Annotated in this window: 54 protein-coding genes (2 of these 54 cut by a window edge); 33 read left to right on the top strand and 21 right to left on the bottom strand. The window is 62.8% G+C overall.

Features of this window, described 5'->3' with window-relative positions:
- Positions 1-22 carry the start of a DUF6600 domain-containing protein gene (locus tag BLQ92_RS33420; protein WP_090693006.1) on the bottom strand. 2153 nt of this gene lie to the left of the window's left edge, so the window shows 22 of its 2175 coding nt (coding positions 1-22); the start codon lies at positions 20-22; its stop codon lies off the left edge, out of view.
- A 421-nt stretch (positions 23-443) separates the two neighbouring features.
- Here BLQ92_RS33420 and BLQ92_RS33415 point away from each other — a divergent pair, with 421 nt between their 5' ends.
- Positions 444-1721 carry a DUF2252 domain-containing protein gene (locus BLQ92_RS33415; RefSeq protein WP_090693003.1) on the top strand — a complete coding sequence of 426 codons (1278 nt, stop codon included), beginning with the start codon at positions 444-446 and terminating at the stop codon, positions 1719-1721.
- A gap of 32 nt (positions 1722-1753) precedes the next feature.
- Here the strand turns inward: BLQ92_RS33415 and BLQ92_RS33410 are convergent, their stop codons facing one another.
- Both BLQ92_RS33410 and BLQ92_RS33405 read right to left on the bottom strand, forming a co-directional pair.
- Positions 1754-2770: a sterol desaturase family protein gene (locus BLQ92_RS33410; RefSeq protein ID WP_090692999.1), complete on the bottom strand. Its 1017-nt coding sequence runs from the start codon at positions 2768-2770 to the stop codon at positions 1754-1756.
- A gap of 56 nt (positions 2771-2826) precedes the next feature.
- Positions 2827-3840, bottom strand: a complete 1014-nt coding sequence (locus BLQ92_RS33405; protein WP_090692996.1) for a YVTN family beta-propeller repeat protein — start codon at positions 3838-3840, stop codon at positions 2827-2829.
- A gap of 203 nt (positions 3841-4043) precedes the next feature.
- Between BLQ92_RS33405 and BLQ92_RS33400 the strand changes: the two genes are divergently transcribed.
- From BLQ92_RS33400 to BLQ92_RS33390, 3 genes are all read left to right on the top strand, one after another.
- Positions 4044-5363 (top strand): Nramp family divalent metal transporter, encoded by a 1320-nt coding sequence (locus BLQ92_RS33400; protein ID WP_090693123.1) that lies wholly within the window; start codon positions 4044-4046, stop codon positions 5361-5363.
- Positions 5364-5441: 78 nt separating this feature from the next.
- Positions 5442-5945 (top strand): GNAT family N-acetyltransferase, encoded by a 504-nt coding sequence (locus BLQ92_RS33395; RefSeq protein WP_175772372.1) that lies wholly within the window; start codon positions 5442-5444, stop codon positions 5943-5945.
- 225 nt (positions 5946-6170) lie between these two features.
- Complete coding sequence (locus BLQ92_RS33390) at positions 6171-6920, top strand: glycosyltransferase family 2 protein (RefSeq protein WP_090692991.1); 750 nt, start codon at positions 6171-6173, stop codon at positions 6918-6920.
- A gap of 25 nt (positions 6921-6945) precedes the next feature.
- Here the strand turns inward: BLQ92_RS33390 and BLQ92_RS33385 are convergent, their stop codons facing one another.
- The gene (locus BLQ92_RS33385; protein ID WP_218133059.1) at positions 6946-7953 is read right to left on the bottom strand and encodes a flippase-like domain-containing protein; all 1008 of its coding nucleotides are present in this window, start codon (positions 7951-7953) and stop codon (positions 6946-6948) included.
- Positions 7954-8405: 452 nt separating this feature from the next.
- On the opposite strand from BLQ92_RS33385, the gene BLQ92_RS33380 reads away from it, so the two are divergent.
- The 10 genes from BLQ92_RS33380 (at position 8406) to BLQ92_RS33335 (ending at position 17250) form a co-directional block, all read left to right on the top strand.
- Complete coding sequence (locus BLQ92_RS33380; protein WP_244106218.1) at positions 8406-8618, top strand: hypothetical protein; 213 nt, start codon at positions 8406-8408, stop codon at positions 8616-8618.
- Between the two features lie 296 nt (positions 8619-8914).
- On the top strand, positions 8915-11299 hold the full coding sequence (locus BLQ92_RS33375; protein ID WP_090692984.1) for an ATP-binding protein: 2385 nt from the start codon (positions 8915-8917) through the stop codon (positions 11297-11299).
- 50 nt (positions 11300-11349) lie between these two features.
- The gene (locus BLQ92_RS41195; RefSeq protein ID WP_090692981.1) at positions 11350-12072 is read left to right on the top strand and encodes a methyl-accepting chemotaxis protein; all 723 of its coding nucleotides are present in this window, start codon (positions 11350-11352) and stop codon (positions 12070-12072) included.
- Positions 12073-12083: 11 nt separating this feature from the next.
- Positions 12084-12623 (top strand): hypothetical protein, encoded by a 540-nt coding sequence (locus tag BLQ92_RS33365; RefSeq protein ID WP_090692977.1) that lies wholly within the window; start codon positions 12084-12086, stop codon positions 12621-12623.
- An 80-nt stretch (positions 12624-12703) separates the two neighbouring features.
- Complete coding sequence (locus BLQ92_RS33360) at positions 12704-13678, top strand: chemotaxis protein CheX (RefSeq protein WP_090692973.1); 975 nt, start codon at positions 12704-12706, stop codon at positions 13676-13678.
- A 21-nt stretch (positions 13679-13699) separates the two neighbouring features.
- Positions 13700-14065, top strand: a complete 366-nt coding sequence (locus tag BLQ92_RS33355; RefSeq protein ID WP_090692970.1) for a response regulator — start codon at positions 13700-13702, stop codon at positions 14063-14065.
- An 85-nt stretch (positions 14066-14150) separates the two neighbouring features.
- The gene (locus BLQ92_RS33350) at positions 14151-14756 is read left to right on the top strand and encodes a GNAT family N-acetyltransferase (RefSeq protein WP_090692966.1); all 606 of its coding nucleotides are present in this window, start codon (positions 14151-14153) and stop codon (positions 14754-14756) included.
- An 86-nt stretch (positions 14757-14842) separates the two neighbouring features.
- Entirely contained in the window at positions 14843-15385 is a 543-nt protein-coding gene (locus tag BLQ92_RS33345; protein WP_244106219.1) for a PaaI family thioesterase, read from the top strand.
- A gap of 180 nt (positions 15386-15565) precedes the next feature.
- Positions 15566-16492, top strand: a complete 927-nt coding sequence (locus tag BLQ92_RS33340; RefSeq protein WP_090693115.1) for an ABC transporter ATP-binding protein — start codon at positions 15566-15568, stop codon at positions 16490-16492.
- Positions 16489-17250, top strand: a complete 762-nt coding sequence (locus BLQ92_RS33335) for an ABC transporter permease (protein ID WP_090692959.1) — start codon at positions 16489-16491, stop codon at positions 17248-17250. Before BLQ92_RS33340 ends, BLQ92_RS33335 begins: the two co-directional genes overlap by 4 nt.
- A 28-nt stretch (positions 17251-17278) precedes the next feature.
- On the opposite strand, the gene aspA is transcribed toward BLQ92_RS33335, so the two are convergent.
- On the bottom strand, positions 17279-18706 hold the full coding sequence (aspA, locus tag BLQ92_RS33330) for an aspartate ammonia-lyase (protein WP_090692955.1): 1428 nt from the start codon (positions 18704-18706) through the stop codon (positions 17279-17281).
- A gap of 107 nt (positions 18707-18813) precedes the next feature.
- On the opposite strand from aspA, the gene BLQ92_RS40305 reads away from it, so the two are divergent.
- Together BLQ92_RS40305 and BLQ92_RS33325 are read left to right on the top strand one after the other, a co-directional pair.
- The gene (locus tag BLQ92_RS40305; protein ID WP_175772374.1) at positions 18814-18954 is read left to right on the top strand and encodes a hypothetical protein; all 141 of its coding nucleotides are present in this window, start codon (positions 18814-18816) and stop codon (positions 18952-18954) included.
- A gap of 47 nt (positions 18955-19001) precedes the next feature.
- Complete coding sequence (locus BLQ92_RS33325; protein WP_090692953.1) at positions 19002-19427, top strand: DUF3830 family protein; 426 nt, start codon at positions 19002-19004, stop codon at positions 19425-19427.
- A 4-nt stretch (positions 19428-19431) separates the two neighbouring features.
- Here BLQ92_RS33325 and BLQ92_RS33320 read toward each other — a convergent pair whose 3' ends face one another.
- Positions 19432-20277 (bottom strand): helix-turn-helix domain-containing protein, encoded by an 846-nt coding sequence (locus tag BLQ92_RS33320; RefSeq protein WP_175772375.1) that lies wholly within the window; start codon positions 20275-20277, stop codon positions 19432-19434.
- Positions 20278-20373: 96 nt separating this feature from the next.
- Here BLQ92_RS33320 and BLQ92_RS33315 point away from each other — a divergent pair, with 96 nt between their 5' ends.
- The 3 genes from BLQ92_RS33315 to BLQ92_RS33305 all read left to right on the top strand — a co-directional run bounded on the left by BLQ92_RS33315 (position 20374) and on the right by BLQ92_RS33305 (position 26371).
- Positions 20374-21039: an O-methyltransferase gene (locus BLQ92_RS33315; RefSeq protein ID WP_175772404.1), complete on the top strand. Its 666-nt coding sequence runs from the start codon at positions 20374-20376 to the stop codon at positions 21037-21039.
- Between the two features lie 285 nt (positions 21040-21324).
- Positions 21325-22542, top strand: a complete 1218-nt coding sequence (locus tag BLQ92_RS33310) for a sensor histidine kinase (RefSeq protein ID WP_090692942.1) — start codon at positions 21325-21327, stop codon at positions 22540-22542.
- 352 nt (positions 22543-22894) lie between these two features.
- Positions 22895-26371, top strand: coding sequence for a YadA-like family protein (locus tag BLQ92_RS33305; RefSeq protein WP_244106221.1), 3477 nt, complete (start codon positions 22895-22897; stop codon positions 26369-26371).
- Positions 26372-26455: 84 nt separating this feature from the next.
- Here the strand turns inward: BLQ92_RS33305 and shiA are convergent, their stop codons facing one another.
- The 3 genes from shiA to gltS form a co-directional block, all read right to left on the bottom strand.
- Entirely contained in the window at positions 26456-27775 is a 1320-nt protein-coding gene (gene shiA / locus BLQ92_RS33300; protein WP_090692936.1) for a shikimate transporter, read from the bottom strand.
- A 238-nt stretch (positions 27776-28013) separates the two neighbouring features.
- The gene (locus tag BLQ92_RS33295; RefSeq protein WP_090693111.1) at positions 28014-28547 is read right to left on the bottom strand and encodes a hypothetical protein; all 534 of its coding nucleotides are present in this window, start codon (positions 28545-28547) and stop codon (positions 28014-28016) included.
- Between the two features lie 177 nt (positions 28548-28724).
- Positions 28725-29993 carry a sodium/glutamate symporter gene (gene gltS, locus BLQ92_RS33290; RefSeq protein WP_090692932.1) on the bottom strand — a complete coding sequence of 423 codons (1269 nt, stop codon included), beginning with the start codon at positions 29991-29993 and terminating at the stop codon, positions 28725-28727.
- 460 nt (positions 29994-30453) lie between these two features.
- Here gltS and BLQ92_RS40960 point away from each other — a divergent pair, with 460 nt between their 5' ends.
- The 4 genes from BLQ92_RS40960 to BLQ92_RS33270 all read left to right on the top strand — a co-directional run bounded on the left by BLQ92_RS40960 (position 30454) and on the right by BLQ92_RS33270 (position 34743).
- Positions 30454-31890, top strand: a complete 1437-nt coding sequence (locus BLQ92_RS40960; protein WP_244106223.1) for a M23 family metallopeptidase — start codon at positions 30454-30456, stop codon at positions 31888-31890.
- Between the two features lie 80 nt (positions 31891-31970).
- Complete coding sequence (locus BLQ92_RS33280) at positions 31971-32345, top strand: DUF2946 domain-containing protein (protein ID WP_090692929.1); 375 nt, start codon at positions 31971-31973, stop codon at positions 32343-32345.
- A gap of 171 nt (positions 32346-32516) precedes the next feature.
- Positions 32517-32987 carry a copper chaperone PCu(A)C gene (locus BLQ92_RS33275; protein ID WP_425194925.1) on the top strand — a complete coding sequence of 157 codons (471 nt, stop codon included), beginning with the start codon at positions 32517-32519 and terminating at the stop codon, positions 32985-32987.
- 346 nt (positions 32988-33333) lie between these two features.
- Entirely contained in the window at positions 33334-34743 is a 1410-nt protein-coding gene (locus BLQ92_RS33270) for a DUF2252 domain-containing protein (RefSeq protein ID WP_090692921.1), read from the top strand.
- Between the two features lie 38 nt (positions 34744-34781).
- Here BLQ92_RS33270 and BLQ92_RS33265 read toward each other — a convergent pair whose 3' ends face one another.
- From BLQ92_RS33265 to BLQ92_RS33250, 4 genes are read right to left on the bottom strand one after another with little or no spacing between them, the layout of a single operon-like run.
- Positions 34782-35588 carry an energy transducer TonB gene (locus BLQ92_RS33265; protein ID WP_244106224.1) on the bottom strand — a complete coding sequence of 269 codons (807 nt, stop codon included), beginning with the start codon at positions 35586-35588 and terminating at the stop codon, positions 34782-34784.
- On the bottom strand, positions 35551-35949 hold the full coding sequence (locus BLQ92_RS33260; RefSeq protein ID WP_090692917.1) for an ExbD/TolR family protein: 399 nt from the start codon (positions 35947-35949) through the stop codon (positions 35551-35553). The genes BLQ92_RS33265 and BLQ92_RS33260 overlap by 38 nt, the downstream gene beginning before the upstream one ends.
- Positions 35946-36551, bottom strand: coding sequence for a MotA/TolQ/ExbB proton channel family protein (locus BLQ92_RS33255; RefSeq protein ID WP_090692913.1), 606 nt, complete (start codon positions 36549-36551; stop codon positions 35946-35948). Before BLQ92_RS33255 ends, BLQ92_RS33260 begins: the two co-directional genes overlap by 4 nt.
- Positions 36552-36594: 43 nt before the next feature.
- Positions 36595-38946, bottom strand: coding sequence for a TonB-dependent receptor (locus BLQ92_RS33250; protein ID WP_090692909.1), 2352 nt, complete (start codon positions 38944-38946; stop codon positions 36595-36597).
- A gap of 358 nt (positions 38947-39304) precedes the next feature.
- Here BLQ92_RS33250 and BLQ92_RS33245 point away from each other — a divergent pair, with 358 nt between their 5' ends.
- The 7 genes from BLQ92_RS33245 to gndA all read left to right on the top strand — a co-directional run bounded on the left by BLQ92_RS33245 (position 39305) and on the right by gndA (position 46221).
- Positions 39305-41275: an APC family permease gene (locus BLQ92_RS33245; RefSeq protein ID WP_090692904.1), complete on the top strand. Its 1971-nt coding sequence runs from the start codon at positions 39305-39307 to the stop codon at positions 41273-41275.
- A 109-nt stretch (positions 41276-41384) separates the two neighbouring features.
- Positions 41385-42143, top strand: a complete 759-nt coding sequence (locus tag BLQ92_RS33240; RefSeq protein WP_090692901.1) for an SDR family oxidoreductase — start codon at positions 41385-41387, stop codon at positions 42141-42143.
- A 116-nt stretch (positions 42144-42259) separates the two neighbouring features.
- Positions 42260-42469 carry an oxidoreductase-like domain-containing protein gene (locus tag BLQ92_RS33235; RefSeq protein ID WP_244106225.1) on the top strand — a complete coding sequence of 70 codons (210 nt, stop codon included), beginning with the start codon at positions 42260-42262 and terminating at the stop codon, positions 42467-42469.
- Entirely contained in the window at positions 42466-43323 is an 858-nt protein-coding gene (locus tag BLQ92_RS33230; protein WP_090692896.1) for an NAD-dependent protein deacetylase, read from the top strand. The genes BLQ92_RS33235 and BLQ92_RS33230 overlap by 4 nt, the downstream gene beginning before the upstream one ends.
- Before the next feature lie 56 nt (positions 43324-43379).
- A complete protein-coding gene (locus BLQ92_RS33225; RefSeq protein WP_090692892.1) occupies positions 43380-43985 on the top strand; it encodes a pyridoxamine 5'-phosphate oxidase family protein in 606 nt (201 codons plus the stop codon).
- A complete protein-coding gene (locus BLQ92_RS33220) occupies positions 43986-44621 on the top strand; it encodes a DUF938 domain-containing protein (RefSeq protein ID WP_090692888.1) in 636 nt (211 codons plus the stop codon).
- Between the two features lie 190 nt (positions 44622-44811).
- Entirely contained in the window at positions 44812-46221 is a 1410-nt protein-coding gene (gene gndA / locus BLQ92_RS33215; protein ID WP_090692884.1) for an NADP-dependent phosphogluconate dehydrogenase, read from the top strand.
- A gap of 139 nt (positions 46222-46360) precedes the next feature.
- Here the strand turns inward: gndA and BLQ92_RS33210 are convergent, their stop codons facing one another.
- Together BLQ92_RS33210 and BLQ92_RS33205 are read right to left on the bottom strand one after the other, a co-directional pair.
- Positions 46361-47140, bottom strand: coding sequence for a DUF2968 domain-containing protein (locus tag BLQ92_RS33210; protein WP_090692881.1), 780 nt, complete (start codon positions 47138-47140; stop codon positions 46361-46363).
- Between the two features lie 136 nt (positions 47141-47276).
- Positions 47277-47597, bottom strand: coding sequence for a hypothetical protein (locus tag BLQ92_RS33205; protein ID WP_090692877.1), 321 nt, complete (start codon positions 47595-47597; stop codon positions 47277-47279).
- A 378-nt stretch (positions 47598-47975) separates the two neighbouring features.
- Between BLQ92_RS33205 and BLQ92_RS33200 the strand changes: the two genes are divergently transcribed.
- Both BLQ92_RS33200 and ltaE read left to right on the top strand, forming a co-directional pair.
- The gene (locus BLQ92_RS33200; protein ID WP_090692874.1) at positions 47976-48728 is read left to right on the top strand and encodes a peptidoglycan DD-metalloendopeptidase family protein; all 753 of its coding nucleotides are present in this window, start codon (positions 47976-47978) and stop codon (positions 48726-48728) included.
- A 145-nt stretch (positions 48729-48873) separates the two neighbouring features.
- Entirely contained in the window at positions 48874-49881 is a 1008-nt protein-coding gene (ltaE, locus tag BLQ92_RS33195; protein ID WP_090692870.1) for a low-specificity L-threonine aldolase, read from the top strand.
- 147 nt (positions 49882-50028) lie between these two features.
- Here the strand turns inward: ltaE and BLQ92_RS33190 are convergent, their stop codons facing one another.
- Together BLQ92_RS33190 and BLQ92_RS33185 are read right to left on the bottom strand one after the other, a co-directional pair.
- Positions 50029-51396, bottom strand: a complete 1368-nt coding sequence (locus tag BLQ92_RS33190; protein ID WP_090692865.1) for an MFS transporter — start codon at positions 51394-51396, stop codon at positions 50029-50031.
- A gap of 421 nt (positions 51397-51817) precedes the next feature.
- Positions 51818-52045, bottom strand: coding sequence for a hypothetical protein (locus BLQ92_RS33185; protein WP_090692861.1), 228 nt, complete (start codon positions 52043-52045; stop codon positions 51818-51820).
- A gap of 332 nt (positions 52046-52377) precedes the next feature.
- Between BLQ92_RS33185 and BLQ92_RS33180 the strand changes: the two genes are divergently transcribed.
- Positions 52378-54831 (top strand): glycogen/starch/alpha-glucan phosphorylase, encoded by a 2454-nt coding sequence (locus BLQ92_RS33180; RefSeq protein WP_090692856.1) that lies wholly within the window; start codon positions 52378-52380, stop codon positions 54829-54831.
- A 78-nt stretch (positions 54832-54909) separates the two neighbouring features.
- Here the strand turns inward: BLQ92_RS33180 and BLQ92_RS33175 are convergent, their stop codons facing one another.
- The 4 genes from BLQ92_RS33175 to BLQ92_RS33160 form a co-directional block, all read right to left on the bottom strand.
- Positions 54910-55998, bottom strand: coding sequence for a hypothetical protein (locus BLQ92_RS33175; RefSeq protein ID WP_425312540.1), 1089 nt, complete (start codon positions 55996-55998; stop codon positions 54910-54912).
- A 238-nt stretch (positions 55999-56236) separates the two neighbouring features.
- Positions 56237-56566, bottom strand: coding sequence for a hypothetical protein (locus tag BLQ92_RS33170; RefSeq protein ID WP_090692848.1), 330 nt, complete (start codon positions 56564-56566; stop codon positions 56237-56239).
- A 161-nt stretch (positions 56567-56727) separates the two neighbouring features.
- On the bottom strand, positions 56728-57135 hold the full coding sequence (locus tag BLQ92_RS33165) for a DUF6232 family protein (RefSeq protein ID WP_090692845.1): 408 nt from the start codon (positions 57133-57135) through the stop codon (positions 56728-56730).
- A 180-nt stretch (positions 57136-57315) separates the two neighbouring features.
- Positions 57316-57671: the 3' portion of a TorF family putative porin gene (locus BLQ92_RS33160; RefSeq protein ID WP_090692837.1), read on the bottom strand. 295 nt of this gene lie beyond the right edge of the window; 356 of the gene's 651 nt are visible here — the last part of the coding sequence; its start codon lies off the right edge, out of view; the stop codon is at positions 57316-57318.

Genomic DNA, 57671 nt, shown 5'->3' with positions numbered 1-57671 from the left:
AGCGGTGGAAGGCTGTTGTCATTATCGGCTGCTCCGAAGGTTTCATTTTGTCAGGCCCAAAGGCGGCCTTTATGCGTACGTCCAACTGGCTAACGTGGCGAACATGGCAGCGGATGACATTCGCGTTGTAACCGGGACGCGAGTTTGCAACGAAATGTGAACTGTGCATAGAGGCGGCACACGTAACGCCGGCGCGGCCTTTACGGGCAGCAGGATTCATTCCTGTAAGGCCGAATCGCCTGCCGTGCGAGTTTGTAAGGGCATGCAATCATCATGTAATGCCGATGTGGGTGCCGCGCTGCGCGTGAGCTCGTGAGGTTATGCGCCACGAGTTGGGCGAGCCGCCAGCAAGGCGCGATTCGCTCACGCAGATGGTATGGTCGAAGCCTTGGCCGGCTCAGCTGGTGCTCAGTAAAACGTAAAAGCGTAAAAGGGAATTCCACATGATCGATATCGCCAAGGAGATCGCCGTCTTCAACGCAGGGCGGGAGCCCGAGCGTCTCGCGATGAAATACCAGCTCATGCGCACCTCGCCGTTTGTGTTCCTGCGCGGCACGTGTCACTTGTTCTATCAGCGCCTGCCTCATGGCAGTGTGCTTGAAGCGGCGCCGCCGGTGTGGATCTGCGGCGACATGCATCTGGAAAACTTCGGCAGCTACAAGGCCGACGACCGCCTGGTGTATTTCGACATCAACGATTTCGACGAGGCCTGTCTCGCGCCGAGCCTGTTCGAACTGATCCGCTTGCTGACCAGTGTGCTGGTCGGCGCGGCCGATCTGCGCGTGAGCCGCGCCGAAGCGCTGGCGCTCTGCCATACCGCGGTCGATGCGTACGCTGCGGCGCTGAGCTTCGGCAAGGCGCGCTGGATCGAAGCGGAAACCTCGGAGGGGATGGTGCGCGATCTGTTCGATGCGTTGAGCAAGCGCTCGCGCGTCGATCTGCTGAACCGGCGCACGGAGTTGAAGGGCAAGAAGCGGGTGCTGCGTATCGATGGCAAGAAGGCGCTGCCGGTAAGCGACGAGGCGCGCGCCGAAGTCACCGCGTTCATGAACGAGTTCACGAAGCAACAGCATCAGGTGGCAAGCTCGAATAATCCGAACCATTCGAACAATTCAAATGGCGCGGACAGCGCGGACTTTTACCGCATCATCGACGTCGCCCGCCGGGTGGCCGGCACGGGGAGTCTTGGCGTCGATCGCTACGTGATGCTGGTGGAAGGCAAGGGCTCGCCGGACGGCAACTTCCTGCTCGACTTGAAGGAAGCGTTGCCTTCGTCCGTGGCGCCGCGCGTCAAGACGAAGCAGCCCGAATGGGGCAGCGAGTCGCAGCGCGTGGTGGCGATCCAGCGGCGCAGCCAGGCGGTTTCGCAGGCCTTTCTGCATGCGGTGGAGTTCAGGCAGCGGCCCTATGTGCTACGCAGCCTGCAGCCCACCGAGGACCGCGTGGCGTTGAGCGACTGGGACGGCAAGCTGCCGCGCCTCGAAGCCGTCGTCAACACTATGGCGCAATTGAGCGCCTGGGCGCAGTTGCGCAGTGGCGGCCGGCAAGGCTCGGCGATCGCGGATGAATTGATTGCGTTCGGTTGCCGCAAGGACTGGCAGATGCCGCTGATCGAACTCGCGGTGCAGTGCGAGGCGCAGGTGATTGAAGACTGGAAGGCGTATTGCGCGGCGTACGACAGCGGCGCGTTTGGCGGGGTGTCCAACGTCGCGCCCAAGTGAAGCCGGGCGGAAATCCGCCCGGCGCAGGTACATCAGTTCGCTGCGTCGATGGTGCCCGGCGCATAAGCACGCTTGCCGCGCACGCGGTCGAAGATGCGGCCGAACGCCAGCCACTGCTGTGCAAGCAGGCCATTGCCATAGGGGCGGCCGTCGCCGTGCGGCGGCGGCAACTGATCGCGGATGCCGGTCGGTTCGACCGCCGGGTTCCACGACACCGTACGGAACATCATGTCCCACCACGGAAACAGCACGCCGAAGTTGCAGCCATAAGCCGTGCCTTCATGGCCGTAACCCACTGCGTGATGGCGGCGATGAAAGATCGGGCTGACGATGATGCGCTCGAGCAGCCAGCCATACGGCAGGCGCGCATTGACGTGCTGCACGCTCTGCATGAAGTTGCTGACGGCCACCAGCACCACGAACTGCGTGGGCTGCACGCCGATAAACAGTGAGATCGCCGCGAAGAACGCTGCCTGGATGATGTCGTCCAGAAAGTGATTGCGGTCGTCGTTCCACAACGACATCTGCTGCTGGCTGTGATGCACCGCATGCAGTTCCCACCAGACCCCGAAGCGATGCTGCCAGCGGTGATACCAGTAGCCGGCGAAATCGAGCACCACCAGGTAGATCAGGAACGAGACGATCGGTTGATCGGTGACGCCCGGCCAGAGACTGTCGATGTCGATGTTCGGGATGTCGTAGATCGAGATCAGGCTCTGCCAGTGATCGAACAACGGCTGGAGCATGAAAAAGAACGCAATATTGATGATGCCCAGCTTGGCGATCCACGTGTAGATCACGTCCGCGCGCAGCGCCTTGCGGTCCTTCCATTGCTCAATGGGACGCAGGGCTTCGAGCGGCCGCAACGCCAGATAGGTGACGATGATTTCGAGCACGCCGATGATCACCCAGTACAGCGCGTCATAGGTGTCCTCGTCGTAACCCATCAGGCCGAAGCGATAGAAGAACGGCTGCACGACATCGACATACAGCAGCGTCTGCAGCGCAGACACCATGTTGTCGAGCTGCGCGACGATTTCATGAAACATCAATCAGAATCCTCGTGAATGGCTAGTCAGGCAATGGCTGTTTCAACAGGCCGCGCTTAGTCCGGGTTCGGCGAAATCACCGGTGCGCGGTTGTCGAAATAGATGCCGTGCGGTGAGCGGCCCACTGCGATCGTGTCGACCAGCTTGCGCGTGGTCAGGTCGATGATGCCTACGTGCTTGGCGAAGCGAAACCCCACCCATAGATAGCGCTTGTCCGGAGTAAGTTCCATGTCGTCCGGTCCGGGCATCAGGCCGGTGATATCGCCGACGTTGGTCAGCGTGGTGTAGTCGATGATGCTGATGGTGCTTTCGACGCGATTCGAGACCACCACATGCTTGCCGTCGTCGAGGTTGCGGAAGTTGTGCGCGCCGCGGCCCGTGTGGATCTTCTTGACGATCTGCTGCTTGCGCCAGTCCACCACCGTCACGTCGTCCTCGCCGGTCATGCCGACCAGCAGGTACTTGTCGCCAGGCGTCATCCACAGACCCGCCGGTTCGTTGCCCACATGCATTTTCCAGAGCACGGTTTGCGTGGGCAGGTCGATAGCGGCGAGTTCGCCGGAGTCCTGCAGCGTCATGAACACGGTGCGGCTGTCCGAGGCGAACGTCATGTGGCTCGGCGTCTTCGCGAGCGGGATATGCTTGACGAGCGTCATGTTGGTGCCGTCATAGCGGTAGATGTCGGCGCGATCCATGCGCAGCGCAGCCGTGACAAACCACTTGCGATCCGGCGAGAAACCCAGTTGGTACGGGTCTTCGATATCTTCCACCGTGCGCTGCACCTGGCCGGTGTGCGGGTCGAGGAACATCAGGTTGTTCGAGACGGAATCGGCGACGATCAGCGACTTGCCGTCCGGCGTGATCATCAGATGGTGCGGTTCTTTGCCGGTCGGCTCGGTGCCGACCACTTTGTGGGTGGCTTCGTCGATCAGCGAAAGTTCGGACTCGCCCGAGTCGAGCACGATGACCCGGTCGGCGGCGTGAGCGGTGTTCAGATGGCCAATCAGGGAGAAGACGACCGCGGCGGATAGGGTTGCTCTCGAAAGGAATGTAACCGGCGAGTAAGGCATTCTGTAAAGTATCCGAAGGTGTAAAGCGACACCGAAAAGCTGTGCCTTCATGGAGTGCAGCGTGGCTGCCCAACGTTTAACGCCTCGTGCGTGGTTTTCGATGACGCACGTTTTCGGCAAATGTGAGAAATTAGCACGCGTGGGCCGATCAAATGCCTGCGGATCCGATCTTTTCTGATCCGCGGCAATCCGACGAGGCACCGATGGACGAACGCGTTCGCGACAAAACCGCTTCCGGCACCATCACCGGGCGGACCACCCAGGCAATCCGTGAGGTGCTGGAGGGCCGCCGCCGCGGCATGGGCATGATGCTGCCGTTTGCGGGGCCGGCCGTGGTCGTCTCGGTCGCCTACATGGATCCGGGCAACTTCGCGACCAATATCCAGGCCGGGGCCCGTTACGGCTACGCCTTGCTATGGGTGGTCCTGCTCGCCAACGTCGTGGCGATGCTGTTTCAGGCGCTCTCGGCCAGGCTCGGTATTGTCACGGGCCGCAATCTCGCCGAATTATGCCGTGAAAATTTTCCGGCGCCTCTTGTCTATGCCATGTGGGTAGTGAGTGAAATTGCCGCAATGGCCACCGATCTCGCCGAATTTCTGGGTGGTGCGATCGGCCTTGCGTTGCTGTTTCATATGCCCTTGCTGGCCGGCATGATCGTGACTGCTATCGTCACGTACGGCCTGCTGCTGTTCGAGAAGGCCGGCTTCCGGCCCCTCGAACTCGCAATCGGCGCGCTGGTCGGCATCATCGGTCTGTCCTATCTGGCGGAGCTCTTCATTACCCCGGTGGCGTGGACGAGCGTGTTCGGCCATCTGTTCAAGCCGCAGTTGCCCGATGCGGACGCCGTGACGATCGCGGTCGGGATTATCGGCGCCACGGTCATGCCGCACGCGTTGTTTCTGCATTCGGGACTCACGCAAAACCGCGCGACCGCCCGCAACGAAGGCGAGCGGCGTACGCTGCTGCGATTCTCGAATATCGAAGTGGTGATCGCGCTAACCATTGCGGGCCTGATCAACATGGCGATGGTCATCATGGCGTCAGGGGCCTTTCACGCCGGGCATCCCGAGGTCGCCGAAATCGAATCGGCCTATCACACGCTTGCGCCGTTGCTCGGCATCGGCGCGGCGGGCATTTTCCTGCTCTCGCTGATCGCCTCGGGCATCTCCAGTTCGGTGGTCGGTACGATGGCGGGGCAGATGATCATGCAGGGCTTCGTCGGCTTTCAGATTCCCTTGTGGCTGCGCCGCGTCATCACGATGGCGCCCTCGTTTGTCGTGGTTGGATTAGGGGTCAATGCGACGCATGCTCTCGTCATCAGCCAGGTGGTGTTGAGTTTTGCGCTGCCTGTGCCGATGGCCGCCCTGGTCTGGTTCACCTGCCGCCCGCAGGTGGTGGGCCGCTATCGCAGCGGGCTTGCCATGACGATCGCCGCGGTGGTGTCGGCGATCGCGGTGCTGGCGCTGAACGTAGTGCTGTTGCTGCAAACCTTCGGTGTCGATGTGCCGGGACTGCCCAGTTGAGGACGGTAGAACCGCGAGTGCGGCGTGGCCCGGCACGGCATGGCTCGAGCGACGAATTCTTATAGAATCGGCCTCACCATGAAAACAAACCTGGAAATAATCACACGCGAGGCGACGGCTGGCGACCTCGGCGGCATCAGCGAGGTTTTTCTCAGGGCACGCAAAGAGTTGATGCCCTTCGCACCGCTCGCACATTCCGATTACGCGGTGTGCCGCTGGATCGCGGACTGGTTGATCCCGACGGGTGGCGTGAGCGTGGCGACCGATGCACAAGGCTTGATCCTGGGGATGATGGCCACTTCCGAAGCCGATGGCGTGTTGTGGCTCGATCAACTCTACGTTTCGCCGCCGTGGGTCGGTCATGGCATCGGCGCGCGCCTGCTTGCCTTGGTGATCTCGAACACGCGTTTGCCGGTGCATCTGCATTGCTTTGCCGAGAACGCGCGCGCTCGCCAGTTTTACGAGCGGCACGGCTTCGTCGCGATTGCCTTCGGCGATGGCAGCGACAACGAGGAAGGCTGCCCGGATGTCGTGTATGCGTTGCAACCCGCGCCGCAAATAGACGGGTGTGAGTCGTCCTGACAGGACGCTGTTTGGAGCGCAAAAATCGCGGCTTTGTCATGCGCAGGACTTCTTGTTGTGATCCCCTGCTGCGCAGTCCCGAAACAGATGACATGACCGCCAAGCGCGGTCAGAATCGGGTGTTCGCCTCATCCTGAAGGCCACTGTTTGCGCGCTTGCCGTTGGCGATTTGTTTGCTGGCGCGTGACCGGGCTGCCCCTCTCCCGCACTACGACGACTATTTCTATGCCATCCAGAGGTCACCGAGTTTCGTGCGTCATTTGCGCCTACAACGAAGCGCCGCGCATTGCGGCTGTGCTGGCAGTGGCGTCGGTTCATCCGCTGCTCAGCGAAGTGATCGTCGTCGACGACGGCTCGACTGACGGCACCGCCGACGTGGTCAGGCGTTTTCCTTCGGTCAGGCTGATCGAATGCGCAGAAAACGGCGGTAAGAGTGCGGCCATGGCAGCCGGTATCGCCGCTGCCGAAAGCGAATGGCTGATGCTGCTCGATGCCGATCTCAAGGGCCTGGCGCCGGAGCATATCAGCGCGCTCGCGGCACCCGTGTTGAGCGGCCGCGCAGACGTCAGCCTGAGCCTGCGGCAAAACAGTCTGCTGATCTTTCGCTTCATCGGCCTCGACTTCGTGTCCGGCGAGCGTGTCGTCAGGAAGCAGTTGCTCGACGAATCGCTCAAGGAAATCCATGGCTTGCCGCGCTTCGGCATCGAGGTGTTCATGAACCGGCGCATCATCGCGCGCCGGCTCGCGATTGCGGTGACGCACTGGCCACACGTCACGCAAGCCCGCAAAACCGAAAAGCTCGGCTACTGGAAGGGGGTGCGCGCGGAGTGGCGCATGATTGCGGACCTGCTGAAGGTCACCTATCCGCTCGCGCTGATTTCACAAACGCTGCAGCTATTTGCGTTGCGCGTCGATCATCCAGGGCGCGCGCGGCTTTCTGTGCGCATCAGGAAGCCGCGCGACACGGCGGCTTGAGGCGCCTCCCGCCGGCTCGCCACCTCTACTGAGCCATCGGCAAGCCGGCGCGGCGCCGCCATGCAAGCGCGATAAAACCTGCGGCGCCAAGCAGCAGTGGGCAATAGAGCGTCGCGAAACGCCATAGCACCAGCGCTGTCGCCATCGCCGCACGCGGCACCCAGGGCGCGAACGCGGCCGCGAGCGCGAGGTCGCCACCACCTCCGCCGGCGGGCACACCGGTCCAGAGCGCAGCGTGCAACACCACGGCTTGCACGGCCAGCACAAAACCGAGCGGCAACCGGTAACCGAGTTCCTGCAGAATGAACCACAGTGCGCTGTAACGCAGCAGCCATTGCAGCGTGGTCAGCAGCAACAGTGCAGCGAGACGCCAGCGCGGTCCGGTGAGCAGCAACTTCCATTGTTGGCCCACGCTTTGGCGAAACCTGTTCCAGCGCGCGCGCCGGGCCCGCAACCACAGAATGCGGCGGCCGGCAGCGTCCAGTGCGGCGGCCGCCGGCCGTCGGCACAGCCATAGCACGAACCCGATGAGCGCAACGCCCGCCAGCGTGCCGAGGACGGCCGACAGCGGGAAATTCGGTGTGACCTGTGTGAGGGGGCCGAGCGCGAGCAGCAGCGAGATCGGCACGGCGATGGCGAAGAACGTCAGGTCGAGCGCCTGGTCGGCGCCCACCACGGTCGTGGCGAGGGCCCACGACGCCCCGGCGCGCTGCAGCAAGCCCATATTCACGCCATAGCCGGCCGCTCCCAGCGGCGAGACGAGGAAGGCGAAATCGGTGACGACGGTAATGGTGAAGGTACGCACGAAGCGCAGCCGCAGGCCGAGTGCCGTTTGCATGAGGTGCAGCTTGCCGGCCTTCGCCGCGGCGCTCAACGCGGCGCTTGCCGCCAGCACCGCAAAGATCTGCAACGAGATGTTGCGGATGCCCGCAAACACCGCATGCACGCCAAGGATGAAGGGGGCCCCCATGGCCAGTGCCACGCCGAGCACGGCGAGTATGGTGGCTGCATGACGGACATGGAGCCGGGTCACCCGCTTCGCCCCGGCGGGCGCGGCGGCAGGGGGCGCGGAGCCGGCGGCGTGCACGCGCGGGTCGTCAGGAATCGGAGTTCGCAAGGGCGTAAATTAAGCATGCGGAAGGCAGGATCGTGACAGTCAACGTGACCACCCAGGTGAGTGCGATATGCGACAGCATGGCGTCTTGCACATCTCGGCCGCTGGCTCTCATTGTGCCCGTAATATTCTGGTGACAATCTTTGCTGACAATTGTGCGAGAAGAGTTTTGCGTGTCGATGACAGACGCATGACCCGGGCAAGGGTCTTCGATCTGACGCGGCGCGCGTGCCGCCGGGGTGGGCGAGCAAGCGATTCGCCGAGCAGTTTTGCGGGTGCCGTCTATTGCATGGGATGGCATATTTAATCGTATGTTATCGCTTGAGGACCGTTTGAATCACTTTGCTAAATCGATATCAATGCATTCGCAGATGCATCGAACCGTAGAAGAGTTGTCCTTTGCATTTGTGGTTCTGCTGAACCAGCCGCTCGCGAGAGTCGAGGCGGCGAATCGCTTTGAGCGATTATGGAATGAGACCAACGAGGCCGCGAGTGCGAGCCTCGGTACCGAGCGTGCCGTTAGCTATATCGCGCTGCTTAAAGACATGGACGCGAGATGGCGTCGCCTCAAGGTGCTCAACTAGCTTGCAAAGGGGAGCGCCTACGAGCGGTCCGTCCAGGTGGCGGACGTTAACGGCATTAATTTAGAAGACTTTAGGAAATTTTTTATTCAAATGCCGCGTATTTGGAATCCGCAACAATAAGACACTATTTGTTGCGGATTCCTTAGGCCTTTATATCGGGGCTCTATCTTTAGTCATCGATCGGTCACATACCATCCCCGATAATCGTGGCGCTCGACAATTCGACCAACTTCACAAGGTCGGGCGGCTCTCATGAAGAGCACGACACGCACGTTAGATCCCGGGGATTTGCACAAATGACTATCCGTCATCGCATTACGCTATTGGTAATTCTGATGTTCGTCGCACTGTCCGCCATTGGCGGCTATGCGGTCTACCAGACCCGGCACAGCGCCGCCGAGGTCAAGCAGGTGACGGAAGGGGTCGTGCCTAGCGCATTGGCTTCCGCCGATCTGGTCTCCCAGGTCAAGGACGTGCAGCTCGCGATCATGACGCTGGTCTATGCGCCTGACGGCAACGTTGTCGCCCAGGCACAGGACGAACTCAAGAAGAAGAAAGCTACATTGCAGCAGGCGCTGGCACTGCAGGCGCACGATGCCGCAAGCCACGCGCAGAAGGGCCTCGTATCGCAGGCAGCCGATAGCCTCGAGAACTATTTCTCGGCCATCGACGACACGGCCAAGATGAAGGCCGACGGCAAGAACGATCTGGCGCAAGCGTATCTGTTCGCAAACGTGGCCCAGTACCGAGACGAACTCGAGGGCATCGTCGAGACGCTGCGCATCGAGAAGAACCGCGAGAAGGACGAGGCCATCACGACGCTGAACGGCACGCTCGCCACGACCACCACCGCGATTGCCATCGTCACCGGCATCGCCATCATTCTGCTGACCTCGATCGGTTCGCTGCTGTATCGCCAGATTACGCGGCCGCTCACGCGCATGCAGGAAATGATGAGCGAGATCGCTTCCAGCCAGGACTTTACGCGCCGCGTGCCGGTGGGCCGGATGGACGAAATCGGCCACTCGATCGTGGCGTTCAACGGCATGATCGAAAAGATCCAGGAAAGCTCGCTGCAGCTCAAGCAGAAGACGGCCGACATTCAGGCGATGTTGCAGAACATGCAGCAAGGCATTCTGACGGTGGTGGAAGGCGCGGTGATCCACTCGGAGTACTCCGCGTATCTGGAAGCGATCTTCGAGACCAAGGACATCGCCGGCCGCAGCCTGATGGATCTGGTGTTCGCGGACACCGATCTCGGCGCGGACATCCTTTCGCAAGTCGATGCTGCGAGCTATGCATGCCTCGGCGAAGACGCGATCAATTTCGCCTTCAACGAACACCTGCTGGTCACCGAAATCTCGAAGCGCATGCCCGATGGCCGCGTCAAGATTCTCGACCTGAACTGGTCGGCGATTACCGATGATAGCGACATGATCGTGCGCCTGATGCTGTGCGTGCGCGACGTCACCGAACTGCGCAAGCTGGCAGCCGAAGCCGGCGAGCAGAAGCGCCAACTGGAAATGATTGGCGAAATTCTCGCGGTGAGCGAGGAGAAGTTCCATCACTTCATCGAAAGCTCAGCCGGCTTTATCAACGAGAACGAGCGCATCATCCGCCAGCATTCGCAAGCCGACCGCGAAGCGATTGCCGAGTTGTTCCGCAACATGCACACCATCAAGGGTAACGCGCGGACCCACAACCTGCAGCACCTGACCAACATCGTGCACGAGACCGAGCAGCGCTATCACGAGTTGCGCCACTCGGAAGAAGCCCACGAGGCGTGGGATCAGGACAGCCTGATGCAGGAACTGGCACGGGTGCGGGCAGCCGTGGAAAGCTACGCGACGATCAGCGAGGTCAGCCTCGGCCGCAAGGGTGCGAGCCGTCGCGAGAGTGCCGAGCGTTTCCTGATGGTCGACATCGCGCATATCCAGGAGAGCCTGCGCCTGCTCGAAGCCGCTAAGGCCGACGATCTGCACGCGCTGCAGACGATGCGCGCGAACGTGCGGCAAGCCTTGCGCCTGCTGGGCACGGAAAGCGTGGGCGAAGCGCTGTCCGGCGTGTTCGAGTCGCTGCCGTCGCTGGCGCATGAGTTGGGCAAGGAAACGCCGGCCGTGCATATCGACGACAACGGCTACCGTTTGCGCCGTGAAGCGGGCGGCACCTTGAAGAACGTCTTCATGCACCTGCTGCGCAATTCCGTGGACCACGGTCTCGAGGCCGCCGATGTGCGTACCGCACAAGGCAAGCCGGCTGCGGGTGCAATCAACATCGACGTCGGTGTGGACGCGGGGGCGATGCAGATCACCCTCAGCGACGATGGCCGCGGCCTTGCGCTCAAGCGGATTCGCGGTATGGCGGTAGAGAAGGGCTGGATCACGGCTGACCAGTCGCTGAGTGACGAGGAAGTCGCCGAAATGATCTTCCGTCCGGGCTTCTCGACAGCCGATAAGGTAACCGAAGTATCGGGCCGCGGCGTCGGCATGGACGCGGTGCGCGACTTTCTCAAGCGTGAGCATGGCAGCATTGCCCTGCGCTTCACCGACGACCACAAGGGCGCGGACTTCCGCCAGTTCCAGACCATCGTGAGCCTGCCGGAAACCCTCGCGGTGGACACCGCCGGTATCGGCACGCGTGGCGATGCAGACGAACTGCAACTCGATACGATGGCTGATTGAGCGGCTCACTCACCCCTCATCGTTGCGATGGACACTCGGAAGGATTGGTTGTGATTCAACAGTACCTAGTAGCCGCACTGGCAGGCAGCGTCGTCACCGCGCTCGTGGCGCTGGCCGCACATCGATTGGCGAGCGCCAAGACGCTGCAGCGCCTGCGCTCCGAAGCGGATCGCCAGGCAGAGGCGCTTGACAAGGCAAGCGCCGAACAGGGTCAGCAGATCGCGCTGCACGAGCAGCAAAAGCTGGATCTGGAAGCTATGCTTGCGCAATTGCGCGACGAACTGAGGACCCAGGCAGAGAGCACCGACGAAGTGCGCGCGGAACTGAAAGCCGCGCTCGACGGCAAGGAACAACTGGCGCATAAGGCCGCGCAGCTAGCGGCCGAGGCGGCACGCCTCAAGGGCCTGGCCGGCACGTTCGAGCGCTGGCACGAGCAGATGATCTCGCTGATGACGCAGAACCAGGACATGCACGCGAAAAACCGCGAGCTGTCGTCGATTGTCCGCCATGTGGTGATCGTCTCGCTGAACGCGTCGATCGAGGCGGCCCGTGCGGGAACGGCAGGCCGCGGCTTTGCGGTGGTGGCGAGCGAAGTGCGCTCGCTCGCTGCGCGCTCCGAAGAACTCTCGAAGAGCTACCGCGATAGCCTGCACCGCAACGACCTGACTACTACGGCGACCTTCCAGGACATCCAGGCGGGCGGCAAGATGATTACCGCCTCGCTTTCCAGCGTCGAGTCGCTGGCGAACCAGTTTCAAGCAACGCTCCACTAGCAGGCCTCGACGTGATTAGTGCGCATGCGAAAGACAGTATCGAACGCATCGTTTTCAGGGCGGCCAGATCGCGCCTGACGATGGACGCGGGCGACGTCTGCGAGATCGTGCCGGCTGGTGCGCATGGCGCGCATAGCTTGCCCGATACCAACCTGGTGATCCTGACGATTTCCGGCATCGCATTCCGGCTGCTGCTGATTCTTCATTTCGACGAGGACGAGCGTACTCACGGCTACTTCGTCAAGGAAGAGTCGGAACGCCCGTTTCTGGAAGTGTTTCTGGAGATATGCAATTTGTGCTGTGGAGCGGTGAATCAGGAACTGCTCCAGTATTTCCCGGATCTGGGCATGTCGACGCCCTATGTGCTGAGCGCGCGTTGCATGCCGTATATGGAGGCGCTCAAGCCTGAGTTTATGGCGTCGTATGCCGTCGCGATCAATGATTCAGTCAGGTTAGGAGCGACGATTTGCGTATGTGCCCATGCGCCGATCGACTTTGTCGCCGAAGTGAGCGCAGTCGAAGATACCAGCGGTGAACTCGAGCTGTTTTGAAACAGGCAGGAAACCGGCAACAACCAGGCAACAACCAGGCAACAACCAGGCAACAAGCAGGCAAGAAGCAGGGAAGCAAGATGAATGACAACAAACCAGTCAGCAAGGTACTCATCCTTGAGGATTGTCCGGCGCACGTGGAAGCGATAAGGAATTTCTGCGACGAGAACAACCTGATTGGTGTGAAGGTGAGCAAGAGCCGCCTCGCCTCGGCGTTACGCTCGAATTTCGACCTGGGTGCGATTCTCGTCTCCGAAAGCTACGGCGGGTCGGTCGAGGAGAGTACGGCGATTGCGCTCAGGATTCACGCGGCACGCCCCGAACTGCCGATCATCCTGCGGCGCGAATCGAGCGCGGCGCGCGAGGGTTTGCCGGCGGCGCTCGATGCGGTGGTGTGCGGGGCGTATGTCGCGAGCGACCTGGCGTCGCTGCGCACGGTGATCGACGAATACATTTTTAACCGCGAGTATCCGAACGCGCTGGTGCGCGGCATTGCGGAGCTGACGAGCGAGGTGCTCGCCAGCCTGTTCAGCGACCTGGGTGTGACGACGGATGCACCGTGTATTGTGCGCGACCGCATTATCTTCGGCGAAGTGTTCAGCCTGATCCCGCTGGAAAGCTCGTGGTGCCGCGGCTACATGATGATTCAGGCCGAAGAGCAGCCGATTCTCGATCTGCTCAACCGGCGCGAGACCTCGGAGGGCGCGGCCTCTGGCGGCCCCGCCGATTTCCGCGATCTGAACAGTCTGCTCGGCGAGCTGACCAACATGATCTGGGGGGCGTTCAAGAATCGCTATGTGGGCGATGCGGATGGCTTGTCGCACAGCCAGGTGCAGGTGCCGCTCCTGATCAACCACAAGCAGAAGTACATTTCGTTCGGTTCGGAAAGCCCGCATTTGTGCTTCACGTACCGGTTGACCGATGAACAGTCGGGGCGCGTAGTGAAGCTGCATCAGCGTTTCGCCTTTAGTTTGAGCTGGTCGCCCGAAGACTTTCAGGAATTCGAGCCGAGCGCCGACGACAGCGTGGGCGCAGGTGAACTCGATTTATTTTGATTGATGCCAAAGGAAATAGACATGTCGAAAATTCTGGTTGTGGATGACTCGAGCACGGTGCGTGACGAGGTAGCCGGCTTCCTGAGAAAGAATGGCCTGGACGTCGATACGGCAGTGGACGGCAAGGACGGCTTGACCAAGCTCAAGGGCAGCCCGGGCATCAAGCTGGTGATCAGCGACGTCAACATGCCGAATATGGACGGCCTGACGATGGTCGAAAAGATTCGCGGCGAACTCGGCAATAGCACGGTCAACGTGATCATGCTGACCACCGAAAGCAGCCCGGCCATGAAGGAACGCGGCAAGGCGGCGGGCGTGAAGGGCTGGATCGTCAAGCCGTTCAAGGGTGACGCCGTGCTGGAAACGTTCAGGAAGCTGGCAAGCTAAGCGGTACCCCTGTAAAACGCACCCACGCGGCCGATTCGGGGCATCATTTGCCTATTTGCGTCTTCCGGATCGAGGACACCGCCGCATGGCTGACGATGCAAACAATCTGGAACCCGTCCTCCGCGGCCGCAACGTCGTAGTCGAGCCGTTGCAGCTCAGCCATGAGCACGCGCTGATTGCCGCGGCCGCCGACGGCGAATTGTGGAATCTGACCCTCACGGTCGTGCCCACCGCTGAAACCATGGCGCGCTATATCGAGCGCGCCATGGCCGGCCGCAGCGCCGGCACTGTGATGCCGTTTGTGATTGTCCGGCGCGAGGACCAGCGCGTGGTCGGAAGCACGCGCTTCTGGAAAATCGACCGCCACAACCGCAAGCTCGAGATCGGCCAGACCTGGCTCTCCGCCTCAGTGCAACGCTCGGGCGTCAATACTGAGGCCAAATTCCTGCTGCTGCGCCACGCTTTCGAGGTGATGGACTGCGTGCGCGTGCAATTCACGACCGACGAACTGAACGAGAAATCGCGCGCCGCCATCCTGCGCATCGGAGCCAGGCAGGAGGGCATTGTGCGCCACGAACGCATCATGCCGGACGGTCTTAAGCGGAATTCCGTGCGCTTCAGTATCATTGACACCGAATGGCCGGAAGTCCGCGCCGGCTTGGAGCAGAAGATGGCGCGCACGGAGGGCTGAGCGGAACTATGCCGCGTGGGTCAGCCATTGAAGCTGACAACGAAGGCGTCAATGAGTGCGGCGGCAATAACAATCGGAGATTCCATTTGAGTTCGGAACAAGTGATCGAGGCATGGCTGGCTGAGGAGGCGGAGGTGTTGAGCCGGGTGGAAGCAGGCCCGGGCCCGGGATTGGCAAGCCCCGAACAGGTTGCCGGCAAAACCGGCCTCGAAGTTTTGCAGGCCATGCTGCGCGGCGAAATTCCCTATGCGGCAATCGCAAAGACGCTCGATTTCACCCTCATGGAAGTGAGCGAAGGCCGCGCCATGTTTCAGGGCAGGCCGCTTGCGCAGCATCTGAACCCGCTCGGCACCGTTCACGGCGGTTGGGTGGCGACGCTGCTCGATTCGGCGCTCGGCTGCTCCGTACACACCATGATGCCGCCTGGCCGCAGTTACACCACGGCTGAACTCAGCGTGAACTACGTGAAGGGGCTGACGCCTCGAGTGGGACGGGTGCGCGCGGAAGGCAAGGTGATTCATTGCGGTCGCCAACTGGCCACCGCCGAGGCGCGTCTGATCGGTCCGGACGGCACCTTGTACGCGCACGGTACGACGACCTGTCTGGTGTTCGAGATTCCCCAGCGTTAATGTGACGCGCCGTAAGGCGTGCTCGCCCCACGTATGCCGGGGCAAGCCGACGCGCGCATGCCCCTGGATGCTTTCAATTATATTGCGAGGGTCAAGATGGATTCCGGATCATCCCTCCGGGCTGCGGCCCGGCACATTCAACCGACTCAAGCGGCGTTTGCGTCCGCACCCGTGTCCTCCATGCAGCCTATCGTCTCCGTCACGAATCTCTCCAAGACCTACGCTTCCGGCTTTCACGCGCTGAAAAATATCAATCTCGCGATTCGCCGCGGCGAGATCTTCGCGCTGCTGGGGCCGAACGGCGCGGGCAAGACCACGCTGATCAGCACCATTTGCGGCATCGTGAGACCGAGCGAGGGCTCGATCATGGTGGACGGTCACGATATCGGCACCGCTTACCGCGCAGCGCGCTCGCTGATCGGTCTGGTGCCGCAGGAACTCACCACGGACGCCTTCGAAACCGTCTGGGCCACGGTGTCGTTTAGCCGTGGACTGTTCGGCAAGCCGGCCAACCCTGCCTATATCGAGAAGGTGCTCAGGGATCTCTCGTTATGGGAAAAGCGCAACAACAAGATCATCACGCTCTCGGGCGGCATGAAGCGACGCGTGCTGATTGCCAAGGCGCTTTCGCATGAGCCGCGCGTGCTGTTTCTCGATGAGCCGACCGCCGGTGTCGACGTCGAACTGCGGCGCGACATGTGGCAACTGGTGCGCTCGCTGAGCGCGAGCGGCGTGACGATCATCCTGACCACGCACTATATCGACGAAGCGGAAGAAATGGCCGACCGGATCGGCGTGATCAACGGCGGCGAGATCATGCTGGTCGAAGAAAAGGCCGAACTGATGCGCAAGCTCGGCAAGAAGCAATTGACGCTGCAACTCGAAAACCCGCTCGAACAGGTGCCCGAGCCACTCGCGGAGTATCGCCTCGCGCTCTCCGCCGACGGCACCGAACTGATCTACACGTATGATACGGAACGCGATCGCAACAGCATCATTGCCTTGCTGAAGGCGCTGGACGACGCAGGTATCCGCTTCAAGGATCTGCAGACCACGCAGAGTTCGCTTGAAGATATCTTTGTTAGCCTGCTAAGAGGTGACCAGTGAACATTTACGCAATCCGCGCTATCTATAAGTTCGAGATGGCGCGAACCTGGCGCACGATGATGCAGAGCATCATTGCGCCGGTGATTTCCACCTCGCTGTATTTCGTCGTGTTCGGCGCGGCGATCGGTTCGCGCATCAAGGAAGTGGACGGCATCAGCTATGGCGCGTTCATCGTGCCGGGCCTCATCATGCTGTCGCTGTTGTCGCAAAGCATTTCGAACGCGTCGTTCGGGATTTACTTTCCGAGGTTCACGGGGACGATCTACGAGTTGTTGTCGGCGCCGGTCTCCTATCTTGAGATCGTGGTGAGTTATGTCGGCGCGGCTGCGACCAAATCGATCCTGCTGGGGTTGATCATTCTCGCCACCGCCGGGTTGTTTGTGCCCTTGCAGGTGCAGCATCCGTTCTGGATGGTGCTGTTCCTCGTGCTCACGGCGGTGACGTTCAGCCTGCTCGGTTTCATCATTGGCATCTGGGCGGACAACTTCGAGAAGCTGCAACTCGTGCCGCTCTTGATCATTACGCCGCTGACGTTTCTCGGCGGGAGCTTTTACGCCGTCAACATGCTGCCGCCGTTCTGGAAGGTCGTGACCTTGTTCAATCCGATCGTGTACCTGGTGAGTGGCTTTCGCTGGAGTTTCTACGGCCTGGCGGATGTGAATGTCGGCGTGAGCCTCGGCATGACTGCGCTGTTTCTGGCGGTGTTTCTGGCGATCGTGGCGTGGATCTTCAAGACGGGGTACCGGTTAAAGACGTAGTAGACCAGCGAGGCCAGCATCAGGCCGCCTACTTCGCGGGCGGAAGAACCAGCGGTGTGGGCTGGGTCAGCACCTCAGGTTTGAGGATTTCGTCAAGCTGCTGCTTGGACAACAGTCCTCGTTGCAGCACGATGTCGTACACGCTACCGCCCGAGGCATGGGCCTCCATCGCCACCGAGGTCGCGTTGGCGTAACCGATGTACGGATTCAGCGCGGTCACGATGCCGATGGAGTTCTCGACCGAAGCGCGCAAGCGCGCTTCGTTGGCCGTGATGCCTTTAACGCAGCGTTCGGCAAGCGTCAGACAGCCGTTGCGCAGGTGCGTGACGCTCTTGAACAGGCTGTGCGCGATGATCGGCTCGAAGGCATTCAATTGAAGCTGCCCGGCCTCGGCCGCGAAACTCACGGTGACGTCGTTGCCGATGACCTCGAAGGCGATCTGGTTCACGACTTCCGGGATGACCGGATTGACTTTCCCAGGCATGATGCTCGAACCAGCCTGCATGGGCGGGAGATTGATCTCGCCAAGACCTGCACGTGGACCACTGGAGAGGAGCCGCAAATCGTTGCAGGTTTTCGAAAGCTTCACCGCCACGCGCTTGAGCACGCCGGATAACTGGACGAAGCTGCCACAGTCCTGGGTGGCTTCAATGAGGTTGGGGGCCGTGATCAGTTGAATGCCCGTGATCTCCCTGAGGTGCTTCAAGACCAGCGGCGCGTACTCGGGGTGTGCCGTAATACCTGTACCGATTGCGGTCGCACCCATGTTGATCTCGCAGATCAGCAGGGCCGCCTCGCGCAACCGATCCTCGTCCTCGCCGAGCATCACCGCATAGGTGCTGAACTCCTGGCCGAGCGTCATGGGCACCGCATCCTGCAGCTGGGTGCGCCCCATCTTCAGAACGTCCTTGAACTCCAAGGCCTTGGCTTCGAAGGCGCGTCGCAACACACCCATGGCATCGACAAGCCCCAGGATGCCGAACCAGGTGGCGATCTTGAGCGCCGAAGGGTAGACGTCGTTGGTGCTTTGGCCAATGTTGACCTGCTCGTTCGGGTGCAGGTACTGGTACTCGCCTTTCTTGTGCCCCAGCAACTCAAGAGCACGGTTTGCAATCACCTCGTTGGCGTTCATGTTGGTCGAGGTTCCCGCACCCCCCTGGATCACATCGACGACAAACTGCTCATGCAGCTTCCCATCGAGCAATTCTGCGCAGGCCTTAACGATGGCACTACAACGCGCCTCGTCGAGCAGGCCGAGTTCATGATTCGCGAGCGCAGCAGATTGCTTGATACAGGCGAGCGCCTTGATCAACTCAGGGTATACCGAGATTGGCAATCCGGTGATTGGAAAATTTTCCACGGCACGCAAGGTGTGAACGCCGTAGTAGGCGTCGGCAGGAACGTCACGATCGCCCAGCAAATCATGTTCGGTTCTAAAGACGGGTTCGTTGCTCATCGACAGACTCCTCACACGGGATTTGAAGTTAGGCCACTGGCGAAACGTAGCGAAAAAAACCAACGAGCGCGAGCGTCATGCCAATTTAGCATGGAGGGTGTCGTCCTATGCATACGCGGCTGAATATCACGAGGCTGGGCCGCGCCAGTGCGGGCGACTTGATGGATTTCGCCGCGAAAGCGGGCGCCACACGCATCTACCAGCAACTCGCCCGCGACTGTTTGCAGAGCCTGCAGCAAGTAGAATAGCGGACGGCCGACCATTCCGTTCAACCAGACTTCGCGGACAGACAACCATGACCCGACTTCGTATTACCTCCTGCGGCCACGAATTTATCGCCGAAACCCATCCGGATGCACCGCAGACGGTGGCTGCTTTTCTGAAGCTCCTGCCGTATCGCCAGAAGCTGATCCACGTGCGCTGGAGCGGCGAAGGCTGCTGGGTGCCGCTCGGCGAGTTCAAGCTGGAAAACGACGGCACGGCCGTGGGCTTCGAAAACCATACGAGCCACCCGTCGGTCGGGGATATTCTGTTCTATCCTGGCGGCTACAGCGAAACCGAGATCATCCTCGCCTATGGCTCGTGCTGCTTTGCCAGCAAGATGGGGCAACTGGCGGGCAATCACTTCCTGACGATCGTCGAAGGCAAGGAGCGCCTGCGCGAACTCGGCGTCAAGGTGCTGTGGGAAGGCGCACAAGACATCCTGTTCGAACAGATCTGATCGATCAGCGCCGGCCTGCGAGCGTCCGATACACCGAGGGCGCGATATCGCAGGCGGCCTCCCACGCGTGGTTCAGGTGGGCAGAATCGAAGAAGCCGGCGGCCTGCGCGGTCGCCGTGATGGATTCGTCCAGGTTGCGCAGCCGGTAGCCGGCAATCGTCAGCCGCACTGCTTGCTTGACGAGGCCAAAGGTCAGGCCGTGCCTGCCCAGATCGCGCTGCAGCGTGCGCGGCGCGCAGCCTAGCTGGGCCGCCGCATCGAGCAGTTCCGTTGCGGGTTCTTCGTAGAGCATGCCAATCGCATCGGCCGCGGCGCTGCCCGGCAGTGCGAGCGCTTGCGCGAGGCCGAACAGCCGGTCGGGGCGGTCCGCGTTGGCGGGACGCTGTTGGGCGCACGAACGCGCCGCCTCGATGCACTGCTCGACCAACTCCGATCTGAATGCCGAATCGGCTGCCGCGGCTTGCGGCTGCCGCCGCAAGCTGGGTGCGCTTGCGTGGGGGCTTTCTTCCAGGTGAGTGCGCACGCCGAGCCTCGCGAGCCGGTTGAGGGCGTTCCAGCGCCTGTCGAACTCGGCGTTCTCGCCGGCGCCGAACAGCAGCGCTGCGAGAGGGTTGGCGTCGCAGGTGAAACCTTGCTGCAGGCGCCGCGCCCTTTGCCCAGCCCCCAAGGTGCGGGCCGCCGCCTGCGCGGCCTGGGCGTAGACGGCATGCTCGACAAACCCGGCCACGACGCTGCGCACCGAGCGTGCGAGTACGGCGGCGTCCGCGTCAGCCTCAGCGGCGCCGGTCACGGCTGCATGCAGCAGGTGATAGCTCTTCAAGGGCTGCGCGGTGGCAGGGCGCGGTGTCACGTATTTACAATCCCGAAGCGCAGACATGGAACACGATCACAGCTTCATCCACTACGGGAGTGAACTGTGACCACTCAAATGACCGCGTCGCCTTTGATTGCCACGATTGCAACGGACAGGGTCAAGGCGACCCTCGACAGGTTATACGCCGAGACGCTACGTGTCGATCCGCTCGTGCGGCAGGCTGCGCAGCGCGATGGCTTCGAAAGCGAAGCCGATGCGGGATTTTATCGCGCCATGCGCGAGGCCTATATGCCGGTGACGCCTGAGATGGGCGGCCTGCTTTACCTGCTGGCGCGCAGCATCGGCGCCCGGACGCTGATCGAATACGGCACCTCGTTCGGGCTGTCGACCTTGTTTCTCGCCGCTGCGTTGCGCGACAACGGCGGTGGCGTCCTGATCAGCACCGAGATCGAAGCGCACAAGGCTGCCCAGGCGCGTCTCAATCTGGCAGAGGCGGGACTCGACGATCTGGTGGAAATTCGTCTCGGGGACGCCACCCATACGCTTGCCGAGGGCTGTCCGGATGGCATCGACTTCGTGCTGCTGGACGGGGCGAAGTCGGACTATCTGCCCGTGCTCAAGATGCTGGAGCCGCGCTTGCGCGCTGGCGCGCTGATTTCGGCGGATAACAGCGAGATGGCTGGCGCCCGGGCGTTCGTCGATTATGTGCGGGAGCCGCGCAACGGCTACCTGTGCGCGTCGCTGTTTACCCAGGCGCTGGGTGCTTATCATGCCAATCAGATTGTGATGCGTATGTAACTACGATACCCGTCCCTTTGCTGCTGTGCGGCGGTTCTACGGCTGATCGTATCGAGCCCCGGAATGACGCCATCTGGCATCGTCCGGCGGCGATGGGCTAATCGTATGAGGTATGGGTCGGGCCTGATTTCGGACCGCCGGAGGCCGGGCTGGCGCCGCCGGGCCTGGCGAGGCGTTAGCAAGGGTCCGGATTGGCGTGATACGCTGGAAGGTGATCGAGCGAGCCTCGTCGGGGACGGCGGGTGTTCATTTATTACCCTCCTTCCTGGCGGCAGGCCCTGATCTATGCCCGATTCGCAAGTACGCCCACTCCGCGCATTCGCCGAGAGCCTTCGTCTGGATCAGGTCAACCTGACCGAGCGGTGGATGAGGGCCGTTTTCCAAGACACCGAGCTAACCGAAGCCGACCGGCTGACCTACGAGCAACTGTCCGACCACATCCCCGCCATTCTCGAGGAAATCTGCAGCGCGCTTGAAGAGCAGGATTTCGATCAGGTCGAGCCGGCCATCGAGCGCAACGCGCGCAAGCATGGCAAGCTGCGCTGGCGGCAGGGCTACCGGATCGACGAACTGGTGCGCGAACTCGATCTGTTCCGGCAGATGCTGACCGGCCAGATTGTCCAGTTCAGCGAATCGCGGCCGTTTTTCACGCGGCGTCACGAGGAACGCGCGCGGCATTTCATCGACGAGGCGGTCAGCTTCGTCACGCTGACCTCGATTCGCGAGGTTGTCACCGAACGCGACCGGAAAATCGACGACTACACCGGCCGGCTCGAGCGCGCGAATCACGAACTCACCTTGAAGCAGCGCCTGGTCAGCGATCTGTACGAGTCGCGCATGCAGATCACGCGCAGTGTGGTGCACGATCTGCGCAATTTCCTGAATGTGTTTTCGATGGCGCTGCAACTGATGTCGCGCGCACCGGCCAAGGTCGAAGCCGCGTTGGCGCTCGCCAACCGCCAGGCGGTCGATATGAAGGCGCTGGTGGACGAGCTGGTCGAGTATTCAGTTGTGCTTGGCGATACCAGTCACCTGGCCGTCGAGCCGCTTGACTTGCACGATCTGTTCGACGACCTGGTGGCCTCGTGCGGTCCGATTATTGAAGCCAAGGGCTTGCGCTTGACCCATACGTTCGACGCCGCTTTGAGCACGATCGTGTCGAACCGGCTCAAGCTGAAGCAGGTGGCGCTGAATCTGCTGACCAACGCGGCGAAGTACACCAAGGTGGGCCAGGTCGAGCTGGCGATGACGGCGGACGGTGACGACCACTGGCGTCTGCGGGTATCGGATACCGGGGTGGGGATCGGCCCGTCGGATCGCGAGCGGGTTTTCAAGGAATTCGAACGCGCGGCGGAAGAGGACGTTCCCGGCGCGGGCCTCGGGCTTGCGATCGTCCGGGAGTTGACGCGGGTGCTGGGTGGGCAGATCCGCTTCGACTCGCATGAGGGTGAGGGGACCAGCTTTGTCATCCGGTTTCCGGTGCGGCTGGAGGCGGGGGAGTGAGGGGGCTAGCCGTTTGGCCAGGGTGAAATTCGTCTGCGCGATGGATAGACTGGGATTCAACCCGCCTGGAAGTCTCCGGAACGTCGATGAGATTAGGAGCTTTCGTATATCCCGTTTTTTCTGAGCGGGGTACAACGAACTCTCTTGTCTCGATTAACCTGAATGGGATAAGTCGACCTGTTCAGGTGCCAATGTGGGCTAGAGAGTATTTCGTTGTGTGGCTGGATCTCGGGTGTTCGCAGGGAGAGAGGATTCTTACGAATTTATTTTTTTCTGCTATTTCGTTAGGAATCCATAGGAAAAATCCGTCCTGTTTGGGGCATATCGTTCATATAAGAGTAAGGGGTAAATCTTGAACCAGTCTTATAAAACTGTATGGAATGCGTCTTCTGATACGTTTGTGGCTGTTGGGGAGAACGCGAAGGGGCGTGGCAAGAAGTCGTCTGGGTGCAAGACGCGGAATGTGGCGTTGTTAGCCGCTGTGGCCACATCGGGCGGCGCGTTGCCAGTCCTTGCGCTATCGGCGTTGACGGTTTCGGCGGCGATGCTTCCAGCCGGCGCATTCGCAGCCGCCAACGACAGTGCTGTCCCTGACACGCCTTCGGCTGCAGCGAACGGCGTGAAGTCGATGCTGTTGAGCGCGACTCCTGTGACCAGCTATGTCACGGTGAACGGCATGAACGACGGCACGGATAAAGCACCGGTGGCAAGCTCTCAAGGGGCCATTGCGATCGGGTCAGGCGCCGTTGCTACCGTCGGCGCAGGCGGTGGCATTGACCAGATCGCTATTGGCCGCGGCGCTGTAGCCAGCGCGAGCAATGCTATCGCGCTGGGCAAGTATTCGACCGCCAGCGCAAACAATGCCGTTGCCTTGGGCCAGGGCACGGTGGCCAACCGCGCCAATACGGTTGATGTGGGTTCGCGCCAGATCACCAGCGTGGCCAATGGTACGAATGCAATGGACGCGGTTAACCTGGCGCAGCTTCAGGCGATGGGCGCGAGTGTGAGCAGTGGCGTGGTGACGAACAGTGTCGTCTCGTACGACAGCGCGTCGCGCAGCGCGATCACGCTGAAGGGCGCAATCGGCACGAAGATCACCAATCTTGCTCAAGGCAGCGTGTCGCCCTTGAGCACAGACGCAGTGAATGGTTCGCAGCTCTATCAGACGAACCAGAATGTCTCGAACGTGGCAGGCAACCTGGCCAATGTCACCAGCAATCTCGCCAACGTCACCAGCACCGTCAACAACATTGTCAACGGCGGCGGGGCGGGTTCGCCTTTTGTGGCATTTGGTACGGCCACCGGCGATACGACGGGCGGCTCTAATCCTCGTACGGACGACGCACCCGCTAATGCCGCAGGGCGTGGCAGTACTGCGATCGGCCGTGGCGCGTTGGTGAGTGCGTCGGGTACGCGAGGCACTGCCCTTGGCGAGCTTGCCGAAGTCGACGGAGCCGGCGGGGTTGCGCTCGGGACGGCGGTGAACAAGGACGGCACGGTTTCGGCGCCGGACTACGTGATTGGCGGTCGTACGTACAACAACGTCGGGGATGCGTTGCGTGCCGTCAACACAGGCACGGGGGGCGATGTGTCGAAGTACGTCGCGGTGAGTTCGGCCGCACCCGGGGCGAAAGCACTGGGCGATGGGGGCATCGCTGTTGGTGCCAACACTTATGCCAGTGGCAACAACGCGATAGCGATCGGTACAGGGGCGATGGCACGATATGCCAACTCCACGGCCATCGGTACAAACTCGATGACCGACGCACCCAACACGGTGTCGGTGGGCAGTCAGGGAGCGGAACGTAGTATTACCAACGTGGCGGATGGCACGAATCCAACCGACGCAGCGACTGTTGGTCAACTGAACGCGCTTGACGCGAGTGTCAGTAACACGACGAAGTACATCAAGGTGATCTCGACCGCGATGCAGGCTCAGGCGGCGGGCCGCGACTCGGTGGCGATCGGCGGCAACGCCTTTGCCAACAACTACCAATCGGTCGCCATTGGTGCGGGGGCACGCGCGATGGGCGTTGGGGCTGTTGCAATTGGTTTTGGTTCGTTGGCGAGCGAGGACTACACGCTGGCGGTTGGGAACAAGGGTATGCAAAGACGCATCATTGACGTGGCAGATGGCCGGGACATGAGCGATGCGGCAACCGTCGGCCAGGTCTACAACATTCTGACCGGTACCAATTCATCGACCGTCAGCCAACTTATCGCGCTGCAGGCGCAAGTCGCCGAGAATGCGCAGCAAACTAGCGGAGTGGAGTCGATGTTGCTGGGCGCAGCGCCGGTGACGAGCGACCTTGCTCAAAACACCAGCGACATCGCGAAGAATGCCGGCGACATTGCGAATCTCGACACCCGTGTCAAGACGGTTGAACGCTCCATGACGAGCCTCGCGAATCGGATCAGCGACAGCATAGAAGGCCTCGTGCAACAGGATCCCACCACGAGCGATCTGACTGTCGCCAAGGACACGGACGGCACGCACGTCGACTTCACGGGTACGGCCGGTCCGCGTGAGCTGTTAGGGGTTGCGTCCGGCACGACCGACGGCTCGGCTGTCAACGTAGGCCAGCTCAGGCCACTCGTTTCCGCGCTGGGTGGAGGTGCGCAGATCAATGCCGACGGCTCGGTCACGGCGCCCACGTACCACGTGCAGGGCGGTACACAGACTAGCGTGGGAGACGCGCTCGGCTCGCTCGACAACGGCCTGACGACCCTGCAACAGAGCCTCGCCGCGGATAATACCGGCCTCATTGCACAGGACGTGACGAGTCGTACCATCAACCTGGGCGCGGCGACGGACGGCACGCTGATCAACATCGCGGGTACAGCGGGCAACCGGGTGCTCACCGGTGTCGCGCCGGGTGCCGTCAGTGTTTCCAGCGCAGATGCCGTCAACGGTTCGCAGCTCTATGCGCACGCGAACAGCACAGCGGTGGCGCTCGGCGGCGGCTCGACGGTCAACAGCGATGGCACGATCACCGCGCCAAGCTACAACGTCGGAGGTACGACGGTGAACAGCGTCGGCGGCGCGCTCAGCAATCTCGACGGTCGAGTAACGCAGAACACCAATGACATCGCGAGCCTGCAGACCACGGTCGGCTCGATCAGCGGCTCGGTGGCGAATGCGCTGCAGTACGACAGTTCCGCGCACAACTCCGTGACGCTCGGCGGCTCGACCACCGCGCCGCCGGTGAAGTTGACCAACCTGCAGGCCGGGGATCTGTCGGCAACCAGCACAGACGCCGTCACCGGCGCGCAACTCTGGAGCACCAACCAGCAGGTCAGCAGTCTCACCCAGGCCGTGCAGAACGTGCAGACAACTGGCTCCAGCGATATCGCCAGTAACACCACCAGCGGCACACCGGCTGCGGCAACCGGTACCAACTCCACGGCGATTGGCGGTGGCTCAACCGCCAGCGGCGCGAACTCGGTTGCCATCGGCCAGGGATCGGTGGCCGATCAGGCCAATACGGTGTCGGTCGGGTCGTCGGGCAACGAGCGGCGTATCACCAACGTCGCACCTGGCCAGACGCCTACCGACGCTGTGAACATGGGGCAGTTCCAGTCTGGTATGACCGACCTGGCGCGTAATGCCTACAGCGGAACCGCATCTGCGATTGCGCTGACCATGATCCCGGAAGTCGATGCGAACAAGAATCTCGCCATCGGTGTGGGGACGGCGGGCTATAAGGGCTATCAGGCGACGGCGGTGGGTCTGTCGGCTCGCGTCACACAAAACCTGAAAGTCAAGATCGGTGCCGGCATCAGTTCAGCCACCACCACGGTCGGGGCCGGCGCGGCTTATCAGTGGTAACGCGTTGAGCAGGGCGTCAAGAGCTAACCAAGGTGCTTGACGCGAAGGTATTGCCGCTTAGGGAGGCGAGGCAGCGTCATCTCCCTAAGCCACCGTACGACCGGTTTTCATGCGTGCGGCGACCAGCAGCGAAATCAGACAACCGACACCCAAATAAACCGCCACCGGATGCCACGAGCCACCCGCGAGGCTTACCAGTCCTACGGCGATGAAGGGCGTAAAACCGCCACCTACCACGCTTGCCACCTGGTAGCCGACCCCCGCGCCGCTATAGCGGTACTCGGTGCCGAACAGTTCGGTGAACATCGGTTGCTGCACACTCACCACCATGTCGTGCGCCACGTTCGCGAGCATCACTGCGAAGACCACGATCCACACCGTCGCACGCGCTTCGAGGGCGAGGAAGAACGGCACGGCGCTCAGCATGCCGACCAGTGCGCCGACCATATACACGCGGCGCCGGCCGAAGCGGTCGGCAAGCCACGCGAAGCAGGGGATCGTCAGGCAACTCAGCGCACCCACCAGCAGCCCGATGTTCAGGAAGAACGTGCGCGGCATGCCGAGGTTCGCGGTCGAGTAGTTCAGCGCGAAGGCCGTCACGATATACATCGTGAACAGTTCCGCAAGACGCAGCGCGATGATTAACAGAAATGCCTTCGGATGCTTGAGCAACGCTTCGACGATCGGCAAGCGCGGCCGCACAGCGCCTTTTTCAACCACCTTCTCGACGAACTCCTTCGACTCTTCCATATTCGAGCGGATCCACAGCGCAATCAGCACCAGCACCACGCTGAACAGGAACGGCAAGCGCCAGCCCCAGGCGAGGAAGGTGGCGTTGTCCATCGAGTGGCTGATGATCGACACGAGGCCTGTAGCGAGCACGAGGCCGACGCCATAGCCGACCTGCACGCCGCTGCTGTAGAACGCCTTCTTTTTCTCGGGCGCGCTTTCGACGGCCATCAGAGCCGCGCCACCCCATTCGCCGCCAACCGCAAAACCCTGAATGGCGCGCAGCGTCACGAGCAGCACCGGCGCCCACCAGCCAATGCTGCGAAACGACGGCAGCAGGCCGATCGCCGCAGTGGAAAGGCCCATCATCATGACGGTCAGCACCAGCATGCGCTTGCGGCCGAGGCGATCGCCGTAGTGGCCGAAGATGAAGCCGCCGAGCGGACGGAACAGGAAGCCGACGCCAAAGGTCGCGAAGGCCGCGAGCGTGCCCATCGCCGCGCTGACCTGCGGAAAGAACTGGGTGTTGAACACGAGTGCGGCGACGATGCCGTACAGCAGGAAGTCGTACCAGTCGACCACCGCGCCGACAAAGCTGCCTAGTGCGGCGCGGCGGGCGCGGCTTCCATTGCTGGCGGCGTCGCGTGGGGCCGCTGTCGATACTGCTGTGGTCATTGGGTGTCTCCTTCCTGTATGCCTGGAACCGCAGCCGAGGTTCGTGTGCCGCTCGGCTCCTTTTGGCCGGTTACCGCGCGCTATCCGCTGCGAGATTCCCGAAGAATAATGAGACTGTAGGCCTTCTACAATCCGCGTTTGGGGTCAACTGCGCGATTGGCGAACGGATGTGCGCGCATAGCGCGCGTTTTGCGCGTTAACACTGAGGCTCATTAAGGTGTAGGGGAGCGATGGCAAACTACTCGACGGCCTTGGCAAAGCCTGTATCACCGACCAGTGCTTCGACGCTGAGCTTGACCGTATCATCCAGCGCGATCTTGACATTGGTAAACTTCGCGCACTTCAGCCTGACCGTCTTGGTCGATGCATACACGACCCTTTGCGTTGCGACTTCACGCACGACGTAATGGACCTTCAGTGTCCAGACCGCCGGCGCCCGCGCATCGTTGACGGAGAACGCCTCGATTCGTCCGCTCAGCACTCTGCCTGGGTTTGCCGCATTGAACCCGGCTAGTTGCATTTGATGCGCGACGCTATTGCGTACCGCTTCGTCGATATTGGTTTTGAGGACGATCGCGGTCATCGCCGTATTCTCGATACGGTTGGCCGATATCTGGCCATTGCGGGCCGGCATATAAACGAACTCACTGGCAGGCGCCACGCCTAGCGAAGCCGCCGCATGCTGCGTATCCGGCGCGGGGTGCAAGAAGCTGAACCACGAACACGCGGATAGCTGGAGCGCGGCGAAAGCGATGCCAGCGCGTCTGAACAAGGTCGATTTCACGTCGAAGTGAGCACGCCAGACCGATCGCCTCACCTGGGACGTGACCGGCGGCGATCCTGGCGAGAGGCGAGGAAAGGCGAGATTGTTAGCCAGAAGGAACTCCGCGGGAATGAGAGGCATCCTAAAACCGCGATTGTGCTCTGAGTGTGCGCCGCCTTTTCTCCCTTAGTGAAAAATCGGCAACGCGAGGTAGCCTTTAATCACGATGGCGTTGGCGATATCGATGAAGAACGCACCCACCATCGGCACTACCAGAAACGCCACATGCGAGTGGCCGAAGCGATTCGTGACTGCCTGCATGTTCGCGATCGCGGTGGGCGTCGCGCCCAGCCCGAAGCCGCAATGCCCCGCGGCCAGCACCACGGCGTCGTAGTTGCGGCCCATCACGCGAAAGGTCACGAAGCTCGCATACAGCACCATCAAGACGGTTTGCGCGGCCAGCAACGAGATGACCGGCAACGCCAACGCCGCCAGGTCCCAGAGTCTGAGCGTCATCAGCGCCATGGCGAGGAACAGCGCGAGACTCACATTGCCGAGCAGCGCCACGGCATGCTCGATCACGGGCTTGCCTGCCAGTGCGAGACCATTGCTCAACAGCACGCCGACGAACAGCACGCAGACAAAGCTCGGCAACTCGAAGGTTGTACCCGCAAGCAGATTCGCTAGCGTTTCGCCACCGGCGAGGCTAATGGCGATCAACGAGAGCGTGGCGATGAACGCGGCAGGTGTGGTGGCCTGCTCGGCTTGCGGCTCTTCGAAGGCCAGTGGCGGCTCCGCAGGCGTGGCTGTGACCGGGGGCGAGGCCGTGGTTGTGGCGGAACGCGGCTCATCCTGAGCGCGCTGAGCCGTTGTGGCAGTCGTAGGCTTCGGCGGCTGCACACGGCGCATCAGCAGCCGGGCGACCGGGCCTCCGAGGATGCCGCCCATTACGAGGCCGAAGGTTGCGCAGGCAATGGCGGCCTCGGTGGCCGACTGCAGGCCGTGGTGTTCGGCGAACACCTTGCTCCACGCCGCGCCTGTACCGTGGCCACCGGATAGCGTGATCGAGCCGCCTAGCAGGCCCAACAGCGGGTCGACGCCGAGCACGTAGGCGAGGCCGATACCGACGGCGTTCTGCAGAATCAGCAAGCCGATCACCACGCCCAGAAAGCGCAGCAGCAGCGGGCCGCCGCGCTTGAGGCTCGAGAGATTGGCGTTCAGGCCGATGGTGGCGAAGAACGCCAGCATCATGGGCGGCTGCAGGCTTGTATCGAAGCGAACCTCAATGTTGCCGGTGAGCCGCAGCACCAGAAGGGAAACCGCCGCGACGAGACCGCCGGCCACCGGCTCGGGAATCGTATAAGCGCGCAGGAGCGGGATCCACGTTACGAGCCGGTTGCCGAGCAGCAGGACCAGTGAGGCGGCGACGAGTGTGCCGTAAGTACCGATGTTCATGTCCGACCTTGTAAAGCGGATAGCGGGGTGACAGCGTGGTCGCAGCACCGGTCGATACGCAGACCGATTGATGCGCCGCTGTGGGGCTGGCAGCGCTCTCCATCTTGACCACTCTCATGCCACCGTGCAAGAGGCGCCTGACCCTAAGCGAAGCGCCGTCGCCCCGGGCTGCGACGCTCGGTCGCGCAGACAGGGCCGTGGTTATCTCACAAAATGGGGCTCACGCGGCGGTGCAACGAGCCGCGTTGGCAGCCGGGAGTAGGTCGGATAAGTCAGGACTAGTCCTATTTTTTAGAGCTGCCGCTGTCAGTAGACTCTTGCTTCCTGTTGCCGGGCTGTGCAGTCCGATGTCCCAGATCCCCTAAAAGGGACCTGCCATCTGTTCCGTACGGCTGCCAAGTGTCGTTGCACTGTCGCTCATGCCCGCAGCCTTCTGTTTCGACTGCGAGATTTCTACGTAATGTGGCTGTATCTACGTAACATCCTCGCGCCCGAGCAGGTCTATTCCACTGATACGAGCCCGCGGGCTCAACTCAAACGCAAGTCCCCGATGGGTGTTGCCGCCAGTGCGGCATTGCTGGGCAGCGCGATGGTCGCGCTGGGCACGCCTGTGGCGTCGGGGGCCGTCTCGAAGACGCTCAGCCGGGCGGCAGCGCCCGGTACGAGCCGAATCGCAGTGGAAGGGCCCAAGCCGGGCGCGCAATCCCAGGTGCCGGGCGGCGCAAACCGGCTGCCTGGCGTGAATCTGCCCATCTCATCCGTGATGCAAATTGCATCCGATGGCTTGCATGCACTGCCTTTCCTTCGCAACGATCTGCACGCCCGCCCCCCGGTCGTGCTGTCGCTCAATGAATCGGTGCTGGTGACGCTGTGCCAGCTCAGCCCCTCCGCGTGCGTACCGCCTGCGCCTCCTGCCAGCACGCGTGAATGGGCCGGACGGGTTGTCGTCGGTACCAGCAAGACGCTTAGCCTTGTCAACGGTGCTGGGCCGCTTGTGACCAATGGCGCTCATCCCACGCTCTCAGGCGCCGCTCCATTGGACATGCCGCGGGCAGACGTGGGCACCTACGCGGGGGAGATCAAGGGTGGTTTGCACGCGGCATGGACGCCGGTGGGTTTGCCGGTGGATCTGGCCGCGCAACTCGGCCGCATCTTCGCCGGGCGTCTGGACGCGACGAAACCGGCTCAAGCTGGCGACTACTACCGTATCGTCTATGAACGGGCCGCAGGCAAGCGCGCAGGCGCCTCCAGCGCACGCGTGACGGCGGTCGAGCTGCGCCTCGCGGGCCGGACTTACCAGGCCGTCTGGTTCGTCGCGCCAGGCAGAACGGCTGGCGACTACTACTCGTTCGACGGCCAGCGTCTGCTCGCCGAGCCGTTCGCCATGCCATTGAATTACGTGCGCGTGAGTTCGCCGTTCGGGTATCGCATTCATCCGGTGACCGGAGAGCGTCTTCTGCATACCGGCGTGGACCTCACTGCGGCGCCCGGTACGCCGGTCGTTGCCGCCTCAGCGGGTACGGTGCAGTTCGTCGGTAACGACAGTGGCTATGGCAAGCATGTCGTACTGCGTCACCCGAAGGGCTATACGTCCTATTACGCGCATCTCTCGGCCTTCGCCAAGGGGTTGAGAGTGGGCGCGCAAGTCAGTCAGGGACAACCGTTGGGCGCCGTCGGCCAGACCGGTGTCGCGACCGGCCCGCATCTGCACTTCGAGGTTCGCCTGAACAATCAGCCTACCGATCCACTCAAGCTGACGAGCCGTTCAAGCGCAGTGCCGTTGGCGGGTCGCCGACGCGCCGCCTTCGATCAACTGGCAAGCGTCGCACGTGAGCGGCTCGCCGCATTGCCGGGCGATCTTCGTACCGCCACGATCGCGCCGTTTCCTGCGCATTGATTTTTCTCAGCCCGGGCACGCGGCCCGGCACGGCGACGCGTGGCATAATCCACCGGCTTTCATTTTCCAGCTTCCGCCGCATGTTGCGTCGCCATCTCCAGAAGATCGGCAGTATCCTCGGATTGCTCGCAATCCTGATGGCGACGCTCGCGCCCACGGTATCGCAGGCGCTAAGCTCGCATGAGCGGCTCGACACGGCGCTTGCCGAGCGCTGTACGGCGGCGCAGGATGTTACGGACGTCGAACGAAGCGCGCCGCATCCGCTCGTGTTCCATTGGCAGGCTTGTGGTTATTGCGGCCTGCTTGCCCATTTCCCCGTCGTGCCTCCGGCCGGCATCGTGTTCGTCACGCAGGCGGTGTTTGCGCATGCCGTCACTGTGCACGCGAGCGCCAATACGCGATCGATTTCCCTCGTCACTTCGGCGCAGCCTCGCGCGCCGCCTGCCGTTCTCTGATTTTTCCCAATCTGTAGTGTTGCCGGTTTCGCTGGCCGCATTGGCGTTGTCTCGACGACGTCAACGCGCCATGGCGGCTTCCGTCACGCGAACCCGGCGAGCCAATACGCCGGCCTGGGACACTGTGTCCTGGCTGGCATGCATGACGCGTTTTAACTAGAGGAGTGAATGATGAAAGCAGGCAAGTTGATTCAATGGAGCGTCGGCGTGGCCGTGGCGTGTCTAGCGTGGAATGCTCAGGCAGCCGAATCCCAGGCCGCCGGCGTGCAGGTCGAGCAGTGCTGGGTCCGGGCGATGCCGGCTTCGGTGCCATCCGCCGGCTATTTCACGCTGCGCAACAATGGCGATAAGCCCGTCACTTTGAGCGAGGTCGCGACGCCCGCCTTCGGCATGGCGATGATGCATCGCAGCGAGAGCAATGGCAGCATGGCGAAGATGGAGATGGTGTCGTCGGTGCCAGTTCCGGCGCACGGTTCGGTCAGCTTCGCCCCGTCGGGCTATCACGTGATGCTCGAAGAGCCGGCAAAGCCGTTGAAGATCGGCGCCACGCTGCCGCTTACGCTGAGCTTCGCGGACGGTTCGAGCGTGAGTGCGAACTGCGCGATTAAATCGCCGGCGACGCTGGGGCAGCCGGCGCAGTGACGGCTCGCGAGGATGACGCGGCCCGATGACACGGGCATGACAGCACCGGCCACACCGGTCTGCTATTTTCGCGCGGTGAAGTAGCCGGCCGTGCGGGAGAAGGGGCGGGAGCGCAGTAGCGGCTCCCGCCCCTTCTGCTATCTGGCGCGAATGCACTTGCGCCGGCGTTCTTCACAGGATTTAATACGGGCACGCGATGGCGCTTGCCAGCGTGGCAGTTAGGCGGTCTTCGAAGATAAAACGAACAGTGCGATCCGGCGCGCCTGCACTCAGGGCGAGTCGGCACGGTACCGGCATGGGTGCAGGCCCATGCCGGCTACGGCGAGTCACCATAACGGAGAAGAGCATGAAAGCCAGCAGCATCGCGGAACGGGAGGCCATTGGCCGGGCGGCGCGCGAGCATTCCAAACGTTCGAGCCATCGCACGCTCGGCGATATCCACCGCAACCCGATCGATTTGCTCAAGCAAAGCAGCGAGGGGCGGGTGCAGAAGCTGGTGCCGTTGCGCTACGGCCGCATGGCTGTGTCGCCTTTCACGTTCTTTCGCGGCAGCGCGATCATTCAGGCGCACGACCTGAGCCGGATTCCCGACACCGGGATCGTCATGCCGATTTGTGGCGACGGTCATCTGATGAACTTTGGCGGGTTCGCCACGCCTGAACGCCAACTGGTGTTCGACCTGAACGACTTCGACGAAGTCGCGCTGGGGCCGTTCGAATGGGATATCAAGCGCTTGACCGCGAGTCTGGTGGTGGCCGCGCGGCATATGCGCCTGAGCCGCGGCTTCGCTGCCGATCTGGTGATGACGGCGGTGAACGAATACCGCGATCGCATGACGCAGTATGCGCAATGCGGGGCGCTCGAACTCTGGTACGACCGCATTACCTTCGACCGCATGGCGGAAACCGCATTGACACCGGAGCGTCGCCGCACGGTCAAGCGCGGCATGGAAAAGGCCGCTGGGCGTACCCAGGAAAGCATGCTCGACAAAATGTGCGAGCACGATGGCGATCACCTCATGATCCGTGACGCGCCCCCCGGCCTCTTTCACGTACACGGTGCGAACACGATGTTCGAAGCCGAAGACGACTGGTTTACGCTCGGCGACTGGCGCAAGCTGATCGGGCCGATGTACGGCGAATATCTGAAAACGCTCAGCCACGACCGGCGCGAACTGCTCAGCCATTTCTCGCAGCAGGATCTGGTGTTCAAGGTAGTGGGGGTCGGCAGCGTGGGCACGCGCTGTCTGGTGCTCCTGAACACCGACCACATGGGCAAGCCGCTCTTCCTGCAGATCAAGGAAGCACGCCAGTCGGTTATCGAACAGTATTTCAAGGGGCCGTCTTTGCAGCACGACGGCGAGCGTGTCGTGCGCGGGCAGCGGGTACTGCAGGCGGCCAGCGATATTTTCCTCGGCTGGGCGACCGGGCCTTCGGGCCGCCATTTCTATTTCCGGCAACTGCGGGATATGAAACTCTCGGCCAATATCGAGCTGTTCGACAACGATCTGCTCGAAGGTTACGCGAAACTCTGCGGCTGGGTCATGGCGCGCGCGCATGCCAAGGCGAGCGGCAAAGCCATTGAGATCAGCGCCTATATCGGCAGGGGAGATCAGTTTGCCGAAGCGCTGACCGAGTATGCGTTCGTCTGCGCGGATCAGGTCGAGAAAGACTACGATGCGTTCATGAAGGCCTGCCGTAGCGGAGAACTCGAGGCGCGCAGCGACGAAGATATGGCGGCTGATTTCAGTATGTAGTCCTTGTCATATCGTTCCGAACGGTTGCGCGTAGCCGGTCAGCTCACGGAGAAGTGCACCCGCACATCCTGATCGCTTTCTACCGGATGGCCGTTTTCCATCGCTGGAAAGAAGCGCCAGCGATGCAGCGTCTCCAGCAGAATCTGGTTGAGCCGCGGATTTTGCGTGGGCTTAACCAGTTCGACGTCGAACGTTCCGTCGGGATGCACCTTGAAATGCGCGATCGCCGTCACCTGATAGCCTTGTTCGCGTAGGTCGTCGGGCAGCACGGGCACCGGTTGCGAGAGAAGGCGCGCCTGGGTGCTGCCGGAGGGCGGGGACGGCGCAGTGGAGTTCACGCTGCCCGACGATGCCGATGTGGCTGAGGCAGCCTGCGCGACGGAGACGGCGGCGGGCGCTTGCGCTTGCGTCGAAGACGTCACGGGTTGATCGCGAGCGACAGGCTCAGGCATCGGCGCACGGGCTTCTTCGTGCGGTTGCGGAGCAGGGGCACGCAGCGGCGCGGCCGCATGCGCGAGCTGCGCTTCGCGCGGCATGAGTTTCACGGTGGCCGGCGTCGCTGCATGCGTGGCCGGCATGATGGGCGAGGGCGGCGCAGCAGGCCGCAGAACAGGCGACGGCACCAGTGGCGCTAGTTCGACGAGTTGCATCTCCATCGGCTTCGGCACCTGCGGCGCTGGTTCGCGGTTCGTGAGCCAGCCCACGGAACGCGCCAGCAGCGCGAGACACAGCACGGCAGCCAGCGCGAGCGCGAGCGTGAACCTGATGCGCTCCCGGTCGGCGAGCGACAACAGCCGTTGCAAGCCGCTACTCACGATGCACGGCGACGAGGAAGTGTTCGGCACCTGCCTGGCGTGCCGCCAGCATGGCCTGCACGACGACGCCATGCGAGGCGTGATCGTCCGCTGCTACCACCACATTGGCACCGGGGCGTAGCAGGCGAGCGATGGTCGGTGTCACCTGATCGAGCCGCACCGCCTGTTGATTGACGAACACCTGATTCGCCTGGTTCACCGAGAGCGTCAGCGGTTTATCTTGCGACATCTGCTGCGCGTGCCCGTTCGGCAAATTGATCCGCACGGCGTCGAGGCGCTGCATGGCGAGCGAAGTCAGCATGAAGGTCGCCAGCAGAAAGAACATTACATCGATCATCGGAATGATCTCAATGCGGCCGCGCTTCGAGCGGCGTGAGCGCCGCAGTTTCATGATGGCCGTCCGCCCTGTTCGCTGGCAAGGCGCAGGTCGCTGAGCGCTTCGTTGGCGAACGATTCGAGTTCATCCATCAAGCGGTCGATGCGGCGCGAAAAGAAGTTGAATGCAAACAGCGCGACCAGAGCGATCACCAGACCGATTGCGGTGGCGATCAGCGCCTGCGCCACGCCGCCGGTGACGCCGGATGGATTCACGAGGCCATCGCCGCCGATCAGCTTGAACGAATGCATCATGCCGACAATCGTGCCGAGCAGGCCCAGGAGCGGCGCTGCCGTCACGATGGTTTCGAGCAGCCACAGGCCGCGGCTCATGTCGCGCTCGATCTGCGTCGCGGTGGCTTCGACCCGCGTTTCGATGCGCCAGAGCGGCGCACGCGAGTCGTCGAGCAGGCGGCCGATACGGCTGAACGCATGCTGCTGCGGCAAGCGGCCGGGAAACTGGGCGCTATCCGTTGTCCCCGGCATGCGAGCAAACCTCCAGAACGCATAGGCGCGATCGAGCGTGATGGCGAGCGCGATGACCGCCAGCACGGTGAGCGGATAGATCACCCAGCCGCCGACACGGGCTGCGTCGGCGAGATTGGTCCAGTCGTTCATGGTCAGACTCCTTCGTGTTGCTTTCCCGGCAGCAGCAGCGCGCTCAGAAGCGCTTGGTGATGCCGGCGTAAATGGCGCGCTGCGGGCCGTATTGCGGCGCTTCGACGCCGATTCCCGAACCGTCGCGCAGTTCGTACACGCTGTTGACCGCGTTGATCAGCACGAGGCGCGCGTCGAATTTGCCGACGACCGGTTCGTTGAAATGCTCGATCACGGCCAGATTGAGCTGCCCATACCACGGCAGCTTGTCGGTATTGGCAAAGCCGCTACGCAAGCCGCTGCCGACCATCGCATCCGCCGTGAAGGTGGTCTGGCCCAGATCGTAGGCCGCGCCGAGCGAAGCGGTCACGCGCTGGTCGTGATCGAGGAACACCCAGTTGCTGGCGATATACGAGAGCTCGGCGGCGCTGAAGTTGAACTGCGCCGAATCGACGTTCTTGCCCTGGGCGCGGCTATACGCGAGATTCAGATAAGCGGAAAGGTTGCCCTGTTTGTAGTTGGTGGTGAATTCGAGCCCATACACGCGGCCGTATTGATAATTGAACGGCGTATAGATCAGCGCGGTGCCGAACTGGCCTTCGTCAAGCAGGTTCGAGGCGATCTTGTAGTACGCGTCCAGGCCGACGGTCAGCGCGGGCGTCAGGCGCTGCGTGATGCCGATGTCGAAATAGTGGCTGCGCTCGGGTTGCACCGGGCTGTCCTGGGTCACCTGGCTCGCGTTGGTGGTGCCGTTAAAGCGCGTGACGGTCGACGCTGAGACCAGTTCGAAGTCAGGCGGTGTGAAGTAGCGCGCGTAACCGGCGTGCAATGTGGTGGCGTTGGTCGGCTGGAACACGAGGCCGATGCGCGGACTCAACTGGCTTGCGTGCACGTACTCGTCCATGCCGTCGTAACGCAGGCCGTAGTTCAAGGTCAGCTTGCTACTGAGCTTCCATTCGTCCTGCAGGTAAGCGCTATACAGGTAGCCTGTGCTGGCGCCCGAATCGTTGATGTTGAACGGAACATCCGAAAGCTGGTTGCCGTTGGCGTCGGCCGGGAACACCGCGACGCTGTCGTTGAAGACGGCGTGCTCCTGCTCGACCCACAGCCCGCCGCGCAGTGTGTGCGCATCGTTGAGGCGGTAGGTCGTATCGGCCTGCACGCCTTGCGCCTGGTTGCTGCGGAAGTCGTTCGAGGCCACTCCGTTGAACATCAGATCGCCGATCGCGTCGGGATTGAACTGGGTGCGCGTATAGCGCGTGAACAGGGAGACCTGATAGTCGAGCGCGCCGCCGTTGGTGCCCTGCAAGGCCAGCACGCCGAAGTTGTTCAGCTCCGATTGCGTCTCGTTGAGATTGGCGGAATTGAACGTCGTCTGCCCGGCTAGCGCGTAATTGGTCGGCAGACTCGGGGTATTCGGCAGTTCGAACTGGTTGGCTGCGGTGCCCACCATCAACGTCACGCGGGTCAGCGGATTGATGATGTACGACAGGTAGCCGAAGCCGTTGCCCTGGCGCGTATGGTCGTGCAGCGGACTGCCGTCCGAGGTCGGCGCTTCGATGCCGAGGTTGTTCACGCCGAGTGTGCCGGTGAAGAAGTAGCTGAGCGCGCCTTGCGAGCCATAAACGTCGGCGCTGCTTTGCAGCGTCTGGTGGCTGCCGCCGTACACATCGACCGAGCCGCCGTTGCCGAGGTCGCCCGACTTGGTAGTGATGTCGACAATGCCCGCCGTTTTATAGCCATATTGCGCCGGCAGCGCGCCGGTAATCAGGTTGACCTGATCGATGATGTGCGTATCGAGCGATTGCCCGAAGCCGCTGATCGGCTCGGGAATGATGATGCCGTTGATGCGGTATTGCAGGTCGGCGTGGTCGCCGCGCACGTGGAGCTGTCCATAGGAATCGTTGGCCACGCCCGGTGCCTGCAGCAGCACCTGGTTGATCGGCGTGTTGCCGCCTTGCGGCAGCGCCTGGATGTCCGCTTGCGTGAAGCGGTAGACGCTTGCGCCGACCTCCGGCTGCAGGCCGTTGCGGGCCACATTGAGGCGCTGTGCCTGAACGTTGACGTCCATCGCAGTGCCTTTCTCGAGCGCTACCTTCAGCGGGGCAGGCGTGCTGTCGCCGACCGTGGCGATGCTGGTATTGGCGCCGAAGCCCGTTGCGCCGATGGTGACCGCATAGGTACCCGGCTGGACGCCGGGCAGCACGAAGCTGCCGTCGTGACGGGTGTGGGTTTGCGCAAGCGTATGGCCGTCGGCATCCTGGATCGAGACGGCTGCGTTTTCCACCGCATGGCCCTGGGTATCGGTCACGGTGCCGCCGATCGGCGCACCCGCCGGGGCGGCGAGGACATGCAGGGAAATCGTCTGCGCAAACAGCAGCAACGCAGCACGCGAGATGAGTGTGTGATGTTTCATGTTCTTGTTGTGCGGGTGGGAGATCCTCTTGCCGCGCCTGACTGTGGTCCACCCTGTCAGAGGTCAGTCCGGTGCGTTAATTTCGAGATGTTATAACATAACAAATTGTTTCCGCAATGACGGATTCGCGTTCGTCTGGTGAAGCCGCGCACGCAGCGAAAAGTCTGAACAAGCTTTGGATGGTGAATTGAAATCAAGTTGAAAGGCTGGGCAGGTCAACGCAATGCGATCGCAAGTTTCGGCGCGAGGCAGAGTGCCTTTTTAAGCGTTTGGGGTAACGCCGACTGGCAGATGGCCGATAACTGCCCTACATTTCGAGTGCGAAGAACACCGACGACACCTCTCGCGTGGAGACGCCATGACAGCAGTGAACAAGGTGTGGCAGTTACTCTTCGGCAAGCCCCTCGATCCGCTCGATCCCCGCACTCGCCATGCCATTGCGGTCACGCCGATACTCGCTTGGGTGGGACTCGGGGCCGATGGTTTGTCTTCGTCGTGCTACGGGCCGGAAGAGGCGTTTCTCGCGCTCGGCCAGCACACCCAGCTCGCGCTCTTCCTGGCGATCGCCACCGCCGCGACGGTGTTCGTTATTGCGCTGGGCTACAACCAGGTGATCGAGCTATTCCCGACCGGCGGCGGTGGCTACCGGGTCGCGACAGCGCTGCTAGGTCCTCGTCCCGGACTGGTGTCCGGTGCGGCGCTGCTGGTCGACTATGTGCTGACGGTGGCGACGTCGCTTGCGAGCGGCGTCGATGCGTTCTTCAGCCTGTTGCCGGTCGGCGCCCAGGAGTTCAAGCTGGCGACCGAACTGATCCTGATCGTGCTCATGACCGGGCTCAACTTTCGCGGCATGCGGGAATCGATCATGGTCCTGCTGCCGATCTTCATGGGCTTCGTGGTGCTGCATCTGGGGCTGATCGTTTACGGCGTGGCCGTGCACGGCAGCAATCTGGCCGCCGTCGTGCCCAACGCCGTTGGCGAAGCGCACAGCATGTCGCATTCGCTCGGGCCACTGGTGGTCGCCGCGCTGCTGATGCGTGCGTTCTCGCTGGGCGGCGGGACCTATACCGGTCTCGAGGCGGTGTCGAACAACGTCAACATGCTGGCCGAGCCGCGCGTGCCGGCCGGCAAGACCACGATGTTCTACATGGCTTCGTCGCTGGCGTTCACGGCGGGCGGCATCATCCTGCTCTACATGCTGTGGCACGCGAAGCCGGTTGAAGGACAGACGCTCAACGCCGTGGTGTTCGGCAGCGTGATCGACCATCTCGGTCTCGGCTCGGCGTTTGCGCGTCACGCGTTGCTGGCCGCCGTGCTCGCCTTCGAAGCGGGCCTGCTGCTGGTGGGTGCGCAAACCGGCTTTCTCGACGGTCCGGCGGTGTTGTCGAACATGGCCGCCGACTCCTGGGTGCCGCGTCATTTCCGCGACCTGTCGACGCGCCTCGTGCGGCAGAACGGCATCGTCGTGATGGGTGTCTCCAGCCTCGCCATCCTGATGTGGACGCGCGGCAACGTGGATATCCTCGTGGTGCTGTACAGCATCAACGTGTTTTTGACATTTAGCATGTCGTTGCTGGGTTTGTGCACCTACTGGTGGAAACATCGCCACGAGCAGGGCTGGGTGCGGCACTTTGTGCTGTCCGCGATCGGGCTGACAGTGACCAGCGCGGTGCTCGTGATTACCTTGATCGAGAAATTCACGGAAGGCGGCTGGCTGACTGTACTAGTGACTAGCGCAGTGATCGCGCTGTGCTTTCTTATCAAGCGCCACTACAGCGATACGCGTGCACAACTCGCCAAGGAGGATGCGCTGTTTGCAGGCACACCGCCGGCGCAGACGGAGGATGCGGCGCTGCTCAAGCCCGATCCGTCGCAGCCTACCGCGATCCTGCTGGTGGGCAAGCACCGGGGCGCCAGCATGCATGCGCTGCTGTGGGTCAACCGGCTGTTTCCCGGCCACTTCAAGAGCATCATCTTTCTCGCAGTGGGTGAAGTGGACGCGAAGAGCTACGAGGGCGAAGAAAACCTGCAGCGCTTGCAGCAGACCATCGGTGCATCGCTTGCCTACTACGTCGGCTTTTGCCGCCAGCATGGCATTGCCGCCGATTCCCGGATCGCCTTCGGCACGCACCCTGTGATCGAGTTTATGAAGCTTGCCGACGCAACCATGGACGAGTATCCGAACAGCGTTTGCTTTGCCAGCAAGCTGATCTTCAAACGGGTCAACTTCCTGACGGCCTGGCTGCATAACCAGACGCCTGTCGAAATTCAGACCCGTCTGCATCAGCAGGGCAGGCAGATGGTGTTGTTGCCGATGAACGTGGGCTGAGCGTCCGGTGAGCGCTTCCCGGACCCGAGCCGGCAGGCGAGCTTCGCTGCCGTCAAAGCGCAGACGTGGTACGTTGCAAGCCTGCTACTGATCTGCGAGGAGACACGTTGTGACGGCAATCGACAAAATCGCGCTAGTGACCGGCGCGGGGAGCGGCATCGGCCTCGCGACGGCGCGCAAGCTGCTCGCGCATGGCTATAGCGTGGTGCTGGCAGGGCGCCGTCAGGCGCCGCTCGATGCGCTCGCCGACGAGGCGCGGCAACGCGGTGAGGACGCGCTCGCCGTGGCCTGCGACGTGAGCGACGCGGCGAGCGTCGCCGCTTTGTTCGATGCAATACGCAAGCGCTACGGCCGTCTCGACGTGCTGTTCAACAATGCCGGTCGCAGTGCGCCGCCGGTCGAGATCGACGAGCTCAGCGTCGAAGACTGGCGCGCGGTGGTCGATACCAATCTGACCGGGGTGTTTCTCTGCACCCGCGCGGCCTTCGGGATGATGAAAACGCAGACGCCGCGCGGCGGCCGCATCATCAACAACGGCTCGATCTCGGCGCATGCGCCGCGGCCCAACAGCATTGCTTATACATCGACCAAGCACGCCATCACCGGGCTGACCAAATCGGTGTCGCTCGATGGCCGCCCTTACGATATCTGCTGCGGCCAGATCGACATCGGCAACGCCGCCACCGAACTGGCCGCGCGGATGGCGCAGGGCGTGAAGCAGGCCCACGGCGAGATCGCGATCGAGCCGCTGATGGATGTCGAACTGGTCGCGGACGCCGTGTTGCATATGGTGGATCTGCCGTTGTCGGCGAACGTGCAGTTCATGACCATCATGGCGAGCAAGATGCCGTTCGTCGGGCGCGGGTGAGGGCTGGGCTGACGCGGGTGGGGTAGGGGCCACGAAACGCTGTCGCCGCTGCCCGCACTGCACGCTGGGGACTGGATCAACTTATACTGACTGCTCCATATCACCCGGATATAGCCGTGCCTCCAGCCTCGCCGAAGGACAAACTGCGCAACCGGCCGCAGAACAACCCGCTCGACGATCCACCTCCGGTTCAACCCGTGCGCCCCGGCCTCGACGATTGCTGTCATAGCGGCTGCAGCCCTTGCATCTTCGATTTGTACGAGGACGCTCTTGAACGCTATGAAGCCGCGCTGGCTGAGTGGCAGGCACGCCATCCCCGCCCATGACCGACCTCCAGCCCGCCCTCGTTGAAACGCCCGCAGTCGACGCGCTGCATGACTTCGTGCAGCGCCATCCGCGTCTGTTCGTGCTGTCCGGCGCAGGCATCAGCACCGATTCCGGCATTCCCGGCTATCGCGACGACAACGGCGAGTGGAAGCGCTCGCCGCCGATCACCTTGCAGGAGTTCCTCGGCTCGCTGGCGTCGCGCCAACGCTATTGGGCGCGCAGCATGATCGGCTGGCCGGTGGTGGCGCAGGCTCAGCCGAACGGCGCGCATCGGGCGCTGGCGCGGCTCGAGGCCGCCCGGCATGTGCCGACGCTGGTGACGCAGAACGTCGACGGTCTGCATCAACGTGCCGGCAGCGGCAACGTGATCGAGCTGCACGGCAGTATCGGCGCCGTGACCTGCCTCGATTGCGGCACCCGGCATGCCCGTGCAACGATCCAGCAGAGCCTCGAAGCCGCCAACCCCGCGTTGCTCGAGGTGGCCGCCGAACCGGCCGCCGATGGCGACGCGCACCTCGAATGGCACGATCTCGGCGGCTTCCGCATTCCGGCGTGTCCGGCGTGCGGTGGTTTGCTGAAGCCGTCGGTGGTGTTCTTTGGCGAGAACGTGCCGCGTACGACCGTCGATGACGCCACACACGCGCTCGAGGCGGCGGATGCGATGCTGGTGGTCGGTTCGTCGCTGATGGTGTATTCGGGCTATCGCTTCTGCGTGTGGGCGCAAAAGATGGGCAAGCCGGTTGCCGCGATCAATCTTGGCCGTACCCGCGCCGATCCGTTGCTGGCGCTGAAAGTGGCCGCGCCGTGCGCCGAGACTCTGAGCGCGCTCGCAGCGCGTCTTGCCCTCGGCTGAGGTGCGCGCCGCACGCGGCCCTCACCCTAATAACTCCGATCGACATAAGAACCCCTATGCTGACCACCATCGAACAACTCGAGACGCTGTACGGCACGCCGCACGAACGCTCGTTGCGTAAGGAAATTCCCTGCATCAACGAGGACTACCGTGCGTTTATCGAGTTCGCGCCCTTCGTCGTGCTAGCCACTGCAGGGCCGGAAGGGCTCGACTGCTCGCCGCGTGGCGACGCGCCGGGTTTCGTGCGCATCATCGACGAGCGCACCCTGGCGATTCCGGACCGGGTGGGCAACAACCGGCTCGACAGTCTGCGCAACATCATCGTCCAGCCCCACCTCGGGCTGCTCTTCGTGGTGCCGGGGGTGGGCGAAACGCTGCGGGTCAATGGCCGCGGTCGCATTTCCGATGATGCGGCCCTGCTCGAAAGCTTCGCCGTCGACGGCAAGCTGCCGCGCACGGTGCTGCTGGTCGACGTCGATACGGTGTATTTCCACTGCTCGAAAGCGCTGGCTCGCTCCAAACTGTGGGATCCTGCGCGCCACGTAGAACGCTCGCGCCTGCCGAGCGCCGGCGCGATCCACAAGCGCCTGAACGGCGAAACCTTCGATGCCGCCGCGTACGATATCGAGTTGGTCGAACGAATGCGCACGAGCCTCTACTAAATGACGAACCCCGCTTATCCCTCGAACCCCGCTAATTCCGCGATGCGCCAGCATGCCCCCGCCACCGAACGCAATCGCGAGCCGATTCTCGCAGTGCTGCGGCGTGTGCTGCCGGCTCGTGGCCTGGTGCTGGAAATCGCCAGCGGCACTGGCCAGCATGTCACGCACTTCGCGGCGGCGCTGCCTGAACTCGTCTGGCAGCCGAGCGACCCCGACGCCGAGGCGCGCGCCTCGATTGCCGCATGGACGGCCCACGCCGGTCTCGCCAATGTGCTTGCGCCGCTCGAACTGAACGTCGAGCGCACCCCGTGGGGCGTCGACGCGGCGCAGGCGCTTGTCTGCATCAACATGATTCATATCTCGCCGTGGAGCGCCACGCAGGCGTTATTCGCCGGCGCGGACCGTCTGCTCGGCAGCGGAGGTGTACTGTATCTGTACGGGCCGTACCGGCGTCACGGCGCCCACACGGCGCCGAGCAACGAGGCCTTCGACCAGCAGTTGCGCAGCCGCAATCCCGCCTGGGGCGTGCGCGATATGGAAACCGTGGTGGCGCTGGGCGAGGCGCATGGCTTGATGTGCGGCGAGCCGATCGAGATGCCCGCTAACAATTTCAGTCTGGTGCTGACGAAACGCTAGCGCACGCAGCGGGTCTCAAGAGGGATTCGCACGCCGCCCGGGTTGGCGGCAGGAGCGGGCGCGGGCCAGCGATTTTTGCAGCCCGTTAGCAAGCGCCAATCAGGCATTTCTTTTATGCTTTCATCCTCGACGCCCTGCCGGTGGCATTGGTGGCGCGGCGTCTCGACATTTCGGAATCTGGAGAATTCAAATGGGCAAACAGGCAATCGGCGTAGTGGGGCTAGCGGTCATGGGCCGCAATCTGGCACTCAACATCGAGAGCCGCGGTCATGCGGTGTCCGTGTTCAACCGCAGCCGCGAGAAAACCGATGAACTCATCGCAGAGTTTCCTGACCGCAAGCTGGTGCCGACCTACACGCTCGAAGAGTTCGTCGAGTCGCTGGAAAAGCCGCGCCGCATCCTGATGATGGTCAAGGCCGGCGAGCCGACCGACGCCACCATCGCCTCGCTCAAACCCTTGCTGGATAAGGGCGACATTCTGATCGACGGCGGCAATACGCATTTCACCGACACGATCCGCCGCAACCAGGAACTGGCCAAGGCCGGCCTGCATTTCATCGGCACGGGCGTTTCCGGTGGCGAAGAAGGCGCGCTCAAAGGCCCGTCGATCATGCCCGGCGGCCAGCGCGACGCGTACGACCTGGTCGCACCGATCCTCACGGAAATCGCCGCCAAGGCGCCGGACGGCGAGCCCTGCGTGGCCTACATGGGCCCGGATGGCGCCGGTCACTTCGTGAAAATGGTGCACAACGGCATCGAATACGGCGACATGCAACTGATCGCCGAAAGCTATTCGGTGTTGAAGCAGGTGGTCGGCCTGTCGAACGAGGAACTCGGCGCCGTCTATACGGAATGGAACAAGGGCGAACTCGACAGCTACCTGATCGAAATCACCTCGAAGATCTTCAGCAAGAAGGACGACGACACCGGCAAGGATCTGGTGGACGTGATCCTCGACCGCGCGGCGCAAAAGGGCACCGGCAAGTGGACGAGCCAGAACGCGCTGGACCTCGGCGCGCCGCTGCCGTTGATTACCGAAGCCGTGTTTGCGCGCGTGCTGTCGTCGCTCAAAACCGAGCGCGTCGCCGCGAGCAAGGTCATCCAGGGACCGGCCCCGAAGGCGTTCGAGGGCGACCGCGCCGCGTTCATCGAATCGGTGCGCCGTGCGCTGTATTTCAGCAAGGTGATCTCCTACGCGCAGGGCTTCGCGCAATTGCGGGCCGCTTCGGTAGAGTACAAATGGGATCTCGACTTCGGCACCATTGCGAAGATCTTCCGCGCGGGCTGCATCATCCGCGCCCGCTTCCTGCAGAAGATCACCGACGCCTACGCGAAGGATAAGGCGATCGCCAACCTGCTGCTCGACCCGTACTTCAACGACATCGCCTCGAACTATCAGGCGGCGTTGCGCGACGTCGTGATCGCCGCGGTCAAGGCTGGTGTGCCGGTGCCGGCGTTTGCGTCGGCGGTGGCGTACTTCGACGCGTATCGCTCCGAGCGTCTGCCGGCTAACCTCGTGCAGGCGCAGCGCGATTTCTTCGGCGCCCATACGTTCGAGCGCATCGACAAGCCGGGCAGCTTCCACGCCAACTGGTCCTGAGCGTCGTACCGTACGTAGAACGTTAGCGTTTCAGGGCACAGACCCGCCTCAGCAAAACAAGCAGCCCGGTCCGCCCCTCAGTGGGGTGGGCCGGGCTGTTTTTTTGGAGCGAGGCGAAAGCGTCGCTTGAGATGGGCGCTCAACGGCCCGGTAAGTGTGGCACGCCTTCGTTGCTCGTCAGGTTGAGCTGATGAATCTGCCGGTGCGCCTTGTTCAACTGCGCTTGCGCCGCCACGCGCTGCGCCTCCAGTTGCGCGACTTCCTTGCGCACCTGATGCTGCCGGCCGCTCACGGCCTGCTCCTGCGTCGCATTGCGTTGCAAGTCGCAGCGCAGACGCTCGGCCTGTGCTTCCGATTGCGCGATCATCCGCGCGAGCTGCTCGTTTTGCGCTTCCAGTTGGGCGCGGCGGGTCTCGCCCTCGGAGAGGCGCGTGGCCTGCTCCTCGAAGTGATGGAACGCGGCCTCGGCGGCATCCAGATCCGCAGCCTTGAGGGCGCGCCACAGCGTGCCGTCCTGATACAGCGCCACGTAATACGCCAGTTCGCGGGCATGGAACAACAGGCTCACCGAATAGTCGAAACTTCGGAATACCCGGAACGGCGTCAAGGCTTCTTCCTCCGCCAGCCACTCCACTTCGGCGGTGTCGGCCATCTGCACGGCGCGGCCGCTCACTTGCGAGGGCACCACCGGCACCGGCCGCAAGGTCGTGACGGGCCGCGGGGATTCAGCCGGTTCGGCTTGCTCTGCGGCGGGCGCCGACGCGGCGGCGAGTGGGGCGCCAAGGGAGGGGCTAACCGGGGCCCCGAGCGGGGCCGGCGGTTCGTCGTGCGGTGAGGCGGTGCTGTCGTGGGCCACCTGGACAAGGTGGGAGGGGCCAGTGGCAAACAAAGCACTGCGTCGGTTCAGGAGACTTTTCACGGCAGTTCCTCAGAGTGACTCGCCCGCTGCCGCGAGGCGGCGCCGACGGTGGAGCATGCCGGGCCGCAAGGCGGTGCGTGCGGTGAACGAAAGCGGAGGGGCGCGGCGGCAGTGCCGCCAACCCGAAGCAGTGCGGCTAGTGCAATGTGCGATGCCGGCGCGCGATGTCGTCGAATAATTCGCTGCTCGGTTCGAGCGCAAGCAGCCACGACTCGTCGTAGCCGCTCAGGTTGTCGAGCGCTTCGCGCAAGCGCTCGAGGGCCAACGCGGGAATCTCCACGCTCGCTTCGACACCGCTCGCCAGCCGGGCAATGCTGGCGAGTTGAACCAGGGCGTCGGCGGCTTCGGCGACGTCCGCTGCGAAGACAAGGTGGGTATTGAGCAGCTCGACTAAACCCGGGGATGCGACGACATCTTCGACGTTTAACTGCACGGCCAGAAACGTGGCTTTGTTCATCCCCGAGCTCCTCACGGACAGTACATGGCGGCGAGCGGTTCGCCTGCTGTGCGTTGCGTCAGCAAGACCCAGTATAGGCGAGGCAATGCCGGTTGCAATGGTCACACCAATGGCGGCGACGGCCGCTGGGACTCCACGCGGCGTGGCCGGCTGGTATCGCCCCCTATAATGGCGCGAGCACATTTGCCAGACGGATTGGGTTGCGGCGCTGCACAAATGCACGTCCGCGAGGCCGCCGGCGGACTCCGTGCAGTGCACCACAGGCCCGCTTCCTGCTGGGTAGCGGCTGGGCCATTCGCCTCGGCTGCCGCGCCGAAGTGCGATCGCCCCGCTGCAGACGCTCGAAGATTGTTTGACTCACGTGTCGAGGATTATCAGATGACAAAAAAGTCGCATCGTTTAGCTTCGCAGGTTCTGTTTGCCGTATTCGTGGCCGCGGCGTTTAGCGGTTGCACGATCACGCCATGGGGCGCCTCCCCCGAACCCTACGCCAATGGATCCGGCGGCTATCAGACCAATGGCGCCACAGCGCCGGTGGCGGCGGGTTACTACCGCGTCAACCCGGGTGACACCTTGCCGGGCATCGCCGCCGCTTACGGCCAGCGTCCGCAGGATCTGGCGCGCTGGAATGGCCTGGCGCCGAACGCCAGCGTGACGGTGGGGCAAGTGCTGCGGGTGGCGCCGCCGCCGGTCGTGGCCGGCTTGCCTGCGCCGGGTGTCCCAGGCGTACCGGGCGCGGGTGCGGGTGCGGTCGCGCAGCAGGGCGCGTTGATGTGGCCGCTGCGTGGTCCGGTGCTCAAATCCTTCGTGCCTGGTAGCAGCAAGGGCATCGTGATCGGCGGCAGGATCGGGGATCCGGTCAAGGCTGCCGCGGCCGGGCGGGTCGTGTACGCCGGCACCGGGATCGAGGCGTATGGGCCGCTCATCATCATCAAGCACAGCGATTCGCTGATCACGGCGTATGGCCAGAACAGCACGTTGCTCGTCAAGGAAGGCGACGCGGTCTCGCAAGGCCAGACGATTGGCGAGGTGGGCGCCGATAGCCGCGGCGTTGGCTCGATCCAGTTCGAGGTGCGTCAGGACGGGCACCCGGTCGACCCGCTGGCGTGGTTGCCGAGGGCGGGCGGCTAAGCGTGAGGGCAGTGGCGTGATTTCGGCCGGTTTTCAGCGCGTTCGGAATTGAATACACTGGTCCGTTTCAGACCACCGCTATGCCGTGCCGCAGACCTGCGAAACGTCTCTTCGGCCAAGGCGCTCTCACACACAGGAATTTCCGATGATCGATTTGCGCAGCGATACCGTCACCCGCCCGAGCCAGGCGATGCTGGCCGCCATGGCATCCGCCGAAGTGGGCGATGACGTGTGGGGTGACGATCCGACCGTGTTGCGCCTGCAGGCCACCGTGGCCGAACGCGCCGGCAAGGAAGCCGGCCTGTTCTTTCCGAGCGGCACGCAAAGCAACCTGGCTGCCTTGATGGCGCATTGCGCGCGCGGCGACGAATACATCGTCGGCCAACTGGCCCATACCTATAAATACGAAGGCGGCGGCGCGGCGGTGCTGGGCAGCATCCAGCCGCAGCCGATCGAGAATGCTGCGGACGGCTCGTTGCCGCTCGACAAGATCGTCGCCGCCATCAAGCCGATCGACGATCACTTCGCACGCACGCGCTTGCTGGCGCTCGAAAACACGATTGGCGGCAAGGTGCTGCTGGCGGGCTACGTGGCCGAAGCGGTGCAGCTCGCGCGCCAGCACAAGCTGGCAACGCATCTCGACGGCGCACGCGTCTGCAATGCAGCGGTCGCCTCGGGCCAGCCGCTGGCGGCGCTGTGCGCGCCATTCGATTCGGTTTCGATTTGCTTTTCGAAGGGTCTGGGCGCGCCGGTGGGCTCGGTGCTGGTCGGCAGCAAGGACCTGCTGCAAAGCGCGCACCGCTGGCGCAAGGTGCTGGGCGGTGGCATGCGCCAGGCAGGCGTGCTGGCAGCAGCTTGTCTCTATGCACTCGATCACAATGTCGAGCGCCTCGCCGAGGATCACGCCAACGCCGCGCATCTGGCCGCCGGTCTCGCACAGATCGAGCAGGTCAAGGTGCTTTCGCAGGCCACCAACATGGTGTTCGTGCAGTTTCCGTCAGAACACTGTGCGCCGCTCGAAGCGTGGCTCAAGGAGCGCGGGATCCTGACGCAGATGCTGTATGCGTCGCGCTTTGTCACGCATCTGGACGTCTCGCGCGCGGACATCGACACCTTCCTGGCAGCGGTGAAGGGGTATTTCGTCGCGCGTTGAGGCTTGTCGAGCGGCGCCGTTGTTAAGGGCTGTGGCTTTGACAGGCCGCCTCGCCCTAGGCGTTGGCTACGGTCTTGGCTAATGCCCAAGCGGGGCTAGCACCCGCCTGGTTTGAAAACACACCTGGCTGGCAGGCTTGACGCCATCTCATTTGGCCGACGAGGGCGCACTGACCGGCGCGCGATGCGACGGCGCAAACAGCCGCAAGCCGCTCGCAATACTCGCGGCACCCGCGAACACTGCTCCCGCCGTCAGCGCCAAGGTCGGCCCGTGCCTGCCGGCAATCCCGAAACTCAGCGCCACCAGCGCCGCGCCGGTTGTCTGACCGAGCAGCCGCGCGGTGGCGATGATGCCGCTTGCGCCGCCGCTGCGCTCGGGCGGCGCGCTCGCCATCAGAGCCTTCAGGTTCGGCGACTGGAAAAAGCCGAAGCCCGCCCCGCACACCGCCATCCGGATACCGATATCGAGCACCTGCGGGTGCGCCGGCAAGAGCGCCAGCGAGGCCATCCCCGCAGACAGCACCGCCAGCCCGATCGCACCCAGCAAACCCGGCGGATAACGGTCTGACAGTCGTCCCGCAAACGGTGCCGCCAGCGCGACGACCACTGGCCATGGCGTCATCAGGAAGCCCGTCTCCACCTGGCTGCGATGCAGCACATCCTCGAAGTAAAACGGCAGGGAGACGAACGCCAGCCCTTGCGCGGCGAACGAGCACACGGCAGTCACCGCCGACAACGCGAACACCGGCAGCTTGAACAGATCGACGGGCAGCATCGGCGCCGGATGGCCGGCTTCGCGACGCATCAACAGTAGTCCGAACACAATCGCGACCGCTGCCGCGCACAGCACGTACTGCGTGGGTTCGCGCTGGGCGGCTTCGCCTAGCGCGAAGATCAGCGCGGCGAACGTGATCACGTTCAGAAGCGCGGCAACCCGGTCGAAATTATGCGTGCCGCGCGCCGTATGCGGCAGGGCGGGCAGCGCGAAGGCGAGCGCCAGCACGCCGAGCGGCACGTTGACCGCGAACAGCCATGGCCAGGTGCCGAGCGAGAGGATCAGCGAAGCCACGGTCGGGCCGACCGCGAACGACACGCCTACCACCAGCGCGTTCAGGCCGACGCCGCGTCCGAGCCGGTGCGGCGGGTATAGGTAGCGGATCAAGGCGGTGTTGACGCTCATGATCGCGCTTGCGCCCAGTCCCTGCAGCACGCGCGCCGCGGCCAGCAGAGGCAGCGTCCCGGATAGCGAGCAGGCGAGCGACGCCAAGGTAAACACGGCGATGCCGCTGATATAGATGCGCCGGTGGCCGACGATATCGCCGAGCGCCGCTAGCGGCAGCAAGGTCGCAACCATCGCCAACTGGTAGGCATTGATGATCCACACCGACGCGGCCGGCGCGGCGTGCAGATCGGCTGCGATGGCCGGCAGGGCGGTGTTGGCGATCGCGGTGTCGAGCGTGGCGAGGGCCACGGCCAGCATCACGGCGGCCATCGCACGCCTGTTGCTGGCGGACATGGGGGCGTCGCCAGGCGGCGCGTAGTCGGGGGAAAGCGGGGTCTTCACGGACAAGGCCTTGGCTCGTCGGCTGGCGCGCGTTCCGGCGCGAGAGGGCTGGCGGGGCGCCTCGCGGGATCGATTACCAATGCGTGGATTAAAAGGACGCGCGCGAGCGATAGACCGGCATGACGCTTCGACGCGCTGCGAATGAACTGATTGTTACAGACTCGGCAAAGTTCTGCTGGCTGCCGGGCAGGGGGCCACCTACCGGAGTCTGCGATTGCTGCGCTATAAACGCAACTAACGGTCAAGCCCGTCGACCGTCCACCAACACCGGCCGTAGTGGGCGCAAGCCATGCTCAGCGGGCCAACCGGCCCGCACAACGAGTGCCGCGAGCTTCGTGCACCTGGCGCGATCCGTCAACCGAAGTCAGCTAAATCAGCTAAAAGAAGCCAGCAAAATCGACAACTTGCGGATGTGCGTCTTGAACGCCTCCGTTGTGTCGTGCTCCTGAGAGGCGCTCAGATGCGGTCCCTCGGCCAGTTCGACCTGCTCCTGGAATTCGTCGGCAATCCTGCGCCGCATCTCCGGCGGCAGCGCACGAATCACTGAGACCAGCAGCAGTTCCTGGGCATGGAACATTCCGAGCATGGATTGTGCGTTCATCTCGACCTCCGTCGGAGCAGGATGAAGACGACAGGCGCGACATAGGCGTGTGCGGCTCGCACGGTCGTGGAGATGCCTTCTTCATCATCCATACTAGTGCAGGCTAGCCGGTCGCTTGAGGTGTGCTTGCACCGTATTTGTGCCTGGAGTGGCTTGCGCGAGCCCAAGCGGCCGCGCGAGCCGCGCTGCGCGCAGCGTCGTCGGCGCGATGCCCCGGTGACGGGAGATCGGAAATGTCCTACTCTGCATATTTACCCGCCTGACCGGCACGCGCCTCCCGTCCGTCAACTGTGCGGTTTGCGTGTGCTGTGTCGCTCTTACCGGAGGCTTCAATGACAGCCGTGGATCTGGAGTTCGACCAGCTCAACAGTACTGTCGATGCGCTACGGCGCTCTATTTCCAACCGCATGATGTATGGCGTCGGTAAGGACGCTGTCACTGCCCGTCCACATGACTGGCTGCACGCCGCGGCGCTGGCGGTACGCGACCGGCTGGTCGCGCGCTGGATGAAGACCACGCGCCTGCAGTACGAGCAGGACGTGAAGCGTGTGTATTACCTGTCGATGGAATTTCTGATCGGCCGCACGTTCACGAATGCGCTGCTCGCGCTCGGCATCTATGAGCCGATGCGCGAGGCGCTCGCCGGTCTCGGCGTCGATATGGAAGCGCTGACCGATATGGAGCCGGACGCCGCGCTTGGCAACGGCGGTCTTGGACGCCTCGCGGCCTGCTTTCTCGATTCGATGGCGACGCTTGGCATTCCGGGCTTCGGCTACGGCATTCGTTACGAGTACGGCATGTTCCGCCAGCAGATCGTCAACGGCGAGCAGGTGGAGGCGCCGGACTACTGGCTGCGCGCCGGCAACCCGTGGGAGTTTCCGCGCTCCGAGATCCAATATCTGGTGCATTTCGGCGGCCGCACGGTGCAGCGCGGCGAGCACGTCGAATGGATCGATACCGAGCATGTCAACGCCATGGCCTACGACACGGTCATCCCCGGTTATGCGACGAGCGCGACCAACACCCTGCGCTTGTGGTCCGCGCGGGCGACCGAAGAGCTCGATCTGTCCGCTTTCAACCGTGGCGATTACCGCAACGCCGTCGACGCGAAGACGATGTCGGAGAACGTCTCGCGTCTGCTGTATCCGGACGACTCCACGCCGGCGGGCCGCGAATTGCGGCTGCGCCAGGAGTATTTCTTCGTTTCGGCGACGATGCAGGACCTGATCCGCCGCTATCAGCGCACGCACAGCACTTTCGGCCGCTTTGCGGAGAAGGTCGCGGTGCATCTGAACGATACCCACCCGGTGCTGGCGATTCCCGAACTCATGCGGCTGCTCGTGGACGTGCATCACGTGCCATGGGACAAGGCATGGCATCAGATCCAGCAGATGTTCTCGTACACCAACCATACGTTGATGCCCGAAGCGCTGGAAACGTGGGATGTCGAGACATTGGCGCGCCTGTTGCCGCGCCACCTCGAGATCATCTTCGAGATCAACGCACAGTTCCTCAAGCACGTCAGCGAACAGTCGGGCCACGACGCCGAGATGATCCGGCGCATTTCGCTGGTGGACGAATACGGCCAGCGGCGCGTGCGGATGGCATATCTGGCGATCGTGGCGAGCCATAAGGTCAACGGCGTCTCAAAGCTGCATTCGCAACTGATGACGCGCGATATCTTCGCGGACTTCGCACGCATTTACCCTGAACGCTTTACCAATGTGACCAACGGCATTACGCCGCGTCGCTGGCTGGCGCAGGCGAGCCCGTCGTTGTCGTCGCTGATCGACGAGCAGATCGGCACGCACTGGCGCCGCGATCTGTTCGAACTCGAGAAACTACGCGATCTGCGTAACGACAGCGCGTTTGTCGACGCGTTTCGCGAAGCGAAGCGGCAGAACAAGTTGCGCCTCGCGCAGCGTCTTTCCCACCACACGAAGGTCTCATTCGATCCGAACGCATTGTTCGATCTGCAGGTGAAGCGTATCCACGAATACAAGCGGCAGTTGCTGAACGTGCTGCACGTGATCGTGCGCTACAACCAGATCCGCGCCAATCCGGAGCGCGACTGGGTGCCGCGGGTGGTGATGTTTGCGGGCAAGGCGGCCTCTGCGTACCGGATGGCGAAGACCATCATCAAGCTGATCGGCGATGTGAGCGAGAAGGTCAATCACGATCCGTTGATTGGCGATCGCCTGAAGGTGGTGTTCGTGCCGAATTACGGCGTGAGCGTAGCAGAGCTGATCATTCCGGCGGCGGATCTGTCCGAGCAGATTTCGATGGCGGGCACCGAGGCGTCGGGGACCGGCAACATGAAGCTGGCGCTCAACGGCGCGCTGACGATCGGCACCATGGACGGCGCGAACATCGAGATTTGCGATGCGGTCGGGCGGGAGAACATCTTTATCTTCGGCCATACCGCCGACGAGGTGGACGACCTGCGTGCAGCAGGCTACCGCCCGCGCCAGCTATACGAAGAAAACCCCGAACTGCGCTTGGCGCTCGATCAGATTCGCACGGGCTTCTTTTCCCCCGACGATCCGCTGCGCTTCTCGGACATCTTCCATACACTGGTGGACTGGGGCGATCACTACATGGTGCTGGCGGATTTCGCGGCTTTTGCTCAGGCGCAGAAGGAGGTAGATGAGCGTTTCCGCAATCAGCGCGCGTGGGCCGAGAGCGCGATCGAGAACGTCGCCGGCATGGGGCAGTTCTCGTCGGATCGCACGATTGGCGAATATGCGCGCGAGATTTGGCATGTGAATCCGCTGGATATGTCTTAGCGGATAGCCGCCGCCGGGGTGCGTGCAGATGTTTGCGGCCCGGCGGCGGTGGAAGGGAGGTGCGCGTAAAACTCGTCTTTACGGCGCCAACGTCTCCGACGTCTTCGCCGCATGCAGCCCGAGCTGGCCGTGCTGGAAATCGAGCAGCACGTCGAGGTTCTGCATGGCCATCAAGCCGACCACAATCCGGTTCGCGCCCGGTTTCGCCTTGGCGATCGTGACCTGGGCGCTCTCATAACGATGCCCCCACGAGCCGACGCCAAGCGCCACGTCATAGTTGCCTTGCGTGAGCACGGCGTTTTCCTCGCCGTCGTCTGTCCAGTTCGGAGCCTTGTCGGTTTCGAGCCGGATCATGCCGGTGCTGCCAGTGGCAAACACAACCGGCGCGCAGAAGCGCATCTTGTCGCCTACCTGAACGCAGCCCACCGGCCACTGACTGCCGCCGCCTTGCGAGGCCGTCATCGGCACCATGGTGAAATCCTTTGTCAGGGCGTTCGACGGGCTCAGGATCACAAAGGGCTTGGCGAAATTCGCGCGCACCAGATAGCGCTGGCCGATATTGGCCGGCAACGCACGCAGCGGCTGCGTGCAGCAGTCGTCGTTCGCTTGCGCGGCGCCTGCGCCGAAGATGCCCGAGAAGGCCCAGCCGAACTCGCCGGTGTAGCCGTCCATGGCCAGACAGTGTCTCTGGGTGCGCTGGCAGCGCACGTCATTGACGCTTTGCGCGGTGACCTCTACCGGCTTGGTGCCGATCACGCTGACCGGCAGCTTGACCGACGGCCCCGAAACCTGCGCACCATTCGCAAGCGCCAGGGAAGTCCTGGCGCCGGCAGCCGGATAGTTCGTGCCGGGCAGCACCTTCGACAACACACGTACGCCCTGGGTGCCGGTGTCGAACGCCAGATAGACGGCTTTGCCGTCGAGCTGGACCGGCAGGCCGAGCCGCGCGTGACCTTCATCGGCGCGTTCGACTTTCAGTGGAATCAGCACACCGTCGTTACCGCCGTTGATCAGCGTGGCGGTAGGAGCGGGCGGCGTCGGCACCGGAAAGGTGACGGCGCAGCCGCTCAGTGCGGCTGCGCCGACGAGCGCCGCCGTGGTGAGCGCGCTCAAACGGCCGCGCAGGGAGACTAGGGAGCTTGCGGAATTTCGGGACAGCAGGGACATGGAGCACACTTTGCAAAAGAGCGTGTCCCTGACGGAGGCGGTGCATCGTGATCTGTAAAGCGGGCCGCAAGGGCGACAGTCGCGAGGGCCGATTGCCTTGTGGGCAGTGAAAGCGGGGCGCTTGCGAGGCCTGCGGTAGGGAACGCGGGATAACAGAACCGCAGACTCTACCTGCCTCGTTATACCGAATTGAAAAAATGTGTAAAGGCTTGATCCGTATCAAAGACTGCGCGAACGATCACGCGGGACGACGGACCATGCTTTCCACCGCGCGGCCGAGGATGGCCCGGTCCAGTGCACCGGCGAGAGCGCTGATCACTTCATCGAGGGTGCGTGAGACGACTTCGACGCGGAAGGTGATGCGCTCATTGCGCTTGTCGATGCTGACAACGTAGAGCTGCAGATTCTTGCCGAGCGCGGCGTGCAACGCCCGCCTGCCGATTGCTGAGGAGGTGCCGGGCACCGTGACGTCGAGGGTGACGAGCGGTACGCGCACGGATGTCGAGAACGTGGGCGCGCGCAAACCTCGGGGGCGCAGCGTGGCACGCGTGACGGTGGACTGTAACATCGTGGTGCGCCGCCACGGAGGTTGGCGGCGTGTTGTGGAGATGAGTCCACTGTAGCCCTGCCAACCTCAAGCGAGTGCAAAAGCTCGCGGCTTTCAGGTTAATTTTGTGTTAACGCCGAAGCGGGCGAGGGCCGTACGTTTTAAGGCGCAGGCCCGTCCGTTCAGGCTTGCGGCGCCGCTGCCGGGCCCGGAGCAGGCGCGGCGGCCATGGTCTTGCGCACTGCCTGCGCTACGCGTTCGACAAACTCGAGATCGATGCTCGACAGCGCCTCACGTTCGCCGCTGCTGGTCTCGACGACCAGGCGGTGCGTCACGTCCTGGGTGGACCATGTGAGCCATCCCACGACCGCGAGCATGACGCCGCATACGATGCCGGCGGACGAGAGGAACACGCCGCCGACGATCGCCCCGACCACGCCGATCACCGAGATCGTGATGGGCAGGACCTTGTTCTTCTGCACGGTGACGACGCGCAGGTTGAGGATTTCGCGCAGCGGGAAAACCTGTCCGGCGGAGGAGAGCGCGTTACGCGTGACCGAGACGCCACGGTCGTTGAAAGGGGTTTCCATCGGGTTGAATGCGAGCGGTAGCAAAGGGCGCAGGGTAACAGAAGCCCTCAAATGATTAAAGTTATGCGGCCTTTGCGCGCCTAAACGTGACGTGCGTCGAGACGCAATGGCTGGCTGGTGATCGGGCGGGCGCGCCGCCAGCCCTGGGCTAGCAACGACAATAGGGCGAGTGCGGCCCGCTCAGAAACGCCAGCTCACCTGTGCGACCCAGCGATGCACGAGCATCGAGCCAAGCATCGACTCGAGGCGCTCGGGGCCGTGTGTGCCGACGTACGACAGCTCGAACTGTACGGCCTGGTACTGGTAGGCGAGGCCGACGTCGCCGTAGGTGAATCCTGCACCGAGACTCGCACTCAGGTCGTAGTAGCCGATGCCGGCAATCGCCGAGAAGCCTGCGGGAAGTGGCAGGTGCGTGCCCAGGTTGTAGCTGAACGCACGCGAACGAGGCGCAAGATCATAAGTCGTATCCGGCGATGCCGTGACGGAAGCGAACAGGCAATCGCGCCAACTGCCCGCCAGCGCGAATTCGTCGTATT

This window comes from Paraburkholderia phenazinium (assembly GCF_900100735.1).
GTDB classification, from domain to species: Bacteria; Pseudomonadota; Gammaproteobacteria; order Burkholderiales; family Burkholderiaceae; genus Paraburkholderia; species Paraburkholderia phenazinia.
Note: the sequence above shows the minus strand (reverse complement) of the source record. Positions and strands in the feature narration are given on the sequence as shown.

Bases quoted from the DNA above. Each gene is read 5' to 3' on its own strand.
- BLQ92_RS33415 (WP_090693003.1), top strand. From the start codon at position 444: ATGATCGATATCGCCAAGGAGATCGCCGTCTTCAACGCAGGGCGGGAG.
- BLQ92_RS33410 (WP_090692999.1), bottom strand. From the start codon at position 2,770: ATGTTTCATGAAATCGTCGCGCAGCTCGACAACATGGTGTCTGCGCTG.
- BLQ92_RS33405 (WP_090692996.1), bottom strand. From the start codon at position 3,840: ATGCCTTACTCGCCGGTTACATTCCTTTCGAGAGCAACCCTATCCGCC.
- BLQ92_RS33400 (WP_090693123.1), top strand. From the start codon at position 4,044: ATGGACGAACGCGTTCGCGACAAAACCGCTTCCGGCACCATCACCGGG.
- BLQ92_RS33395 (WP_175772372.1), top strand. From the start codon at position 5,442: ATGAAAACAAACCTGGAAATAATCACACGCGAGGCGACGGCTGGCGAC.
- BLQ92_RS33390 (WP_090692991.1), top strand. From the start codon at position 6,171: ATGCCATCCAGAGGTCACCGAGTTTCGTGCGTCATTTGCGCCTACAAC.
- BLQ92_RS33380 (WP_244106218.1), top strand. From the start codon at position 8,406: ATGCATCGAACCGTAGAAGAGTTGTCCTTTGCATTTGTGGTTCTGCTG.
- BLQ92_RS33375 (WP_090692984.1), top strand. From the start codon at position 8,915: ATGACTATCCGTCATCGCATTACGCTATTGGTAATTCTGATGTTCGTC.
- BLQ92_RS33360 (WP_090692973.1), top strand. From the start codon at position 12,704: ATGAATGACAACAAACCAGTCAGCAAGGTACTCATCCTTGAGGATTGT.
- BLQ92_RS33355 (WP_090692970.1), top strand. From the start codon at position 13,700: ATGTCGAAAATTCTGGTTGTGGATGACTCGAGCACGGTGCGTGACGAG.
- BLQ92_RS33350 (WP_090692966.1), top strand. From the start codon at position 14,151: ATGGCTGACGATGCAAACAATCTGGAACCCGTCCTCCGCGGCCGCAAC.
- BLQ92_RS33340 (WP_090693115.1), top strand. From the start codon at position 15,566: ATGCAGCCTATCGTCTCCGTCACGAATCTCTCCAAGACCTACGCTTCC.
- aspA (WP_090692955.1), bottom strand. From the start codon at position 18,706: ATGAGCAACGAACCCGTCTTTAGAACCGAACATGATTTGCTGGGCGAT.
- BLQ92_RS40305 (WP_175772374.1), top strand. From the start codon at position 18,814: ATGCATACGCGGCTGAATATCACGAGGCTGGGCCGCGCCAGTGCGGGC.
- BLQ92_RS33325 (WP_090692953.1), top strand. From the start codon at position 19,002: ATGACCCGACTTCGTATTACCTCCTGCGGCCACGAATTTATCGCCGAA.
- BLQ92_RS33310 (WP_090692942.1), top strand. From the start codon at position 21,325: ATGCCCGATTCGCAAGTACGCCCACTCCGCGCATTCGCCGAGAGCCTT.
- shiA (WP_090692936.1), bottom strand. From the start codon at position 27,775: ATGACCACAGCAGTATCGACAGCGGCCCCACGCGACGCCGCCAGCAAT.
- gltS (WP_090692932.1), bottom strand. From the start codon at position 29,993: ATGAACATCGGTACTTACGGCACACTCGTCGCCGCCTCACTGGTCCTG.
- BLQ92_RS40960 (WP_244106223.1), top strand. From the start codon at position 30,454: ATGTGGCTGTATCTACGTAACATCCTCGCGCCCGAGCAGGTCTATTCC.
- BLQ92_RS33280 (WP_090692929.1), top strand. From the start codon at position 31,971: ATGTTGCGTCGCCATCTCCAGAAGATCGGCAGTATCCTCGGATTGCTC.
- BLQ92_RS33275 (WP_425194925.1), top strand. From the start codon at position 32,517: ATGAAAGCAGGCAAGTTGATTCAATGGAGCGTCGGCGTGGCCGTGGCG.
- BLQ92_RS33270 (WP_090692921.1), top strand. From the start codon at position 33,334: ATGAAAGCCAGCAGCATCGCGGAACGGGAGGCCATTGGCCGGGCGGCG.
- BLQ92_RS33260 (WP_090692917.1), bottom strand. From the start codon at position 35,949: ATGAAACTGCGGCGCTCACGCCGCTCGAAGCGCGGCCGCATTGAGATC.
- BLQ92_RS33255 (WP_090692913.1), bottom strand. From the start codon at position 36,551: ATGAACGACTGGACCAATCTCGCCGACGCAGCCCGTGTCGGCGGCTGG.
- BLQ92_RS33250 (WP_090692909.1), bottom strand. From the start codon at position 38,946: ATGAAACATCACACACTCATCTCGCGTGCTGCGTTGCTGCTGTTTGCG.
- BLQ92_RS33245 (WP_090692904.1), top strand. From the start codon at position 39,305: ATGACAGCAGTGAACAAGGTGTGGCAGTTACTCTTCGGCAAGCCCCTC.
- BLQ92_RS33230 (WP_090692896.1), top strand. From the start codon at position 42,466: ATGACCGACCTCCAGCCCGCCCTCGTTGAAACGCCCGCAGTCGACGCG.
- BLQ92_RS33225 (WP_090692892.1), top strand. From the start codon at position 43,380: ATGCTGACCACCATCGAACAACTCGAGACGCTGTACGGCACGCCGCAC.
- BLQ92_RS33220 (WP_090692888.1), top strand. From the start codon at position 43,986: ATGACGAACCCCGCTTATCCCTCGAACCCCGCTAATTCCGCGATGCGC.
- gndA (WP_090692884.1), top strand. From the start codon at position 44,812: ATGGGCAAACAGGCAATCGGCGTAGTGGGGCTAGCGGTCATGGGCCGC.
- BLQ92_RS33205 (WP_090692877.1), bottom strand. From the start codon at position 47,597: ATGAACAAAGCCACGTTTCTGGCCGTGCAGTTAAACGTCGAAGATGTC.
- BLQ92_RS33200 (WP_090692874.1), top strand. From the start codon at position 47,976: ATGACAAAAAAGTCGCATCGTTTAGCTTCGCAGGTTCTGTTTGCCGTA.
- ltaE (WP_090692870.1), top strand. From the start codon at position 48,874: ATGATCGATTTGCGCAGCGATACCGTCACCCGCCCGAGCCAGGCGATG.
- BLQ92_RS33190 (WP_090692865.1), bottom strand. From the start codon at position 51,396: ATGTCCGCCAGCAACAGGCGTGCGATGGCCGCCGTGATGCTGGCCGTG.
- BLQ92_RS33185 (WP_090692861.1), bottom strand. From the start codon at position 52,045: ATGAACGCACAATCCATGCTCGGAATGTTCCATGCCCAGGAACTGCTG.
- BLQ92_RS33180 (WP_090692856.1), top strand. From the start codon at position 52,378: ATGACAGCCGTGGATCTGGAGTTCGACCAGCTCAACAGTACTGTCGAT.
- BLQ92_RS33175 (WP_425312540.1), bottom strand. From the start codon at position 55,998: ATGTCCCTGCTGTCCCGAAATTCCGCAAGCTCCCTAGTCTCCCTGCGC.
- BLQ92_RS33170 (WP_090692848.1), bottom strand. From the start codon at position 56,566: ATGTTACAGTCCACCGTCACGCGTGCCACGCTGCGCCCCCGAGGTTTG.
- BLQ92_RS33165 (WP_090692845.1), bottom strand. From the start codon at position 57,135: ATGGAAACCCCTTTCAACGACCGTGGCGTCTCGGTCACGCGTAACGCG.